The sequence below is a fragment of the Leptospira saintgironsiae genome, from assembly GCF_002811765.1.
Classification (GTDB): domain Bacteria; phylum Spirochaetota; class Leptospiria; order Leptospirales; family Leptospiraceae; genus Leptospira_B; species Leptospira_B saintgironsiae.
Genome location: NZ_NPDR01000007.1, coordinates 1 through 57,671 on the forward strand (window position 1 = coordinate 1; position 57,671 = coordinate 57,671).

At 39.6% G+C, this 57,671-nt stretch carries 50 protein-coding genes (1 of these 50 running past the window's edge); 32 read left to right on the top strand and 18 right to left on the bottom strand.

Annotation, left to right across the window (positions count from 1 at the left end; translation table 11 throughout):
• Positions 1–622: 622 nt before the first annotated feature.
• The 3 genes from CH362_RS15000 to CH362_RS15010 are packed head-to-tail and all read left to right on the top strand — an operon-like array spanning position 623 to position 4,191.
• The gene (locus CH362_RS15000; protein WP_100711148.1) at positions 623–1,351 is read left to right on the top strand and encodes a LytR/AlgR family response regulator transcription factor; all 729 of its coding nucleotides are present in this window, start codon (positions 623–625) and stop codon (positions 1,349–1,351) included.
• Positions 1,348–2,754, top strand: coding sequence for a sensor histidine kinase (locus tag CH362_RS15005; RefSeq protein ID WP_100711149.1), 1,407 nt, complete (start codon positions 1,348–1,350; stop codon positions 2,752–2,754). The genes CH362_RS15000 and CH362_RS15005 overlap by 4 nt, the downstream gene beginning before the upstream one ends.
• Before the next feature lie 27 nt (positions 2,755–2,781).
• Positions 2,782–4,191: a pectin acetylesterase-family hydrolase gene (locus tag CH362_RS15010; protein WP_100711150.1), complete on the top strand. Its 1,410-nt coding sequence runs from the start codon at positions 2,782–2,784 to the stop codon at positions 4,189–4,191.
• 52 nt (positions 4,192–4,243) lie between these two features.
• Here CH362_RS15010 and CH362_RS15015 read toward each other — a convergent pair whose 3' ends face one another.
• Positions 4,244–5,125, bottom strand: a complete 882-nt coding sequence (locus CH362_RS15015) for a bile acid:sodium symporter family protein (protein WP_100711151.1) — start codon at positions 5,123–5,125, stop codon at positions 4,244–4,246.
• Between the two features lie 294 nt (positions 5,126–5,419).
• Between CH362_RS15015 and CH362_RS15020 the strand changes: the two genes are divergently transcribed.
• On the top strand, positions 5,420–5,953 hold the full coding sequence (locus CH362_RS15020) for a PaaI family thioesterase (RefSeq protein ID WP_100711152.1): 534 nt from the start codon (positions 5,420–5,422) through the stop codon (positions 5,951–5,953).
• Here CH362_RS15020 and CH362_RS15025 read toward each other — a convergent pair.
• Complete coding sequence (locus CH362_RS15025; protein WP_208859598.1) at positions 5,910–7,730, bottom strand: sodium:solute symporter family protein; 1,821 nt, start codon at positions 7,728–7,730, stop codon at positions 5,910–5,912. The genes CH362_RS15020 and CH362_RS15025 overlap by 44 nt on opposite strands.
• 139 nt (positions 7,731–7,869) lie before the next feature.
• Here CH362_RS15025 and CH362_RS15030 point away from each other — a divergent pair, with 139 nt between their 5' ends.
• The 10 genes from CH362_RS15030 to prfB all read left to right on the top strand — a co-directional run bounded on the left by CH362_RS15030 (position 7,870) and on the right by prfB (position 20,887).
• Positions 7,870–9,093, top strand: coding sequence for an aspartate kinase (locus CH362_RS15030; RefSeq protein WP_100711154.1), 1,224 nt, complete (start codon positions 7,870–7,872; stop codon positions 9,091–9,093).
• Between the two features lie 39 nt (positions 9,094–9,132).
• A complete protein-coding gene (locus CH362_RS15035; RefSeq protein WP_425269071.1) occupies positions 9,133–10,179 on the top strand; it encodes a putative peptidyl-prolyl cis-trans isomerase in 1,047 nt (348 codons plus the stop codon).
• Between the two features lie 37 nt (positions 10,180–10,216).
• Positions 10,217–11,776: a spiro-SPASM protein gene (locus CH362_RS15040; RefSeq protein WP_100711156.1), complete on the top strand. Its 1,560-nt coding sequence runs from the start codon at positions 10,217–10,219 to the stop codon at positions 11,774–11,776.
• Complete coding sequence (locus tag CH362_RS15045; RefSeq protein ID WP_100711157.1) at positions 11,751–13,328, top strand: cytidylyltransferase domain-containing protein; 1,578 nt, start codon at positions 11,751–11,753, stop codon at positions 13,326–13,328. Before CH362_RS15040 ends, CH362_RS15045 begins: the two co-directional genes overlap by 26 nt.
• A 259-nt stretch (positions 13,329–13,587) precedes the next feature.
• The gene (locus CH362_RS15050; protein WP_100711158.1) at positions 13,588–14,325 is read left to right on the top strand and encodes a TetR/AcrR family transcriptional regulator; all 738 of its coding nucleotides are present in this window, start codon (positions 13,588–13,590) and stop codon (positions 14,323–14,325) included.
• Positions 14,326–14,357: 32 nt separating this feature from the next.
• Complete coding sequence (locus tag CH362_RS15055; RefSeq protein WP_100711159.1) at positions 14,358–14,738, top strand: iron chaperone; 381 nt, start codon at positions 14,358–14,360, stop codon at positions 14,736–14,738.
• A 161-nt stretch (positions 14,739–14,899) separates the two neighbouring features.
• Positions 14,900–17,548, top strand: a complete 2,649-nt coding sequence (locus CH362_RS15060) for a valine--tRNA ligase (RefSeq protein ID WP_100711160.1) — start codon at positions 14,900–14,902, stop codon at positions 17,546–17,548.
• Between the two features lie 29 nt (positions 17,549–17,577).
• Complete coding sequence (purD, locus tag CH362_RS15065) at positions 17,578–18,849, top strand: phosphoribosylamine--glycine ligase (RefSeq protein WP_100711161.1); 1,272 nt, start codon at positions 17,578–17,580, stop codon at positions 18,847–18,849.
• Between the two features lie 4 nt (positions 18,850–18,853).
• On the top strand, positions 18,854–19,699 hold the full coding sequence (locus CH362_RS15070; protein ID WP_086447132.1) for a hypothetical protein: 846 nt from the start codon (positions 18,854–18,856) through the stop codon (positions 19,697–19,699).
• Positions 19,700–19,783: 84 nt separating this feature from the next.
• Positions 19,784–20,887, top strand: coding sequence for a peptide chain release factor 2 (gene prfB, locus CH362_RS15075; protein WP_100711162.1), 1,104 nt, complete (start codon positions 19,784–19,786; stop codon positions 20,885–20,887).
• Here prfB and CH362_RS15080 read toward each other — a convergent pair.
• Genes CH362_RS15080 through CH362_RS15095 form a run of 4 tightly spaced genes read right to left on the bottom strand, consistent with a single transcriptional unit; the run spans position 20,884 to position 24,184 of the window.
• Complete coding sequence (locus CH362_RS15080; RefSeq protein WP_100711163.1) at positions 20,884–21,447, bottom strand: TetR/AcrR family transcriptional regulator; 564 nt, start codon at positions 21,445–21,447, stop codon at positions 20,884–20,886. The two genes, prfB and CH362_RS15080, sit on opposite strands and share 4 nt — an antisense overlap.
• Positions 21,444–22,118 (bottom strand): ABC transporter ATP-binding protein, encoded by a 675-nt coding sequence (locus CH362_RS15085; protein WP_100711164.1) that lies wholly within the window; start codon positions 22,116–22,118, stop codon positions 21,444–21,446. Before CH362_RS15085 ends, CH362_RS15080 begins: the two co-directional genes overlap by 4 nt.
• The gene (locus CH362_RS15090; protein ID WP_100711165.1) at positions 22,118–23,365 is read right to left on the bottom strand and encodes an ABC transporter permease; all 1,248 of its coding nucleotides are present in this window, start codon (positions 23,363–23,365) and stop codon (positions 22,118–22,120) included. The genes CH362_RS15085 and CH362_RS15090 overlap by 1 nt, the downstream gene beginning before the upstream one ends.
• Positions 23,366–24,184: an efflux RND transporter periplasmic adaptor subunit gene (locus CH362_RS15095; RefSeq protein ID WP_100711166.1), complete on the bottom strand. Its 819-nt coding sequence runs from the start codon at positions 24,182–24,184 to the stop codon at positions 23,366–23,368.
• 243 nt (positions 24,185–24,427) lie between these two features.
• Here CH362_RS15095 and CH362_RS15100 point away from each other — a divergent pair, with 243 nt between their 5' ends.
• Complete coding sequence (locus CH362_RS15100; protein WP_100711167.1) at positions 24,428–24,799, top strand: DoxX family protein; 372 nt, start codon at positions 24,428–24,430, stop codon at positions 24,797–24,799.
• A gap of 470 nt (positions 24,800–25,269) precedes the next feature.
• Here the strand turns inward: CH362_RS15100 and CH362_RS15105 are convergent, their stop codons facing one another.
• From CH362_RS15105 to add, 3 genes are all read right to left on the bottom strand, one after another.
• Positions 25,270–26,628, bottom strand: coding sequence for an adenylate/guanylate cyclase domain-containing protein (locus CH362_RS15105; RefSeq protein ID WP_100711168.1), 1,359 nt, complete (start codon positions 26,626–26,628; stop codon positions 25,270–25,272).
• Between the two features lie 40 nt (positions 26,629–26,668).
• Entirely contained in the window at positions 26,669–27,217 is a 549-nt protein-coding gene (locus CH362_RS15110; RefSeq protein WP_165780280.1) for a GyrI-like domain-containing protein, read from the bottom strand.
• A gap of 63 nt (positions 27,218–27,280) precedes the next feature.
• Entirely contained in the window at positions 27,281–28,615 is a 1,335-nt protein-coding gene (add, locus tag CH362_RS15115; RefSeq protein WP_100711170.1) for an adenosine deaminase, read from the bottom strand.
• 119 nt (positions 28,616–28,734) lie between these two features.
• Between add and CH362_RS15120 the strand changes: the two genes are divergently transcribed.
• Complete coding sequence (locus tag CH362_RS15120; protein ID WP_100711171.1) at positions 28,735–29,931, top strand: DegT/DnrJ/EryC1/StrS family aminotransferase; 1,197 nt, start codon at positions 28,735–28,737, stop codon at positions 29,929–29,931.
• Positions 29,932–29,981: 50 nt separating this feature from the next.
• Here CH362_RS15120 and CH362_RS15125 read toward each other — a convergent pair whose 3' ends face one another.
• A complete protein-coding gene (locus CH362_RS15125) occupies positions 29,982–30,581 on the bottom strand; it encodes a hypothetical protein (RefSeq protein ID WP_100711172.1) in 600 nt (199 codons plus the stop codon).
• A 94-nt stretch (positions 30,582–30,675) separates the two neighbouring features.
• Between CH362_RS15125 and CH362_RS15130 the strand changes: the two genes are divergently transcribed.
• Positions 30,676–31,491 carry a carbon-nitrogen hydrolase family protein gene (locus CH362_RS15130; protein WP_100711173.1) on the top strand — a complete coding sequence of 272 codons (816 nt, stop codon included), beginning with the start codon at positions 30,676–30,678 and terminating at the stop codon, positions 31,489–31,491.
• Positions 31,492–31,520: 29 nt separating this feature from the next.
• Here CH362_RS15130 and CH362_RS15135 read toward each other — a convergent pair whose 3' ends face one another.
• The 3 genes from CH362_RS15135 to CH362_RS15145 form a co-directional block, all read right to left on the bottom strand.
• A complete protein-coding gene (locus CH362_RS15135) occupies positions 31,521–32,486 on the bottom strand; it encodes an MBL fold metallo-hydrolase (RefSeq protein WP_100711174.1) in 966 nt (321 codons plus the stop codon).
• A 2-nt stretch (positions 32,487–32,488) separates the two neighbouring features.
• Positions 32,489–33,019 (bottom strand): TetR/AcrR family transcriptional regulator, encoded by a 531-nt coding sequence (locus CH362_RS15140; protein ID WP_244280607.1) that lies wholly within the window; start codon positions 33,017–33,019, stop codon positions 32,489–32,491.
• 107 nt (positions 33,020–33,126) lie between these two features.
• On the bottom strand, positions 33,127–34,716 hold the full coding sequence (locus CH362_RS15145; RefSeq protein ID WP_208859593.1) for an exonuclease: 1,590 nt from the start codon (positions 34,714–34,716) through the stop codon (positions 33,127–33,129).
• 350 nt (positions 34,717–35,066) lie between these two features.
• Between CH362_RS15145 and CH362_RS15150 the strand changes: the two genes are divergently transcribed.
• Positions 35,067–35,603 (top strand): inorganic diphosphatase, encoded by a 537-nt coding sequence (locus CH362_RS15150; RefSeq protein WP_024864077.1) that lies wholly within the window; start codon positions 35,067–35,069, stop codon positions 35,601–35,603.
• Between the two features lie 2 nt (positions 35,604–35,605).
• On the opposite strand, the gene CH362_RS15155 is transcribed toward CH362_RS15150, so the two are convergent.
• Positions 35,606–37,513 carry an adenylate/guanylate cyclase domain-containing protein gene (locus tag CH362_RS15155; RefSeq protein WP_100711282.1) on the bottom strand — a complete coding sequence of 636 codons (1,908 nt, stop codon included), beginning with the start codon at positions 37,511–37,513 and terminating at the stop codon, positions 35,606–35,608.
• Between the two features lie 234 nt (positions 37,514–37,747).
• Positions 37,748–38,569 carry an alpha/beta fold hydrolase gene (locus CH362_RS15160; protein WP_100711283.1) on the bottom strand — a complete coding sequence of 274 codons (822 nt, stop codon included), beginning with the start codon at positions 38,567–38,569 and terminating at the stop codon, positions 37,748–37,750.
• A gap of 64 nt (positions 38,570–38,633) precedes the next feature.
• On the opposite strand from CH362_RS15160, the gene CH362_RS15165 reads away from it, so the two are divergent.
• The 3 genes from CH362_RS15165 (at position 38,634) to CH362_RS15175 (ending at position 41,184) form a co-directional block, all read left to right on the top strand.
• A complete protein-coding gene (locus tag CH362_RS15165) occupies positions 38,634–39,584 on the top strand; it encodes a helix-turn-helix transcriptional regulator (protein WP_100711177.1) in 951 nt (316 codons plus the stop codon).
• 85 nt (positions 39,585–39,669) lie between these two features.
• Positions 39,670–40,512, top strand: coding sequence for a GGDEF domain-containing protein (locus CH362_RS15170; protein WP_100711178.1), 843 nt, complete (start codon positions 39,670–39,672; stop codon positions 40,510–40,512).
• Positions 40,513–41,184 (top strand): class I SAM-dependent methyltransferase, encoded by a 672-nt coding sequence (locus tag CH362_RS15175; RefSeq protein ID WP_100711179.1) that lies wholly within the window; start codon positions 40,513–40,515, stop codon positions 41,182–41,184.
• Positions 41,185–41,186: 2 nt separating this feature from the next.
• On the opposite strand, the gene CH362_RS15180 is transcribed toward CH362_RS15175, so the two are convergent.
• On the bottom strand, positions 41,187–41,726 hold the full coding sequence (locus tag CH362_RS15180) for a DUF4442 domain-containing protein (RefSeq protein WP_100711180.1): 540 nt from the start codon (positions 41,724–41,726) through the stop codon (positions 41,187–41,189).
• 283 nt (positions 41,727–42,009) lie between these two features.
• Between CH362_RS15180 and CH362_RS15185 the strand changes: the two genes are divergently transcribed.
• The gene (locus CH362_RS15185) at positions 42,010–43,944 is read left to right on the top strand and encodes a ricin-type beta-trefoil lectin domain protein (protein WP_208859594.1); all 1,935 of its coding nucleotides are present in this window, start codon (positions 42,010–42,012) and stop codon (positions 43,942–43,944) included.
• 18 nt (positions 43,945–43,962) lie between these two features.
• Here the strand turns inward: CH362_RS15185 and CH362_RS15190 are convergent, their stop codons facing one another.
• Positions 43,963–45,168: an FAD-dependent oxidoreductase gene (locus CH362_RS15190; protein WP_100711182.1), complete on the bottom strand. Its 1,206-nt coding sequence runs from the start codon at positions 45,166–45,168 to the stop codon at positions 43,963–43,965.
• Positions 45,169–45,388: 220 nt separating this feature from the next.
• On the opposite strand from CH362_RS15190, the gene CH362_RS15195 reads away from it, so the two are divergent.
• From CH362_RS15195 to CH362_RS15220, 6 genes are all read left to right on the top strand, one after another.
• Positions 45,389–45,832, top strand: coding sequence for a MarR family winged helix-turn-helix transcriptional regulator (locus CH362_RS15195; protein ID WP_244280608.1), 444 nt, complete (start codon positions 45,389–45,391; stop codon positions 45,830–45,832).
• A 172-nt stretch (positions 45,833–46,004) separates the two neighbouring features.
• On the top strand, positions 46,005–46,745 hold the full coding sequence (locus CH362_RS15200; protein ID WP_100711284.1) for an SDR family NAD(P)-dependent oxidoreductase: 741 nt from the start codon (positions 46,005–46,007) through the stop codon (positions 46,743–46,745).
• Between the two features lie 3 nt (positions 46,746–46,748).
• On the top strand, positions 46,749–47,468 hold the full coding sequence (locus CH362_RS15205) for an MIP/aquaporin family protein (protein WP_100711184.1): 720 nt from the start codon (positions 46,749–46,751) through the stop codon (positions 47,466–47,468).
• A gap of 32 nt (positions 47,469–47,500) precedes the next feature.
• On the top strand, positions 47,501–48,457 hold the full coding sequence (locus tag CH362_RS15210; protein WP_100711185.1) for a glycerophosphodiester phosphodiesterase: 957 nt from the start codon (positions 47,501–47,503) through the stop codon (positions 48,455–48,457).
• A 33-nt stretch (positions 48,458–48,490) separates the two neighbouring features.
• Entirely contained in the window at positions 48,491–50,530 is a 2,040-nt protein-coding gene (locus tag CH362_RS15215; protein ID WP_100711186.1) for a PP2C family protein-serine/threonine phosphatase, read from the top strand.
• 40 nt (positions 50,531–50,570) lie between these two features.
• Positions 50,571–51,812, top strand: coding sequence for a TCR/Tet family MFS transporter (locus CH362_RS15220; protein ID WP_100711187.1), 1,242 nt, complete (start codon positions 50,571–50,573; stop codon positions 51,810–51,812).
• A 1-nt stretch (position 51,813) separates the two neighbouring features.
• On the opposite strand, the gene CH362_RS15225 is transcribed toward CH362_RS15220, so the two are convergent.
• Entirely contained in the window at positions 51,814–52,464 is a 651-nt protein-coding gene (locus CH362_RS15225) for a hypothetical protein (RefSeq protein ID WP_100711188.1), read from the bottom strand.
• Between the two features lie 143 nt (positions 52,465–52,607).
• On the opposite strand from CH362_RS15225, the gene CH362_RS15230 reads away from it, so the two are divergent.
• The 4 genes from CH362_RS15230 to CH362_RS15245 form a co-directional block, all read left to right on the top strand.
• On the top strand, positions 52,608–53,609 hold the full coding sequence (locus tag CH362_RS15230; protein WP_100711189.1) for a hypothetical protein: 1,002 nt from the start codon (positions 52,608–52,610) through the stop codon (positions 53,607–53,609).
• A gap of 335 nt (positions 53,610–53,944) precedes the next feature.
• Positions 53,945–55,234 carry an imelysin family protein gene (locus CH362_RS15235; protein WP_100711190.1) on the top strand — a complete coding sequence of 430 codons (1,290 nt, stop codon included), beginning with the start codon at positions 53,945–53,947 and terminating at the stop codon, positions 55,232–55,234.
• Between the two features lie 67 nt (positions 55,235–55,301).
• On the top strand, positions 55,302–56,879 hold the full coding sequence (locus CH362_RS15240; RefSeq protein WP_100711285.1) for a di-heme oxidoreductase family protein: 1,578 nt from the start codon (positions 55,302–55,304) through the stop codon (positions 56,877–56,879).
• An 11-nt stretch (positions 56,880–56,890) separates the two neighbouring features.
• A protein-coding gene (locus CH362_RS15245) for an imelysin family protein (RefSeq protein WP_100711191.1) crosses the window boundary here: on the top strand, positions 56,891–57,671 show its 5' portion. Its footprint extends 476 nt past the window's final position; 781 of the gene's 1,257 nt are visible here — the first part of the coding sequence; the start codon lies at positions 56,891–56,893; its stop codon lies off the right edge, out of view.

Consider the following 57,671-nt stretch of genomic DNA (forward strand, 5'->3'; position numbering starts at 1 on the left):
GAAGGATCTACTGTGTATGGGGGCTATTGTTTTGAAAAAGATCTCCCCACCCAATCGTAGCGACCCATAGGGAGCTAGATTCCCGAAGGGTGACTGAGCACAGCGAAGTCAAATTCTTAATCAGCACCATAAACTTCAATCCCCACCCTTCTTTGGGTGGGGGCCGGTACGGTGGTACACACAAAATTTTCGATCAAACGATTCGTGCTGATTCAATCTCTGCACTCGTTTGGCATCGATTCTCTCTGCCACCGACTCGTTGAAAACGGTCATCTTCTCGCTCCCTATGGGTCGCTGCGAAGGGGGCCAGGCCGGTGGTACCCAGAGTCTCGCACACATCCAACGCCCGTATCACAATCCCAAACAAAAATCAACCGATTTTCCCCTACCGATCCATGTTGGAATTCCAACATGGATTTTAGTTGCAAAACAAATCCCTAATCTTCTCCACCTACCACATGTTTCGCATAACGTATAACAGGTTGTCACACGTATTCGTACAAAAAATTCAGCTGTTATTAATAACAATTGTTTTACATAAAACGATCCATTCGTCCCCCGATACAATCTCTTTGTCCCTAATACATTGACTAGTTTTCAAACCTGGAGTAAACTCCCGCGTATGCGAATCCTAATCGTAGAAGATGATATATTGTCCTCTCGCTGTTTGGAAATTTTAGCGAAAGAATTTCTGAATGAAAGGATACAAAGTATCCATACAGTTTCCGATCCGGAATCTGCCGCAGAATTTATACGCAAAAATCCTTTAGATCTATTATTCCTGGATATAAATCTACAAGGAAAAACTGGTTTTAAACTTTTAGAAATCGAAAGCAGAAGTTTTTTCCAAACGATCATAGTATCTTCTGAAAGAGATAACGCAGTAAAAGCTTTTGAATTTTCCGTGTTGGATTTCCTACCAAAACCGATCACGAGAGAAAGATTCGGAATTTCTATCCAAAGATATCTTTCCTCTCATCCGAATATATTCTCTCCGAAAGGAATTCCTCTCAAAAAAGAAGAAGGGATCAATCTTATCGAACCTGGAAATATTATATTCGCAAGATCAGAAAGAAATTACGCCAGATTATTCACCAAAGACGGAGGCGTGGAGAAGGTCCGAAAGACATTAGACCAACTCCAAAAAGACCTGGAAGCCCATGGATTTTTCAGAGCACACAGAAGTTATTTGGTTCGATTAGAAGAAGTCAAAAAAATCTTATTCAAAACACCTACCACCTATCGATTACTACTTCATACCGATCATAGTATCCCCGTTAGTCGATCTCAAGGAAGTAAACTTCTCTCATTATTCAAAAATTCGAATCATAAGGTTTTAGGTCTGCCGTGAAACATTTCTACGTAGCTATTCGATTTAGGACCAAAAACTTTATATTATTTATAAAGAAACATTTTCAGATCTTAAGAGAAGTTAGAAGTAACGAAGAATTCATCCGATCCGCTTACTTCGAAGTATATTTAATACTCAGATATCTTTTCCCATTTCTATTCGTAGTTTATATTCCTTTTGCAGTTTTAGATTGGGCAGATTTTCTAAAAAATTCTGGATACTTTCCACTCTTGATCTATAACTCAGTTTTTATTCCTGGCTGTTTTCTTTTTACTGCACTTTTAAATTCTCCAATTCTCAAAAGTGAAAACGGCAGAAGATGGCTCACAGTAGCGGGAACCTTATTCTTAACTTCTGCAGGAACAGCGATGAACCTGCTCATCTTTCAGTTTGGGACAGATATTTCTCTATTTGCATTTACCCAACTAGGAATTGCAGTACTCCTTCGTTATCCTGATAAAACGAAGAAGGTTATCTACTTCACAAATTACGCAGTATTCTTCGCAGCCATGTTCTGGTTGGAAAAGAACTCATCATTCCTGATCCAAAATTTTTTCTTCACAATGGTTATGACGATTCTATTAGATCTGATCAGCTTTCTCACCAAAGTGAATTCATTTCATAAAGAACAATCTATCCGAGATCTGAATCGTAAGTTAGTGATGGAATCTATTAAAAAATCTGAAATTTTAAGAATAGCGATCCATGATCTTAAAAGTCCTGTCACCGGGATCTTGAGTTTGGTAGGGCTTTATACAAGAGAACCAAGTCATATTCCTACAAATCGGGTTGTTTCTTCTTATGCAGATCCTCCTGAAATTCTGGATCATATAGACAGAACTTCCCGTAAAATTTTAGAATCGATCGAAGATGTTCTATATCTGGCAAGTTCAGGAGATGCGGAAACGATTGAGAACCAAACCCAAAAATTAAACCCTGAATTATTATTAAAATCAGTAACCTGCAATCTTAATTTTCTATTCACCTCAAAGAATATAAGAGTAGAAGATAACCTTTCTGAGTATAATTTCTACTTCCAAGCAAATCCACAGATACTGTATAGAGTATTCGACAATTTACTAAGCAACGCCGCCAAATTCTCTCCTGAAAATTCAGAAATTTCTCTCAAAAGTGAACTCATCACAGAAACGTATGAGAAAATTCTAATTATCAAAATAGAAGATTCAGGACCAGGATTCCAACCCGAAGACGAAAAAGATATGTTTAGGGAATTTTCTATTCTTTCCGCAAAACCTACTGGCTCCGAATCCTCAAGTGGGATCGGACTCGCGCTGGCCAAAAAGTTATTAGATAGAATGGGAATTCGTATCCGCCTAGGTAACTCCGAACGACTCGGGGGAGCCCAGGTAATATTAGAATTTCCGCAATCAAAAGCGAAATAGGGAGTTAAGAACTGGAGGCAAATCAAAATGAAAGATGTGAAGAGAATTTGGTTGGGAGGAATAGTACTAGCGTTATCCGTAACGTCATTCTACTGTAGCCCAGACCAAAATACGAACAATACACAAGACCTGGCTTTATTAGGGGGACTTTTAGAAACTCCTGAAAAAGGAGCAGGTAATCTGGCAGGGTTAGACAACGCGGATCCAAAAGCCCAAAATATTTTGGATGATTTAACAAGTGTTGTCTATGGATCTTACGATGTAGTGTATATTCCGGGCGCAGTTTGCGGCAACGGAACCCCTTACAAAATATTCGTGGATCGTGCAGACGGGATCTTAGATTGGATCTTAGGATATTCAAGCAGACTTCTAGTGTATATGGAGCCTGGAGGAGCTTGTTGGGATTACGAAAGTTGCACCGGGCAAACAGGTATCAGAGGGGCCGCGAATCCAAACGGTATTCCTGATAACCATATGAACTTTGGAGCATTTATAGATCCGAATGTTCCTGGCGGAAGTCCAAACGCAGTGATCTCTCCGATCATATTAAGGAACCATCCTACTGGACAGAATGTAAAAACTTCTAATTGGAACAAAGTTTTCATTCCTTATTGCACAGGAGATGTCTATGCAGGCAATAAGGTGGCAACTTATTCGGATCCAACCGGGCAAAATCCTCCAATCACCTATCGTCACGTAGGTGCGAAAAACATGGAGCTTGTAATCAATTGGTTGAAGAATAATTTTAATAAACCAAAAGAGATGTTTGTTTCCGGATGTAGCGCAGGTGGAGCAGGCTCCATGATCAATTATCACTTCATTAGAAAAGCTTTAAGCCCTTCTAAAAGTTATCTATTGAATGATTCCGGCCCAATCTTCCCTGCTCCTGGATTTGGGAACCAATGGCCTTTACAACAAAAGATCAAAGATGCTTGGAATACAGAGTATTTTATAAGCAAGGCTCAACCTGATTTCCCTTCCGTGGATATTCGCGCGGATTATGGAAAGATCAGTGAAGCGTTAGCTCAAAAATACCCAAATGATAAATTGGCGATCACTCTATTCAGAAGAGATGCCAATTATTCAATGTATTCGTACGCAAGATTCTATGGATTGGATGAAAACAATCCCGCGGATAAAGAATACATCATCGGGACTCTTTGGGCTCAGGATATCGAGAATTTAAAGGCTCAATACGATAGATATCCGAATCTAGAATATTTCATACCGTATTATAGAAGTATCAATGAAAGCCATTGTACTTCTATTGTGGAATTTACTGGAACGGAGATAGAAAATACCGGAATTACACTCGGGACCTTCATCAATGATTATCTACTTGGAAGTTCTACATTCAGAAGTTTTTTCGAAAGTGTGAATCCGAACGATGCAAACGTTACGAATTTCTGGTTCGCGTTAGTTAATCTTCTACTATAATCTCTCTCGGAGAAGGCGGTGATATTGCCGCCTTCCTTTTTTCAATCTATTATTAAGCTGTCTTTTCCTCTTTCAAAGGAACAACATAACCCCAGAAAAGAGCCATTGCAATTCCTGCAATGTACATCCAAATACTGAATATCGCAGAAGGAAGCGCCACCTTAGGTCCAAAAAATTGGATCGCAAGAGTCATACCAAGAGTGGTATTCTGGATCGCAACTTCGATAGAGATCGTTCTCGCTTGCTTCTCCGCAATCCCAAGTACCTTTGGAAAAAGATAACCTGCTATAAATCCAAAAGTATTATGAAGAATGACCGCAAGTCCTACTAAAAGAACCATTTCTATAAAATTCTCCCTGTTCTTATAAGTTACAAAAGCAACTACGAAAACCAAGAAGAGAATCGAGAAAATTTTATAAGGAGTTTCAATCTTCTGAGCAATATTAGGAAACTTATGTTTTACTGCCATACCTATGGAAATCGGAAGCACTATAATCACTACAACAGTCTTGAGCATCTCCACAAAAGAGATCTGCATTACACTTGCGCCGGTTGGATCCAATAAGGAACCGAAAAATGTAACTATGATAGGAGTCAGCAAAGGACAAAGAAGTGTAGAAAGTGCAGTGATCACAACTGCAAGAGCAACATCTCCCTTTGCCAAATAATTAACCAAATTGGAAGTAGTTCCGCTAGGACTAGATCCGACAAGAATGACGCCTAACGCGAGTTCGTATTCCAAACCTAAGATCAATACAACTGCGTAAGCAGCCAAAGGCATGATCACAAAATGACCCAAGGTACCGACCAAAGTTTGGAGAGGAGTTGTAAAAATACGTCTAAAGTCTCCGATTGCTAGCCCGAAACCCATTCCGAGCATTACGATTGCCAAAAGAGCCGGAAGTAGCCCCTTTTCGACTGCACCTAATTGCATGTTTCTCTCCTTAACATAACACCTGTTTTATTATTTTTATCTCCGAGAAGAATCTCGGATTTTCTTTTCGGAAACGTATCTTACTGACCGGAAAGCCCTGAGGTGAAAAGCTTTTTTTCTTTTCAATCTGAACGGGTTCCTAACCCTAAAACCCTAGGATTTTTATCAAATCGTCAAAAGGACCCAATCTACAATTTTTGCCCAGTAACTGTTCTGAATCCAAACTGAAACATTTAGTTTGACATAAAACTAAATGTTTCCTGAAAAGGAATTATTCTCAGACTGGAGGAAAGAATGTCTCTATTATCATTCGCGGCTTCTAAAGTCGGTGTCTTTAAAAGAATATTAGAAAAATGGAAACTATTTAGGTTTAATAGAATGATCCGAAAAAATTGGCCAGTTTATTATAGGCTCGGCCCCAGATTTGAATTTGTATCCGAAGATCTTTTAAAACTGAAGGTCCGATTTCCGTTTAATCATAAAACCAAAGGTTATAATGGACTTCATTTCGGAGGAGCAATCTATGCATTCGTAGATCCATTATACGTATATTCGATTTCTGAAAATTTAGGCCCCGAATATCTTGTTTTGGATACTAAAGCAGAGATTGATTTTCTAAAAGCAAGCAACCAAGACCTGATTATAAAAACAGAAGTTTCTTCTGAAGATATAAAATCTATCCAAGAAGAATGTAGTGCTAAAAAGAAAACAACCCGGATCTATTTTTTGGAAGTTTTAGATCCGAGCGGGCAGAAAATTGCGATCGTCAAAAAGACAATTTATATTAGGAAACTGAATCCTTCTTTTCCCATAACTTCCAGACTATAATTCCTGAAATTATTCCGAACACAAGGAAGACTGCACCTAATGTATATTTCAATTGTAGAATATACCCTATTCCGAAAAGCCAAGCATATAGGGAGAAGATCGCCAATAACCAAATCCGAATTCTGAAATAGAATTTTTTACGAGCAGATACTCCACCCCATTTCCCCCAGAAACCGAAAGGTTGTAACTTGGCCACAAATGCATCCAATACTGGATCCGGAACTGGAGCAGTTAAAAAAGTCACTAAGATAGAAACGATCACACTTCCAAAAGCAGTAAAAAATAAAAGATAATCTGCGTTTACATCCGGATATACTTTATATAAAATTAATGAAAGAACGAGAGCAGTTCCCATTCCTGACAATTCTGTCCAAGCATTTGCTCTCCACCAAATCCATCTTAAAATCTGAGGTAGACCTAAACCAGAAGCCATTGCTAAGAAAAATTTCCAAGCAGATGCAATTGAATTCATCTGAGTCGCAACCAAGATCGCAATTCCAGCCATCAAGACCACTGCAATCCTTCCTGCGATAACTGTTTCTTTGTTTCCTGCATTCGGTTTTAGAAATCTTAAGTATAGATCGTTTACTAAATAACTGGCCCCCCAATTGATATGAGTATCCGCAGTGGACATGAATGCTGCCATCAAACTTACGAATACCAACCCCAAACATCCAGCAGGCAGAACAATCTTCATTAATACTGGATATGCAATCTCTCTATCTGATTGAACAACTCCACCTTCTACTTGGAATAAGTCCGCATCATGCAACGGGAATACAACCAAACATACAAGTCCTGTTAGAACCCAAGGCCAAGTTCGTAGAATAAAGTTTGCGATATTAAACCAAAGGGAGCCTAATTCCGCGTCCTTAGGAGTTTTTGCAGTATGTAATCTTTGAGCTAAGTATCCTGATCCATCTGAATGATATTGGATCCACCATTGTACACCGATGAATATTAGAAAAACCTGAAGAGGCAATCCATGCTCTTCTTCCCCGATCTTTGGCCAAAAAGAAATGATGGATTCTGATTTTCCTGGATATAATATTTCTAATTTAGAATATAGACCTTCTAATCCACCCACATATTGGACTGCGAAGATCGCAAATACGACTGCACCACCGATTCCCAAAGCGAATTGGAATAAGTCAGTCAGGATCACCCCTTGGATCCCACCCATACTACTATAAAAAACTACAACTGAGAAAAGAATAAGAACTGTAAGAGTTGTATTCAAATCTCCTAATATTAAAAAGTTAGGCCAGGCAGCTGAGATGGACCCGAAAACTTCTGCGCCGAGTAATACATTCCAATCTAAGAATGGAGCAGTGATCTTGGACATTGCCTTGAAAACCCAGCCCAATATGATGGAATTAAATAGAATACTTAAGAAGAATGCTTTGGAAGCTCTTAGGATCGCAGCACCTATTCCTGAGTATCTTAATTCTACAAATTCAACATCCGTAAGAACTTCTGCCTTTCTCCAAGAAGCTGCGAAGAAAACTGTAATGATCAAATAGCCAATCGCCCAACTCCACCAGAGCCAGTTCCCACCTACCCCATCCAAGGCAACCATTCCTGTAATAACCAAGGGAGTGTCGGCGGCAAATGTAGTAGCAACCATTGAAGTTCCGAGCCACCACCAAGGAAGTTTTCTGTCTGCGACGAAGTAGGAACTCAAACTTTCTCCGGCCTTAGAGGAAAGAAGAAGCCCAGCCGAAAAAGCGAAAATGATATAGGCTAAGATTAGATACCAATCGATAGGAGAAAAAATGGGGTCCCCCTTCTCCCAAAGAAGGGAGAACTCTCCATAAAGATCGGCCGACTTTCCTTGAAAACAAGGATTCTTTCCCGCCTTCCAGATTTGATTTATCTTGATCCCCTCTCCGAGCCCAAAAAGATGGTAGGCAGCGATGGCAAACATAATCGTCCAAAAGTACGGGGGAACATCTGTAGGATCTCCTGATCGCATCCGGAACGTAGCCGGAAGAATCAAACGTTATCATGAAGAAGGCAACCATGTTGTCGTAGTCGTTTCCGCAATGGGGCATACGACGGATGAACTAGTGGATCTGGCCGATAAGATCACCAAAAATCCTCCTAAGAGAGAGATGGACATGTTATTGTCCACGGGAGAGCAGGTTTCTATAGCTCTTCTTGCAATGGCTCTTTGGGAAGCAGGAGTTCCTGCAAAATCATTCACAGGTTCTCAGATCAAAATGATCACTGACGGGAACTTCTCCAATGCAAAGATCCAAGGAGTGGATCGTTCTAGAATTGATGCGGCGTTAAACGAAGGAAACGTTGTGATCGTTGCTGGTTTCCAAGGGATAGACCAGAACGAAAACATCACTACCTTGGGAAGAGGTGGTTCGGATACTTCTGCGGTAGCGTTAGCTGCTGTACTTGGCGCAAAAGAATGTGAAATTTATACTGATGTGGACGGAGTTTATACTGCGGACCCAAGAGTGGTTCCCCAAGCCACTAAACATTCTCAAATCACTTATGAGGAAATGTTGGAACTAGCAAGCCTTGGCGCTGGGGTTCTTCATTCCAGAAGTGTGGAATTGGGAATGAACTATGATGTGGTCATTCATGTACGTTCCAGCTTTAATAATAATCCGGGGACTTTGGTTGTAAACGAGGACAAAATTATGGAAAAATTGAAAGTAAGCGGAGTTACCGCAAAGAACGACCAAGCCAGAATTACAATCGCGGATGTTCCTGACAAACCAGGACTTGCTGCAGTTCTATTCGGAGACTTAAGCTCCAAAGATATTCTTGTAGATGTGATCGTTCAATCTTCTCCTTATAATGGAAGAAACACTATATCTTTCACTGTTCCTAAAAAAGACCTGGTTCAGGCTCTTCCTATTTTGGAATCCTTCTGTAATTCTCAGGGAGCTAAAAAGCCAGAGATCAATGAAGAGATTTCTATCGTTTCTGCAGTAGGGATCGGAATGAAATCCCATGTAGGAGTGGCTGCTCAAATGTTCAAAGCTTTGGCAGAAAAAGAGATCAATATTGAAATGATCTCCACTTCAGAGATCAAAATATCCTGCGTAATTCCAAGAATTCATGCAGAAACTGCTGTAAACAAGATCCACGAGACCTTCGGGCTTTCGAAAAACAGTTGAACAAGAGAGGATCGGGAACATCCTTTCCCTGTGTTAGGAATTTTTCCCGAATCCTCAGTTTCATTTTCGCGTAAACTTGCCTTATTCTCCGGTATAGTTTCTCTAAGTGTATTCACTTCTGAAATCCGGCCTGCTGAATCCCTAGATAGGATTATCGCTACTGTTGGAAACCAATCCATTAGTGATTTAGATTTCGACGATGCTCAGGAAAAATACCAAAAGTTAACCAAGTATCTTAAAAACGAGGACATGAGAAAATCTCTACGCACTCGTATCATCGACTTTTTAATAGATAGAGCTGTTGTGGATTCAATCGCTGAAGATGAATCCATCCAAGTGAATGAAAAAAGACTAGAGAGTGAGATCGAAAAAAGAATGGAGTTTATGGGAATCACTTCTCGTAAACAATTCGAGAAAGCAGTCGAGTCCAGCTCCGGAATGTCTTACGAACTTTGGTATACTGAACTTCCTTACCAACTCAAAAAAACTCAGCTAATGCAATACAAGGTGCCAAACCATCCACCTTCAGATAAAGATATCCGCGCTTGGTATGCTCAAAATAGAGAGAAGGTAGGATTCGAAGTCCAATACAGACAGATCGCAATCGCTCCGGCTAATGATTCGATTACGGAAGAATCCAGGATCCACAAAGAAGCAAGCGAGATCAAAAAGAATGTTTTATCTGATCCTGCTTCCTTTGGTTTGATCGCAGGTTCTCCTAGAAATACAGACGCAAACTTAAGAGCCAGAAAAGGACTTATGGATTGGGTCTCTTCTTTCGAATTATATAAAACGAATCGTTCTGTTGCTGTTGCACTATCCACCGTACCTGTTGGTTCAGTTTCAGAAGTATTCAGAGACGAAAGAAAACGTTATTGTATCGTTAAGGTAGAAGGTAAAAGACCTACTCCTTTAGAGAACGTTCGCCAAGGTATCGCGAATCTTCTCGGCCGTGAAAAAGAAGACGAAAATTTTATAAAATGGGTAAGAGAATCTAGGTCCACTGTGCCGATACAGATCTTCGACGAAGTTTATAAAAAAGAGAACAAGATCCCGGACCAACATGAAACCTTGAACTTGGATTAAGTCCAAAAATCCCAAACGGAACGGATCCTTTTAGAATATGAAATATCCTCCCCAAGCTATTGTATTTTATCTAAAGGAAGATCTTATCTCTGTAAAAGGGAATATAGATCAGGGGAATCAGCTTCACTATTTAGGACTCACTCTTAAAAAATTATCTTCTGTATTAAAAGGGATCCCCGTTTATTCCAATGGGAAATTCGGAACTCCAGATGAATCCAAAAAGATAAGCACTCAATTAGGATATTCTGATTTTATAATAATAGAATCCAGATCAGAAGCTGAATTTTTCTCCAAGATCTGTGATTCACTTCCTGATTCCAGAACGGGAGATCCAGAATGGGACGAAACCTGTTTTCTAGTTTTTGATGGATTTGCACCTTTGCTGGATCCATCTCTTACTCAAGAATTGATCCTTCGTCATGAAAAGTATCTGGCACAATATTCTTATTCTGAAAATCTTCCTCCCGGCATTGTGCCTAGAATACTTTCCAGAGAATTTGTAAGAAGTTTACCCACGGAATACTCTGGTTCAACCCAGGACTTCTTAGCCAAAAATATAAACCAATTCGATACTGAAATTTTTTATACTTCTCCTGATCTAAGACAATGGAGATTGGATTTTTCTGCGAACAATCCGAGATCGTTCAGGCTTTTGTCTTCTTTTTTAAAGGAGAAGGAAAACTGGAAGTACGATGAGATCCAATCCTTCCTGGTCTCACGTCCTGAAATATTCCGTTCTGCTCCAAGTTATTATGAAGTAGAATTATACAGAGGTTGTGAATACGAATGCAATTTCTGCCCAAGACAAAATCTAAAACCTGAACAAGATAATTTAGTTTTAGATCCTCAGGTTTTAGATAAACTTTTATCTCAGGCAGAAAATTTAGGACTTCCTTATAGTGTAAGTTTTGGTGGATTAGGAGAACCTAGTCTTCATCCGAATTTTCCAGAACTTGTCCAAAAAACTTTGGCATCCTCCAATCTAAAGGAATTATTCATAGAATCCGCATTATACGGCGATCTTTCCGGTTTTATAAAATTAGTTTCTTCTTTAAAAGAAGAAGATAAGAAGAAGATCACCTTAATAGTAAACCTGACTACCAGAGATAAAAAGGTTTATTCGAAACTTTATGGGAAAGATAACCTGGACAAGGTTTTACAAAACCTATCAGTGATCTCTCAGGTATTACCTAAATCATCTATTCATCTTCAATTCCTGAAAATCCAAGAAGTGGATGCAGAATTAGATTCTTGGTATGAACAGGCTCAAAAAGAAGGATACGAAATCATTTTACAAAAATATAATTCTTATTCAGATGTTCTTCCTCAACGCAGAGCTTCAGATCTGACACCTTTGGGAAGAGATTTCTGTTGGCATATTTCCAGAGACATTTACTTGAACGCAGACGGAGAAGTTTCTATCTGCAAACAAACTCCAGGTTCTAAAAAACATTCTATCGGAAATCTAAATAAGGATTCCTTGGAACAAATTTGGGCAAAGGGAAACCCATTCTTCACTTCTTCTGCAAAAGGAGAACACGATTCTATTCCTGCCCCTTGCCTCTCCTGCGATGAGTGGTATACATTTAACGCCTAAACCTAAGATCCGTTCTTTATTCGCTTTTATACAGGCGAGGACCGGATCTACAAGATTCCCTAAAAAAGTAATCCGTCCAATTCCGTCAAATTCGGATAAAACGATCTTAGATCATATCCATTCCAGAGTTCTAAAAATTTTACCAAATTCCAGAATTGTGTATCTGATCCCTGAAGGAGATTCAGAACTCGAATCCTTTTTGGAGAAGAAAGGGATGAATCATTTCTCCGGGCCATTGGAAGATGTTCGACAAAGGTATATCCTTGCTGCAGAAAAATTCAAGGCGGATGCCATCTTAAGACTGACCGGGGATAATCCGTTTTATGATACGACTCACTTGGATCTGCTCCTCCAAACATTTATAGAATCCGATTCTGATCTTGCTTATTTTAAAGGATTACCTCTTGGAACAGGCGGAGAAGTTTTCAGAACTTCTGCACTTCAAAATCTTTCGGACTCGCAACAAGAAGAAAGACATAAAGAACATGTAAGCATTCATATAAAAGAAAATCCTAATCAATATAAGATCACTGCAATTCTAAGTTTATTAACAAAAGAAGAAGGTTCCAGATTAGCAAATTTCAGACTCACAGTGGACACTCCTGAAGATTTTGAAACGATCTCAGGTCTAATTTCCCAGAAATCTTTCGAAACGATTGGCAATTTTAATACAAAGGAATTTTTAGAATGGGAGAAAGAATCACCTTCTCTATTCCAAAAAAATTTGGATGTTCCTCAGGTAAAATTTAATCTTCCTTCTCCAAACCAAAAGAACAAAGGAAAAATCGGAGTACTAGTCGCTCCTGCAAAAGAATTCGGTTCTGGACATTTTTCCAGGACTTCCCTTTTATATTCTTTTCTGCCGTACAGAAATTGGGAACCTGAATGGTTATCAGAATTTCCGAAAGACGGAGAATATGATATTCTTCTAATAGATTATAGAGATATAGAGATTCCGATCTCTTATCAAAAAACGAAAGTCCTACTCTTAGATCATTTCGGAAAAGATAAAAGTAAATATGATTTTTGGGACCTTCTTCCTCATCCGGGGAACGATCCTATATTCAATTGGGAACAAATCTTAATTCCTCCAAATTTAATTTCTTCTGCAACGAACGAAGAAAAAAATCCTGCTAAAGAATATGGGATTTTTTGTTACGCTGGAAACTTAGGAAAAGAAGAATCCGAAAATCTAGATAAATTCTTAATCCACAATTCTTCCAAAAATAGAATCAGGATCGGAGGAACTCCTCCGAGGACGAACGAAATAGAATATTTTCCAAGACTTTCAAGAGTCCAATATCTCCAAACATTAAGATCTTCTGAAAAGTTTTTAGGATATTTCGGGCAAAGCGTATTCGAAGCTCTTTATTTAAGAATACCGTGTGCAACATTCTCCATTTCACCTATTCATAGGGAGCTTTCTTCTATTTTAGAAAAATATAAAATTCCATTCACAGACTTGATTCAGAAGACAGAGTTTTCTTTAGGAACAAAAACTGTCGAGGAGAATGGATATGGACTTCTGTTGGATAAGATAGATTCTCTTTAAGAGTAACTAACGTGCCTGCCCGCCGGCGGTGGCAATCCGCGGAATTTAGATTCCGGCGCAGATCCCGCACCCGCGCGCCACTCGACCGACTGTCGGTTTTTCCGCCAGAAAGTCAGGAAACATTTTTCATTTTATTTGTTTCCTTTGTTGATTTTTTTGACCGTTGTTTTGAAATATGTTTGACCGACGCATAGTCGGATGTATTGTCAAAACCGACTAACGGTCTATACCGACCGTCGGTTTAGCAGGAGGAACCCCAATGATCCCAGCGAAAATCTCCACAAAAGAAAGAATTCTAAACGAATCCAGAAGGCTATTCTTCGAAAAAGGGTACGAAACCACATCCATTCAGGATATTCTATCCGCTTTAGATATAGCTAAAGGCACCTTTTACCACCATTTTCAATCCAAAGAAGAACTTCTGGAAGAGATCGCAGTGCAATTCGCAAAAGAAGCACATGCGGCTATGCAAGCAGAGATTGGAGATTTGGGAACAGAAGGCACCGGCCTGGATAAACTCCGCAGAGCACTCATTGTTGCGAGAAACTGGAAAAAAGGCAAATCGGAAGAAGTCCGCTTCCTTCTGGAATCCCTTTTCTCCACCAGCAATCTTCAATTGAGAGATAAGATACGACGCAAATCCGTGGATTTAAGTTTTCCATTATTTGCTTCTTTGATAGTAGAAGGCCAACAGGACGGATCACTCAGAAGTGAACTGAGAGCAGATCACATGACTTCCATCATTTTTGACCTAAGCGATGCTTTAGGTGAAAAAGTTGCTTTCTATCTTTTAGGAAGAAGTAAAGAATCCGAGGCCGATCTATACGATCTGATGCTTTCTTATCACAAAACGATAGAAGATCTACTCGGTTGCCCTGATGGCGGATTAGATTATTTTAGCAGAGAAGATTGGAGCGAGCTTGCTCAACTTTTCAAAGGTGGTGCGGTTTCTGCTGCAAGCTTGGAACCTCTACCATTGGTTGCGAACGCAGGTTAAGTGAAATAGGGTCCTGCCCCTAGGACAAATATATGCTACTTTATGCATTAGTTCCCACACTCCCTAGATTGGATTCAAATTCAAATCCAGATGTGGAGGACTATTTAGAAAGAACTCCTTCCGTAAGGAGTGAAAAACTACAGGATTTGGTGGATTCAATCCGAGAAGAATTTTCGGATCTGAGAGAAAGTCTGAAATATGGTATGCCTACTTTCGAAAGAAATGGGCGATGGGTCGCATTCTCGAACCATAAAAACCATCTTTCAGTCTATTTCTGCGAAGAGTCTTTTGTAAGAGCATTTCGTGCTAAGTTTCCGAAATCGGAAAACGGCAAGAACTGTGTGTTGATCAAAGATAAGGAGAAGTTCCCTTCTTCTTATTTGAAAACATTGCTCAAAAAGACCTTACAATAAGGAAGGATATCTCTCTAACTATCTCGTTATAAAAACAGATCTTTAGGTTTTAAGGCCCTGGAATCACTCTAGGGCCTTTTTTATCGGTATTCTCTTTTAATTACGAGATCAGTACGACTTGACCTCACCCTCCGACAGAAAATTCTATCCGAACGAAGGCTATGAAGAAACAAATCAGCGATCGCTACGAACCTACCAGCGTAGAACCGAAATGGATCTCTCTCTGGGAGAAAGAAAAAAGTTTTGAGCCCAACCTCAAGGCAGGGGAATCTTTTACCATCGTTCTTCCTCCTCCAAACGTGACCGGAAGCCTTCATATTGGTCACGCACTCAATCATACAATCCAAGATATTCTAACTCGTATTGAACGTAAAAAAGGTAAATCTGCTCTTTGGGTTCCGGGAACGGACCATGCGGGAATTGCAACTCAAGTAGTTGTAGAAAGAGAACTCGCCAAAGAAGGCAAAAAGAGAACCGACTTCACTAGAGAGGAATTCGAAAAGAAAGTTTGGGAATGGAAAGAACACTCAGGTGGAATGATCCAAAACCAACAAAAACTTTTAGGAGAATCAGTAGATTGGTCTCGTTCCAGATTTACTATGGACGAAGGATTGTCCAAAGCTGTATTCAAAGTTTTCAAGACATTATATGATGAAGGTTTAATATATAGAGGAGAAAGGATCATCAACTGGTGTCCTAAAACTCTTACTGCTATTTCGGATCTAGAAGTTGAGCATAGGGAAGTAAAAGGTAAACTTTATCATCTTCGCTATCCTATTGTTGGTCAACCAGGCAAATATCTGATCGTTGCTACTACAAGACCTGAAACTATGTTTGGGGACGTTGCAGTTGCAGCTCATCCTGATGACGAAAGATATAAATCTTTAAAAGGTGCGGAGTTGGAACTCCCACTAACCGATAGAAAGATCCCACTTCTATTCGATTCTTTTGTAGATAAAGAATTCGGATCCGGTCTAGTTAAGATCACTCCTGCTCATGATCCAAATGACTTCGAAGCAGGACAAAGATTAGGTCTTAAACCATTACTAGTAATGAATCCGAATGCAACTCTGAATGAGAATGCAGGAAAATATGCAGGATTAGAAAGATTCGTAGCTCGTAAAAAAGTAATCGATGATCTACAAGCTCTCGGTCTAGTAGAAAAGATAGAAGAGCATACTCATTCGATCGGTCATAATTCCAGAGGTGGAGAAATTATAGAACCTTACTTATCTACTCAATGGTTCTGTAAAATGAAACCTTTAGCTGAACTTGCGATCCAAGCAGTTCAATCCGGAGAAACTGAATTTGTTCCTAAACTTTGGGAAAAAACTTTCTACGAGTGGATGAACAATATTAGAGATTGGTGTATCTCCCGCCAGTTATGGTGGGGACATCGTATCCCCGCATATCATTGCAAAAATTGTAAACATATAGAAGTTTCCGAAACTAATATTCACAACTGTCCTAAATGTAACTCTACGGAAGTAGAACAAGACACTGATGTTTTAGATACTTGGTTCTCTTCTCAACTTTGGCCTTTCTCTACCTTAGGTTGGCCCGAAAATACTGAAGACCTAAAAAAATTCTACCCTACTTCCGTACTCGTTACCGGATTCGATATCATATTCTTCTGGGTTGCTAGAATGATCATGATGGGAAAGAAATTTTTAGGTAAGGCTCCTTTCCAAAAAGTTATCATTCACGGATTAGTAAGAGATAAAGAAGGTAAGAAGTTTTCCAAGTCAATAGGAAACGTTATCGATCCTTTGGACATGATGAACAAGTACGGAACTGATTCTTTCCGCTTCTTCTTAGCTGCTACTTTACCTGAAGCAAAAGACGTTCTTTTTGATGAAAGCAGATTAGATGGCTATCGTTCTTTCTGTAATAAGATCTGGAACTCAAGTCGTTTCATCCTGATGAATATGGATGCAGATTGGAAACTAGAAGATCTGGAATCTAAGTATGGTTCTAAATTAGAACCGATGGACAAGTGGATCCTTCATAGGTTCAATGAAACTCTTGCCAATTACGAAAAAGCATATTCCAAATTTCTGTTTTTTGAAATGGCTTCTCAAATTTATGATTTTGTTTGGGGAGATTTTTGCGATTGGTATATCGAGTTAGTTAAACCGCGAATTTACGGCAAACTCGGCGAAGAATCTCAAGAAATCGCAAAACAAGTACTAGCAAGTATCTTAATTAAAGCATTAGGACTTCTTCATCCTTTTATGCCTTTCTTAACTGAGGAAATTTACGAAGTATTCAGCGAAGGGGATTTTTTGATCCAAACTCCTTTTCCGACTTCTTATAATGTTTCCGCCGGCGATGAAGGCGTTCAAAAAACTATTATTCTGCAAGATGTAGTAACCCAAATTCGCGTTCAAAGAGCGGAGAATGGTGTTCCATTAGATAAAAAATGTAAAGTGATCTTGAAATCTTCAGAGTCTTTAGTTGCTTCCGCAGTAAAAGACTTTGAGTTCTCTATCTTACAGTTAGCTCGTCTAGAAAGTATAGAAGTGAATACAAACTATACTGGAGAAAAAACAGACTCAGTTGGCGCATTCCGATTCGGAGAAGTAATCCTTCCTTTAGCGGGAATGATAGACTTCGAAAAAGAAAGAGCACGTATAGACAAAGAATTACAGAAATTAATCCAAGAAGAAGAGAAACTCGCTTCCAAATTAGGAAACGAGAACTTCATCGCGAAAGCGAATCCGGACGTGATCGAAAAAGAAAAAGAAAAACTGAAAAACGTCCGTGATAAAAAAGAAGTTCTACAAAAAGGTTTGGAAAAACTAGGTTAATTTTTCGGACTAAACCGCGGTGAAATATTATGTCTAAGATCCTTTTAATCGGCTCCGGTGGTCGTGAGAGCGCTATTGCTTATAAACTTCGCCAGTCCCCTAAACTAAGCCAATTGCATGTTTTTCCAGGTAATGGCGGATTTCCAGATTCTGAGATTTTGGCTCCGAATTCCTTCGATCTAAAGAGTAAATCATCCGTTCAGAGCTTTATTCAAAAAAATGAATATGATTTGGTAGTAGTTGGTCCAGAAGATCCTCTAGTAGACGGGATCGGAGATTGGCTGTCAGAGATAGGAGTCCCAGTTTTCGGACCTTCTGCATATTGTGCTCAAATTGAAGGCTCTAAAGAATTTGCAAAAGCGTTAATGATAGAAGCTGGTGTGCCTACTGCGAAATATGCTTCTTTTGAAGATTATGAATCTGCATTTGCTTATGTTCAAAAAGAAGGAGCACCTATCGTAATCAAGGCTGATGGCCTTGCCGCAGGTAAGGGCGTAACAGTTTGTACAGAACTTTCTCAAGCAACACATGCATTAAAAGAGATCTTTTTAGATAATAAATTCGGAAAAAGTGGATCCAAAGTTGTTATAGAAGAGTTCATGGAAGGACAAGAAGCTTCTATCTTTGCGATCAGCGATGGAAATACTTATTTCACACTTCCTGCTGCTCAGGATCATAAAAGAGCGTATGACGGGGACCAAGGTCCCAACACAGGCGGAATGGGCGCATACTGCCCTGCTCCAATCGTTACTAAAGAAACATTAGAAAAAGTGAATACGCTCGTTTTTCAACCTGTATTTGAGATCTTCCGCAAGAAAGGAAACCCTTATAAAGGCCTTCTATATGCTGGATTAATGATAGATACAAAGGGAAATCCTAGAGTTGTAGAGTTCAATTGTAGATTTGGTGACCCAGAGACACAATGTGTGTTACCTATGTTAGAGGGTGACTTGTTGGAAATTTTCCAAGCATCTGCCAAAGGGGCACTCAGTGATGTAAAAATAGGTTTGAAACCCGGAGCATCTACCGTAGTCGTTTTGGCCGCGGAGGGTTACCCCGATTCTTATGAAAAGAATATTCCTTTAAATTTACCTGAAACAAGTAGTAAAGATCTAGTAGTTTTTCATGCTGGCACTTCAAAAAAGGATGGAAACTTAATATCGACAGGTGGAAGAATTCTAGGAATCTCTTCATACGGTAAGGACTTAAAAGAATCTGTGGATAAGGTTTATTCTTATCTAAGCGGTTTCAAAATTTCCAAAACCTTCTTCCGTAAAGATATCGCGAGTAAAGCTCTTTAATTTTATGCCTTTTCTAGTTTCTGGAAATATCGATTTAGTCGAAAGGACCAACCTTCGCAAATTAGAAAAACATTTAGGGATCATTCTATCCCCGCATCAATATCCTTTAGAGCAATATAATTTAATTCGCGCTTCCTTAAAACAAAAACTGGATTCGGATACTTTAATCCGTTCCATGACTCGAAGAGAACTATTATCTTTTATTTATATACTCACTCAATTCGGTGATGTAGTCCAAAAAGAAACTCCTGACGAATATCTAGATGTGGAGAATGTTCCGGTCGTAATCGAATGGCAGGCCGGTCATTATATGATTCCATACGAAGTTTTAGATTTTCTGGCACAATCAAGAGTGTTCCGGAACCAAAACTATCTATTCGCATTGATTCCTGCACTTCCTAGTAAAGAAAAGAAGGCATGGTTAGAGTGGATCGGCGCAGGTTATGGCAGGACTTTTCCTCGCGAGATCAATCACGAACTATATTTCCAATGCAGGCATCTGCAAAAACCCTTCCAAGGTAAAAGTTTAGTCCAAGAGGAGTCCATCCGATTGGATCAACTCTGGGCCCCAGGCAAAAACGAGACTGTGGATTGGTTTTATAAAGGGATTATGCCTTTTTATTCTTCCATGAAGGAACTACAACGTTCCGAAAGAGACCCATTCTTACTGCATGTTTTGGATCTGATCCGCTCCGGAAAACTTGTCCTAAAACGACTACCGGAAGAATTTGGCAGAAAGGAAGAATACCAGCTCGTCTCCACAGTAGAAGGAAACACTCCTCAACTCAGAGATACAGTATTTAGCTGGGAAGAAGCCAGAGAAGAAAGCGAAGATTTCCTCTTTCGATAAATACTCTTCCTCACAGGACGAGCTCGGACTATACGTCCGTAAATTTGCAAATTAGATTAATATTATATATTTTATTGGACCGAAATGGAAGTTAAGAACGCCAAGGAACTGAAGCGCCTCTCTAAAGAACTTCAAGAGAACTTTTTAAATCGCTGGAAACTTTTGAATCTAGATAAAGACCAGGATCAGCTTAAATCGTATAATGATCGTATCGCAGAACCTAGCTTCTGGGATAACCCTGACCAAGCAAAATCGATCAGCCAAAGAAAAACAGAGTTGGAACGAAAATTAGAACCTTGGGTCAATATCAGAAGAGATATATTAGATTTTCCTGATTTAGTTGAACTCACTTTTGACGAAAAGGGAGAAGACGGAGTAGACGAACTCAGCTCTGAATACCAAAGACTAAAATCCGAATTCGAAAGACTAGAACTTTTAGGCGCTCTTAACGAACCAGAAGATATGAAACCTGCCTTCTTAAATATCCATCCGGGTGCGGGTGGAACAGAAAGCCAGGACTGGGCAGAGATGCTTTTCAGAATGTATCTGAAATATTTCGATAAAAAGGGATACCAATACAGCGTTGTAGACTTCCAAGAAGGAGACGGCGCTGGGATCAAGAATGCCACCATACATGTGATAGGCGATTTTGCTTACGGATTTATGAAATGCGAGAATGGGGTGCATCGCTTAGTAAGGATTTCTCCTTTCGATGCAAATAAACGAAGACATACTTCGTTCGTGTCTGTTCACGTGAGTCCAGAGTTAGATGACGATATAGATATCAAGATAGAAGATAAAGATATCCGAGTAGATGTATATCGTTCTTCCGGAGCAGGTGGACAGCACGTTAACACAACTGACTCTGCAGTTCGTATTACTCATATTCCAAGTGGCATCGTGGTCGCTTGCCAAAACGAAAGGTCTCAGATCAAAAACAGAGACACTGCTTTCAAAATGTTAAAAGCAAGACTTTACGAATTGGAGCAAGAAAGATTAAAAGACGATCTGGAAAAAAAATCCGGAGAAAAGAAAGACATCTCCTGGGGAAGTCAGATCCGTTCTTACGTATTCCATCCGTATAATATGGTGAAAGATCATCGTACAGACCAAGAGACCGGAAACGTGCAGGCAGTTATGGACGGAGATATAGAACCGTTCATCATGGCTTACTTAAAAACTCTTTAATATTTTTCCTGAACTCCTTCTAAGAAGATGGTAACGATCGCATCGAACGCCATCGTATTAGAGTAAGGACTTTGGAATAAGTAAGTCGGATTTAAGATACCGTCCACTGCGGCTAATAGAATATCGATCGTTAGCTCCGGTGTAACATCTTTTCGTATTTGTCCTGCTTTTTGCCCTTCCCGGAGAAGGTCCGCTAAACTTAATATCCTTTGTTTACGGAACTCTCTCATGGTCACGAATAAGTCCGGACGAACCATCTCAATATCTTTAGCAAATGTTTTAGACATTTTAGATCCCATATCTGAAATGAAAAATAAAATCTCTTTTAAACGATCAATCGGATCCTTTGTCTTATCCTGCAGAACCTTATCAAACTTTGATTGGACCTTGGATCTCATCAGCTCGAAAACAGAATCGATCAGTTTGTCCTTAGTATCATAATATTTGTATAATGTTCTTTTGCTAATACCTATATGTTTTGCGATCTGATCTGTATTCGTTTTCGCAAAACCGGAGGACAAAAAAAGAAGAAAGGTTCTTTCTAAAATTCTTTCTATCATTTTTCCCCCTTACCGTTGGAGATCATACCATCCACAAGTTTGATCTGCCTCTTAGCGGATTTGGCAAAATCAGGATCATGAGTAACCATGATCACTGTAGTTCCTTCCGTCTTGTTGATATCCTTAAAGATATCCATTACAATCTTTGCATTTGCGGAATCCAAGGCGCCAGTGGGCTCATCAGCAAAAAGATATCTAGGTTTCATTACCAATGCTCTTGCGATCGAAACCCTTTGCATCTGTCCTCCAGAAAGTTTAGAAGGAATATGATCCAATTTATCTCCTAAATCGAATCGTTTTAAAAGACGGATTGCATCTTCTCTTTTTTCTTTCAGCCTTCCTGCTTTTAAAGCTGGCATCAGAACATTCTCCAAAGCAGTAAACTCAGGAAGAAGATAATGAAATTGGAATACAAATCCCATATGAAGATTTCTAAAAGAATGTAGATCAGCCTGAGACAAAGAACTAATCGTTCTTCCATCTATACTAATATTTCCTTGAGAAGGATCATCCAAACTGCTAATCAAATATAAAAGTGTACTTTTTCCGGATCCTGATTTTCCAGTTAAAGAAACGAATTCGTTTTCTTCGATCTCAAGACTAATCCCTTTGATGATATCCGTAGGGGGTTTGCCAAAACTCTTTTTAACGTTTTCTAATATAATTCCCATTATTCCCCCCGAATGATCTCTATAGGAGAAAGTTTACTCGCGGATCTTGCAGGAAAAATACTCGCGATCAAAGTTGCAATAAATGCGAGTAAGAATGCTTGAAAATAAATAGAAGGTGCAAATGAAACCATCATCATACCGGATTTGGTCTGCATAAGAGGATTTGAAAAAGATACATGCTCTAACCTTCTGCAGATCAGATTGCCGAGAAACATTCCGAAAACTCCTCCAGCCACTCCCAATATCAAACCTTGGATCAGAAATATTTTCAGAATGTCTTTTGCTTCGTATCCAATAGACCTAAGGATCGCGATTTCCCTTCTCTTTTGTCCGATCACAATATTTAGAATATTATAAATCCCGAATCCTGCTACGAGTAAGATTGTTCCGACCAAAGCGTAGCGGATCGCATCTTGCATTTTAAATAAGGAAATGAACGTGGCATTTACATCTTCCCAGCTTTGCACCTTTACATCTCCGGATTCAGACCATTCTCTAGCCTTAGGAGTCGCTTTAGAAACGTCTTTAAGACGAACTGCAATATCGCTGATCCGATTTGGAGTTTGATTTAAACTTTGGACATCTCCCAAATTTGCAAAAGCAGTACTATCATCTATCGCCTTATTTCCCATTTGAAAAGAAGCAGCTATTTTAAAAGGAATCGGTTCAGACTTACCTGTGCTGATATAAACTGTATCAGAGATCCTGGCTCCGAGTAAAAGTCTTAAGCCTTCTCCAATTACAAGTTTATTCCCACTTTCTTTAATTTCTAAAAAGTCGCCTTGGATAATATTCTCATTAATCCTGGCGACTTTGGCTTGGAACTCAGGTTTGACTCCAATGATCCTTCCGGCTTCTGCAATCTTTCCTCTTCTATATATTACTTTTATCTGAAGTTGAGGAGAACTCGCTTCTACTTCCGGATCCGAGGCAACTTTCTTTTGCCATCCTGCCTGGTTCTCAATCTGTTCAGTGTCCCTTCTTCCTGAAGGTGGAACGGACCAGAAAGGAATTTCCTTAGAATGAAAAAGCACCTGATCTAGATCCTTCTCACCTATAATTTTTACCTGAGAAGAGATCCTTATATGCGCATCATTATTCACAAGTTGATCTATCAGATATTCTCTTAAGCCCAACATGATCCCTGAGATCACTATATAAGCAGTTGCTCCTAGAATAATCCCGAGTAAGGTAAGAAGAGTTTGCTTTTTACGGGCAGACATCTGCCTAAGAGCGATAAATAACATCTATTTATCCTCCTGGACGAGTACCTTATCTCCTAAACTTACATCTCCAGAAACAAGCTCGGCGTATTCACCATTTGTAAGACCAGTTTCGATCTCCTTAACACGAATTTTACCGTTTTCTAATATTTTAATTTTCCCAGACTGGATGCCCTTAATCGGAACTAATATAACATTTTCTTTACTCGAAGTTTCAATAGCAATATCTGCAGTCATCCCAGGAAGTATTTCACTAGGAATTCCGATTGGAGTGATATGAACTTGGAATTGTCCGTCTGCTGGATATACTGACTTCACTTCCCCTGCGAAGTTTTTGTCTCCCAATGCTTCAAAACGAATTCGAACCTTCTGCCCTTTTTTAACCTTTACTGCACCCTTCTCTTCTAAAGATACAGTCAGGTATCTTTTCTTCAGATCCATCACAGTTACCACTGGCGTTTGAGGAACCACAGTTTCTTTAGTCTCGTATGCAACGTTAGTTACTACTCCAGCAAAAGGAGACTTCATCGTTCCAAAACTGTCGAATTCAACAAGAGGACTTCCTTCTTGGACCTGATCCCCTTCTTCTACATAAATTTTTCGAATGGCGGAAGGTATCGCAACCCTGAGATGATAGACTTCCGAAGAACTGACAGTCGCGAGTCCATATACTGATTCAATGATAGAGCCTTGGATAATCTCTGAGGTGCCTGTGTTGGAATTCCTACCTCTCCAAACAAAGAGAATTAAAAGCAAGATTATCGGAAGAATGCCCCAAACTAGAAGTTTAGGTCTTTCTTTGAGCTGAAGGATCCAACGATCAAATGGAAGTGAAATTTTCATGGCCTTATCCTAGTATCACTAGGACGGATCCAATCCAAAAAAGTAAACTATTTTATTGTATTATAGTTTACATATAAATATGCCATATTGGCATATTTAAAAATTCTCAAATTATCTGCCGATATTGAACCGCAGTGTAGGAGTTTCCTACAATCCGATAGCAATCAACAATCTACTCCGATTTATATTTACAACTGAAGAAGAATTAATAACTATATCGAATCTCGAAATCAGAGGATCTATATGAACAAAACAGTTATTAAAGTTTTATATTGGGCAACAACAGGTCTTATCGCTGTTGGAAATTTATTTGGAGCTTATGCATATACAAGCCAAAGCCCACAGGTTTTAGAGGGGCTTGCTCATCTAGGTTATCCTGGATATCTTGCTTTAATTTTGGGGCCTGCGAAGGGCTTGAGCGCACTCGCACTTCTTTATCCTAAATTTCCAAGGCTGAAAGAATGGGCTTATGCTGGAGTCACCTTCAACGTATTAGGTGCTGGACTTTCTCATCTTCTTGCAAAAGATCCAAACTTTGCGACTCCATTTATTTTCTTAGTTTTGGTTGCTGTTTCTTATACTACTTGGAGAAAGTTAGAAGCTGATAAAGCTTAAGTAACGATCTTTTTGTAGGAGTTCCTACATGTGTCAAGGCTCCCCCACCCCTTCGCAGTGACAATAGGAGCGAGAAGACGACCGCGTTGCGAGTCGGTGATCGATAGGTCATACGAGCGGGCCACTTTGGGTACTCGCTCAGTATGATCGAAAGCATTTTTCTAAAAACGACCCCCACCCTGCATTGGGATTGGGGGGAGTGGCTTGTGGGAGAGCCTCCGCTCCTGTATCATAAATTTCTAATCCTTTCAATCAAATTTTGCACCTCTAATGTTGGAGCTCCAACATTAGAAATTTTCTTGCAAACAGGTAATGTCCCTTATCTGCCCCGTAATGCTGCCCTTGATAAACGCTTACTGCTATCTCATTCGCGAGGGATCGAGCCGGGGTCACAAAAATCGCGAAGGCGATTTTTTGACCGGAGGTGAGAGCCCGGTCCGAGCGTAGCGAGAGACGCGACCAAATCGTTCTTAAAAAGAAACGATTGGTTCTCTTCTTCCGAATTGTTTGCCGTATTCTTCCCAGAATTTTCCGTTTGGGTTCCGAGGATTTTTTCGATCTCTGAATTCTGGTTTTAATCCTAATAGAAAATACATCGCAGTTTTTTGTTTGTTCTTCACCGGAAGTTTTCCGCGAGACTTGAATTGAAAATATTCATCGGTTAAATCCACGATGGATTGGGTCACGTTTACTTTTCCAGGTTCGCTATTGGATTCCATTCGGCTAGCGAGATTGACTGTGTCTCCCCAGACATCGTATGAAAATTTTCGTGCGCCGATTACTCCTGCGACTAAGGGGCCGGAGTGAATTCCAATTCTTGCCTTCCAGTTAGGGCCTTTTTTTAATTTTGATAATTCTTCCAGACGTTCAAGCATTTCTAATGCTGCGAGTAGGCTATCAACTGCATGAGAAGATCTATAGGAAGGAACTCCGGCTACGCACATATATGCGTCTCCGATTGTTTTCAATTTTTCTAATCTATGTGTTTCGGTGACAGAGTCGAAATGCCTAAAACAAAAATCTAATTCTTTTACTAGATCGTTCGGTGTAAGTTTTTCGGCGATAGAAGTGAAGCCATAAAAATCTGTGAATAGAACAGTGGCTTGGGTGATTAATCTTGGTTCGGAACTTCCTGTTTTTTTGAGTTCTTCTGCTGTTTCGCGTGGGAGTATATTCAATAATAATAATTCTGTTTTCGCTTTCTCTTCCTTGAGAGAACGGTCTGCTTCCCAAGCTGCTTGTGCCAATTCTTTACCGATGAATGAAAACCATGCGACCACCAGGACCAAACTAGTAAAATAAAAGTAACTTCTGTATTTTGGTTCTAAGCTAAGGATTGGATCGAAAAAATAAGGTATGATATGAACAGCAACAAACAAAAGCGCAAGTGCGGCTTCCATTAGGTAGATGTATTTCTTTTCTTCCGGAGGAAATATATAAAAGGGAAATGCAAAACTTGCAATAATGTATAGATCTAACCCTGCTTCTTGAGGCAGGATCCTGGAGATCATCAAGAGTTGCATTGTTCCTACGGCTGCTAGTAATAGTCTTGCGGCCTTGTGCGAACGAATAAAATTCAAGAATAGCACGAATGCATATCCGAATACATTTAGTGTCCAAAGTAAATATAGCCAGATTGGGAATGTTAACCCAAAGGCAGTGAATACAATATAATAAACTAATGTAAATATTGCCGTGATCAACACTACAGCGTTGGTGGCGACTATGTATCTTGCTCCTGGTGCGTCTTCTACTCCTATCGATAATAGTTTTTTCCAGATCCTTTCAGGGATCCGGCAATATTCGAATAAGGTCTTAAAAACGCTCATAGGCGACTATTTCGCAGGAATTTTGGAATGTTGGAAATACTTATTTATCCAAAGAAAATAGATATTTCGTATTTTTCTCTACGACCGGTTCATAAATTTCCATAGAAGCTTTTCCATTCATATCACAACCTTTTTCTATACAGGCCTTCATAAGTTCCGGATAAACTTTAAAAATTCCAAGGAAGATAGAAACAAAACTTTTCAGAGGAAAGTCAGCTGTTAGATATTTTTTCTTTTCGATAACCTTGTATTTTAAAGGTAAAGAAAATCCCGAAGGAATTTCAGTGATTGGCTCTGAAAACAAAGCACCTACTTCGCATCTTAATTTTTCTTCCGGAACAGTATTCGGATTATCCTTATAGATACCGAACATTTTATAATTCTTAAGTCCCTTCTCCGGAAATTCTTTTTGGATGGCTTCGAAAGTTTCTCCTACATTCCTATAATTTCCCACTCTGTCATGAGATAGAACATAGAACGGTCCTAATGTTTCTTCCTTTACCTGAACAGGATCGAATGCACCCAGATAATAAGAATAACCAACGCCTGAAACGACTAAAGCAAGAATAGCACCTAGAAAAATTTTCAACTTCATCATAAACTCCGGAAGGAAATTCTAAGCGAAGTACGATACTGATTGCAAGAAAGAAATTTATTGGACGCTGTGTTCTAAGAGCCCGTATTTCTCTTTTACTTTTTTGATCTGGACTTCCATATCCTTCCAAAGTGTTTCTTTTTGAGGATGGAAGGTGGCATATACACCTTGTCGGATCAGATCTACGATCTCATCCAAGGAGAAGTCCAAAAATCTCCAAAGTTTGAAATATTCGTAAGTTAGGTTAACATTAAATATCTCAGGGTCATCCGTATTAATACATAGTGGAAGACCTTGGTCATAATAATAACGAACAGGGTGATTTTGCTCTTTACGAACATATTTTCCGGTAAACACGTTAGACGTAACACAAATCTCTATTGGGATCTTGTTTTCTCTCAGATAATTTACCAGTTCAGGATCTTGGATGGCAGAAGTTCCGTGACCTATACGTTCCGCCTTACAAAGTTCTACAGCTTCCCAAATTGCCCAAGGACCATCGTCTTCTCCTGAGTGAGCAACTGTTCTAAGTCCTGCTTCTTTAGCTTTTTTAAATACTTCTGCGTAATCTCGAGCAGGTCCCATAAGCTCTGCTCCGCCTAAACCAATTCCGATCACTTCTTTATGTTTAAGTTTAAGAACTCTATTTAGATTGTTCATCGCATTTTCAGGACCAAATGATCTGGAAACGTCTACAAGAAGTCGGATCTCAATGCCATCCTTCTCCTTTTCCTCTCTAATACCTTCCACAAGTTGGCTTACCATTTCGTCGAAATCCAAACCGTTTTGGATAAACTTAGAAGGAGCGAAGAACACTTCAGTATATAAGATCCGATTTGCTCTCATATACTCGGCAAGGCTTCCCACAAAATAATAAAGGTCGGCAGGTTCTTTCACCAAACTTTGGATGAAGAAGAATACTTGGATAAAACCGTTTAGATCCTTAAAATTAAACTTAGCTTCAAACTCTTCGTCGCTGAGTTGGATCCCATTTTTAACCATGAGTTTTTTCATGGTGTCCTTATTGACGCAAGCCTCTAAATGAAGATGGATCTCCGTCTTAGGCAATTCTCTGATTAAATTGATAACATCCTGGTCTTGTAACTTTTTGGAAGAAAGATCTGCAGGTTCCAAAAATGCGGAAGCAGTTCTCTGCCCAGAATCATAAGCATCAGAGTCACCTAAAAGCCAACGAGGCGGATCTGAAATCTCGAGATCCAAAAGTCGGATCCTTTCGTTCAGTAGATTATTGATCTGTTTGTCGAAAGAAATTTGAAGGGAAGAAGAATAAGGCCGGTCTGCTGGGAGTCTGCTCTTCAGACGGTTTAATTCGGAGACATCCCGGTCTAAGATCCGGATTCTTTCCAAAATTTCTGAGAAGGTCACGCCCACGGAAGCAAGGTAAGTAAAACCCCGTCGGATTTCAATTCAGAAAAAGATTCTGAAGGTTTTCCCCTTATCTTTTCCGGAAATCTTCCGATCCTAAAAGAAGCGCCGGAGGATTTTGTCTCATGATCACAGCAAGAAAAACGTTTTTACCTTTCGCACTCCCCTCGATTTCCGAAAAAGCAATCGAAGAAGTGGCGGCGGTACTTCGCTCCGGCTGGATCACCTCAGGACCAAAAGTAAAAGAATTCGAAGAAGAATTTGCGAAATACACTGGAGCAGAATTTGCCCTGGCTATGAATTCCGCGACAGCAGGACTTCATCTCGCTTTGGAATCTATCGGACTTTGTTCCGAGGACGCAGTGCTTGTTCCTGCAGTAACATTTACAGCGACCGCAGAGACAGTTTGTTATTTTGGGGCAGAACCAATCCTGACCGATGTTGATCCTATCTTCAACCTGATGACTAAGGCCACCTTAATGGAAACCATTGAGAAAGAATGTGTATTTTCCAAAGGTAATTTGGTTCATAAAAAAACCGGAAAAACAGTGCGTGCAGTGATGCCAGTACATCTTGCGGGTGCTGTTTGCGATATGGATTCTATCAATTCACTCGCGAAAGAATATCATCTTTATGTAATTGAAGATTCCGCCCACGCCTTCCCAGCAATTCACAAGGGAGAAAAGATAGGCACTCACGGTGATTTCACTGTATTCAGTTTTTATGCTACTAAAGGGATCACTACCGGAGAAGGTGGAATGGTCACCACTCGTCATGCTCACTTCGCAGAAAGAATGAAATTGATGAGACTTCATGGGATTAATAGAGAAACTTACGGCCGTCCGGGCTGGTATTACGAAGTGGTTTCTCCAGGTTATAAATATAATATGAGTGATATAGCTGCGGCGCTTGGCCTCGTACAGCTTGCGGAAGCGGAGGATCTTTGGAGAAGAAGGATCCAAATCGCTGAAATCTACCGCTCTGAATTTGCAGACTTACCTTTTTTACATCTTCCTCTTCCTGCAATCGACGGAGAACATTCTTGGCATTTATTCAGGGTAGAAGTGGATACAGTTCCAGGAAAGATCAACAGAGACATCCTATGTTCTGAATTACAAAAAAGAAATATAGGATCCAGTCTTCATTTTATTCCTCTCTACGAGCACCCTTTTTATCAAAGATTCGGATATGAGAGAAAAGATTATCCGAACGCAGATACAATGTACAAAAGAACTCTTTCTCTTCCTCTATTCGCAGGAATGACTGATGGTGATATAGAAGATGTTGTCACTTCTGTGAAAGATATTTTTACAAATCTGTAAGAGTAGAATTTACGTTAGAATTGATGCGGGAATCAACATTCCGGCAACTTCTACTTAAAGAAAATATAAAACAAAAACACTTTTACGAAGAGGACTAAAAATCCGTCTTCCAAATCGGAAGCTTCTTCTGCTTTTTCAAAAGAAGAAAGTGCGATGATCCATTCTTCTACTTCTTCTGCTATATCAGAATCATCGAAGGCGGAAAGATCTATTTTTTTATAACCTGCTTTCGGGATCTCTACTCCGCATACTAAACACAAGTCTGAAATAATATCCAAGGATTCCTCTCGGACCAGTTCCGAAAATTCTCCCATTTCTTTGGTCTCGATCAAAACGGATTGTCCGAGTTCCAACACATCTTCCATCACGGATTCGGAACCTTCTTCGTCCGCTAAATCTCTCCAAGAGCGTAACGCTTCCAAGAGAAGGTCCGCAAGTTCCAAAACTTTTTCGGAAGCTTCTTTCTTGTCTTCTTCCGACAAATTCTCAGGAAGGCCTTGTAGCCAGGAAGTTTGGACTGCTTGGATAGCCCCTTCTCCGCTGCTTAAATATCTGAGCAAAAGATAAACGAGGGCCCAAACATTCTCCTTATGTTTTTTTCCGGAGTAGAAGTTTTGGATAGATTTGAATTCTTTCAGGGCGAATGCCATACTTCTCCTAAATTTTTCCGGGAAGTCGCTTAGACAAGCAGAATGTAAAGAATATCATTTTGCATTTTGGCTGAGGATCTGGAATACTGAGTCTATGCACCGTTTTCTTTTAGGACTGATCCAATTAAATAGCGGAACCAATGTGGACTTAAATCTGCAAAAATGTGAGAACTTCATTCGTGAGGCCGCTTCCGAAGGTGCAAAGTTAATTGGGCTTCCTGAAAATTTTCCTTTTTTAGGATCCGAAAAAGAGAAGTTAGAAAAAGCAGAAGAGATCAAAACTAAAACGATAAATCTTTTATCCGGTATTTCACAAAAACTGAATATAACTATACTTGCAGGTGGATTTCCAAATCCTGCGCCAAACGGAAAAGTTTTTAATACTTCCGTTATTTTCGGACCCGATGGAAAAGAAAAATTCGAATATCATAAAATCCATTTATTCGATACTGATCCTGGAGATGGTATTGAATATAGAGAATCCAGAACTGTGGAGTCAGGCGAAACTGTTCCAGAAACTTACAAAAGTCCAGAACTAGGAAATATCTCGTCTGTAATCTGTTATGATCTGCGTTTTCCTGAATTGTTTCGCGAAATTATGAAGAAGGATGCAGAAATGATCTTTGTTCCTTCTGCATTTACTAAGATCACTGGAGAGGCGCATTGGGAAATTTTGTTAAGAGCAAGAGCTATCGAAAACCAATGTTTCATATTTGCTCCTGCGCAAACTGGAGTTCATTTAAAAGGTAGAGAAACTTACGGACATTCTCTTGTAGTAGACCCTTGGGGAAACATTTTAGGAGATGCAGGAGAAGGTGAAAAAGTCCTTTTAACTGAAATAGATCTTGAAGAAGTGCAGAAAGTCCGTAAAAGAATTCCTGCACTAAAACACAGACGAATACATTCTTAAAGAATAGATTCGATTTCGCCTGAAAGAATCTATTCAATCCACTTCGGATATAATCCTAAACGATCTATCACTTCTCCGTCGTGAGCAGGAACAACCTCCAAATTCGGATAAGCTTTCAAAAGGGAATGTACTCTGTATATTTCCTTTCCGACGAGTTCCTGATCTCTATCCACAATAGATCTAAGTAATCTGGTTCTATGGGAAGGAATTTCAAAACCTTCTCTTGCCCAAGTAATATCTCCCGTAAAAAAGAATCTTTTGCCAGAAGGTAAATTAAGGAACATTCCGATATCTCCTGCAGTATGTCCTTCCATAGGAACGAATACAACAGAGCCATCTCCGAACCAATCCAGGCTTATGGAATAATTTTCATAAGGTTTAGGAGAAAAACCCAGATTCTTCCATATTATGTTTTCTGAATCTAGCTGTTTTGGTAAATATCCTTTTTCCACTCCGAATTCTTGCAGATGTTTTCTACCTTCTTCGGTGGACCAAATCCTTGCTTTAGGAAAATCTTCGACCCCGCCAGCGTGGTCCCAATGCAAATGAGAAAGAACGATGTCTCCAATCTTCTCCGAATCCATTCCGTTCGTTTTTAATTGAGAAACCAAAGGATTCGGATTTTCATAAGTAACCATAGGTTTTACATAAAATCTATGGTCTTTATATTGTTCCTGGATTTGAGTTCCAAGACCTGAATCAAATAAAAATATGCCTTTGGGATGTTCCACAAGAACAACACTATGATAGATCTGTTTTCTGTGGAAGAGAGGTCCACCTTCGAATATGAATGCGGAGGATGCCTTCTTCTCCCCTGTTTTAAAGATCGTAAACTTGAGTTTGGCTAGTCCAGAAGGATTTTCCAATCTTGGATCCTTGGATAATTTTTCCAACTCAGGGACTTCTGAAACTGCTAATTTAGGAATTCCTAATGCAGTACAAAATACTAAAAGTAAAACGGCGAGTATCGCCGAAAAAGTGATTTTAAGTTTCATAATTATTTCTCCGAAACGAGAAGTTTTGCTGTTTTAGAAGCGGATCGTATCGCGTTTATATTTCGGCTTGTCCTGGAAATCAAAATGGCTCCTTCCAATAAAGAAAGAATGCCTACCGCGAGTTCTGAAGACTTACTCTCCTCAAATCCGTTCTTCCGGAAAAACGAATCCAATATGGAGATCCAATCTTGGAAAACTGCAGCGCAAGTAGAGTTAACTAAAGAAGGTTCCGATGCGGTTTCAGAAGCTGTGGTCATGATCGGGCAACCCTTGGAAAAACCGGAAGATACAAGCCTGTATTCCAAGGCTGAAAATATCCTTTGGATCCCGGCCGGAACCGATTTGGCGGAATCCAAAACCGCCTTCAATTCCTTGGCCAATTCGTTGCCGGATACCAGAAGAGCTAAGGAAGCCAATTCTTCCTTTCCACCAGGAAAATGGAAATAGATAGATCCTTTGGGAGCCTTCGCGTCTTCTACGATATCGTTTAATCCGGTTCCCGCATATCCCCCGATTTCCAGACGCTCCGCCATGGCGCGGACCATCTTTTCCTTAGCGATTTCTCCCTTCTGACCCATAGGATCTTTAGATCAGATAAAAATAGACCGGTCAACATATTTTTTAAATAAAAGACAAATCCTTAGGATTTGCCTTCCAGAATTCCTGCCATATGTTCCCGGACTTCTACGATCAATTCTTCTTTGAGCTTTTGCCTGATGGCATTGATCTTCTCTTCGAATTTCAGTTTTTCACCCATTTGGCGGTATTGGATATCTCCCAATTCGCGGAAAACGTCGGTTAACATGTTTCCTTTAAATCCTAAGAAGAAGGCGAACCTTCTATACCAAGGAAATGTATGAGCAAGGCAGCTATAACCTACATTCCGAAAATCTTCGGCAGCGGATTCGTCGGAGAGTAAAGGAAGAAGTTTGTCCTTATTTTTGAATAACATCAAAAGAAAGCTGAGGCTAGTCATATTATTAAACGCGAATTTTTCAGACAATTCACGGAGCATATTTTTGACCAAAACCTTGTCCCATGGGCAAATGAATAACTCCGGACCTTCCGGGCTGTAATATATACAACTCAATAAACTGGAATCATGTTGGACGGACTTGATCACTTCCGAATCAAACGGCAGATCCCTTCCGATTGACAAAGACATATAACGTGCCATAGCACCTTTCCCGCTCAGTACAACTTTTTTGAGCCCGTTCTCCACACTCTTTTCTCTGGCTCCCTTCAGGAACATATCACTTTCCAGAGATTTTTGAGTGATCACTCTGGCTAAACGGAAGAAATCGGAGTACGCTCCTTTGTTTCCGGAAAGTTGGGTCAGTTTTGCAAACTCTTCCGAGTAAATGGATTTTCGGATCAATAAAGGATCGTTGTTCAATAGACCGGATTCGTCGGAAAGAATGGTTTCTCGGATTGTGATCAATTGTTCCGCTAATTTAGGATTTTCCGTAACTAATTTAGGGATCACCTTTTTTTCGTATAATTCGGATACTTGGGTGAATAATGCATCCGCGTCTTGATCGGGAACATGAATATAACCGCAGGTAGAAGTCCTAGTCAGGATCTCTTCTTCTTGGATAAAAGAATGGATGAGCTTATAATAATCATCCAGCAAATCCTTATGCATTAGGTTTTTATGATATATTTTCCCTAATAATTCTTTGGCCTTGTCCGTATAAGCGTATTTAAAATGAGGAGTATTCCCATCCGCTAAAGAATATAATACTTCGTTCAAAACAATCTCTCTATCGTTTTGGGATGAGATCTCGAAATTTCGTATCGTACCTGCGGATTTTCGAGCGATCTGGAAGAATATATCCCTTACTGTCTCTGGACTTCCCTTTTTAGAGGATTTGGCTCCCAATACATGAAGCAGTATCTCCAACTCACCCGTGTTCTTCTTGGCATAGATCCTGGGAACAACTAATAATAGTCCTTTAGAGATCAATTCACTGATCTCTTCCACAAACTTGTAGTCCAATTCTGTAATTGCAGGATACGCGGGGATCTTGCCGGAGTTTAAACCTTCACTATTCGTAGATTCTCCTGCGAGTAACAGGAGTCTTTCCATATCAGGACTGAAATAAGGCCTTTCGTCATTAGGATAAGAATCTTTGGATTTGATCTGTAAATATGCAGGTCTGAAAGAAGCGAATTTTCCGAACTCGCTAGTCGGCTGGTTTTGTTGATCAGGTGTCGTCATCGTTTCCATTTGAACATCCCGAAAAGAAATCAATAAATTTCTTCCTAAACTAAAAGACGAAAAGAAGGGATGAATTATTTAGAATTTTAAGATAATATAATAAATTAAAAAATGATTTATGTTAAGTACAATTTTATACTCCTTCTAAAATTAGTCCCGGTCTATCATTTTATCAATAAAATATGTCTTATTATATTTTCTGAATAGAAACAGTATACTTATCCAAGCAAAAGTATAGAGACCGTTCGTTTTAAAATCTTTCTACAATTTCCGGTATAGCATCGGATGTTGAAATTCCCACAAAATTGTAGTAGGAATATGCTTGCTATACATCCATTCGGTTCCAAGATCTCCGCATGATACAACATCCTTGGCACGAGGCCAGTCCCGGCCCAAATCCTCCTCACGAAGTTCATGCACTTGTAGAAATTCCTTCCGGAAGTAAGGCCAAGTTCGAAGTAGATAAGGACTCAGGGCTTATCAAATTGGACCGGGTACTTTTTGCTTCCGCGCATTATCCTGCTCATTACGGTTTTATTCCCCAAACATTGGGGGATGATAAAGATCCACTGGATATTTTAGTTCTTTGTTCGGAAGAAGTTCCTCCACTTTGTTTGGTACCTGCGAGAGTGGTCGGAGTAATGAGAATGATAGATAGAGGAGAAGGTGACGAAAAGATCCTGGCTGTCGCCTCTGGAGACAGAAGTTTCGACGGCATAGAGCATGTATCTCAGCTACCGAATTCTTTTAGAGCAGAGCTGACTCACTTCTTCTCCGTTTATAAACAATTGGAAAAGAAAGAAGTTAGGGTAGAAGAGCCAGAAGGCCCTGAGGTAGCAAAAGAGCTGATCCTCAGAGCATTAGATTTTTATAAACAGAAGTTCCCTAAAAAGTAAGATCAGCCTAAGACCTCGTATACTTCGCTGGACTTGGATTTTCCTTTTACTTTTACTTTGCCTAACTTTTTAAAGGAATACTTTCTGCGATTCTTCAACTTGCGGTATGTGCTTTCGCTAAGTAGAAGGTTCGCATGAAATTCCTTGGTTAATCCCTCAATACGAGAAGCAAGATTGACTGCGTCCGAGATCACTGTCCCATCCATTCTTTCTTCTTCTCCAATCGTTCCAAGCATCAATGTTCCAGTATGAAGTCCGATACCAATTTGTATCGGCTCATAATGTCGATCTGCTCTGGATTGGTTTAGACTTTCCAACTCTCTAAGCATTTCCATCGCAGCATCCAGAGCCTGGTCGGGCAAACTAGGAAAGAGAGCCATAATTCCATCTCCCAAATACTTATCAATGAATCCACCGTGCTTACGGATAATCGGTCCCATCTTCCTCATATAAGAATTTAAGAAATCAAAATTGTCCTTAGGAGTCATCTTCTCAGAAAGTTGAGTAAAGGATCTGATATCCGAAAATAGGATGGTCATTTCTCTTTGGACCTGATCTCCCAAGCCAATCTCAGTAATATCATTCTTATTCAAAAATTTCAAGAATGCTAATGGGACAAATCTACTGTAGGCCTTGTTCACTTCTAACAAGTTGTCTGATAAACGTTCTATGTATAAGAACGCCTGGGAAAACCGGAAGGAGAGCAGATAAGACTGCACGAATATAAAAACAAATAATCCTAAAGGAAGATAATATCCCGTATTTATCACCGCTTGAGAGTATAAGCTATCATTGATCGCAGCTGCAGTTAAAGCAATCACTCCTCCAAGAGCCATTAAAGAACCTTCTGCTCTTGTTTTGACCAAACGGACCAATACAAAGAAGATCCACAATATTACGAAAATTAAACATACTTGGAAAGGGATCAAAGTATGAGTATAAATACTCGCAGGAGTAACCACTACGATCGCTGATACAATCAGGTTAAACCCAATGAAAAATTTTCTTAACTTCGCAGAGAATGAGTGCGGATACAACGCATCCAGATAATAAACAAAAAATGGAACGGCCAAGTAGAAGGAAATATATTCCAGCTTATTAAAAAATTCCCAAGGTAAATGAGGAAATTTTAGGATCAGGAATCTTTCTCCTGTTACAAATATCCTGAGGCAGATGCTCGCGCAAAATGCTCCGAAAAACAGCCCGGTCATGTCCCTTCTTCTTAAAGAATACAAACCAAAATGATATAAGGCCATAATGATGATACTTCCGAACAAGAACATCTCACTAAAAGAACTGTTGTCTCTGAAGTTTAGAAGGTCTACTTCTGTCCCCATTCTAAGAGATTCCCAAAGTCCTCCCTTATAATGATCAAAATTAGAGATCTCTACTTGGAGTAACATCTCCTTGTTAGGTTGCCCGATCGAAACATAAAGTGGAAGATACTGTGGACGAGACGAGTTTGGATCAGGGCCCACCACTCCATTTCCCATGATCTTCTTCCCATCCAAATAGATAGAAGCAGCAGTTCCAGCTCCTTGGAAATGCATCATCAGCCTTCCTTGATTTTGGCCTGGAATAATTTTTAAAGTGTAAGTGCCATATCCGAAAGCCATCAAAGGATTCATACCTTCTAACTTTGGGATTTGATTCCAGTTACCCGGAATATTTACTATATGAGTTTGAACATCTTTAGATCCAAGATCTGGTCTAGAAACCCCAAGTTTCATCCATTGGAATTTCCACTCTCCATCCAATTTTACGATCCCGTCTTCTGCGAAATTCCAATCTCTTAGATCCAAAACTCCGTTTTCTGCAAGAGGAGAAATTTTAGATGAACTTTTGTTTCGACAGGAGAATAACGTTAGGACCAAAAATAGTAAGAGTGGAATGACTTTGAGAGATTTCATATTATCGATTTGAAATTGGACGATTATCGCCTTTGTTTTCCTCAGATCGGAAGAGGAATTTCCCGATCCTTCTAGGGAAAGCGGGAGCAATACTAATAAAATTTCGAAATCAATTAAATCAGAAATTTAGGAATTCTGAGGGATTTTTGGAAAATTTTTCCGGTGAGAATCTATAACTCTCGTTCGATGAAAAGTAAAAAAAGGTCTCCCGGTTGGCTCCGGGAGTTTTGTACGTTAGAATTTTTGTAAGAAGCTCTCCAAAATATTACGGAATTCTTCTGGTTGGTCCAATTGCAACCAATGTCCTGCATCCGAAACTACTTTATGTGGAAATCCCAAATGAAGCCTGTGTAACGCAAATTGATCGTCATTTTCAGGCGTGACGATCGCAAGTTTAGGACCCACATATCTTTTTAAAGAATGGTTCGGATCATAATCCAATAGCTCTGAGGTAATCTTGATCACTGTATCTTTAGGAGCTCTGATTAATTCTCCCATCAGCCTTTCTTTTACTGCAGGTTTAGAATCTGCCAATAATTGTTCCCAATAAGATTCAGTAGTTTGCACATATTCATCTGAATATAAAGCATTCTTGATTTGATTACGAACTGGCTCGGGTAATTTTTTAGGATCTCCATTGGAATCTACAAGAACAAGGCCAGCTACTCTACTTGGATTTTCACCTGCGTATTGTAATGCGACACTTCCTCCCATACTATGCCCTACTAACACAAATCTTTGTAATCCCAGAAGATTTACAACTGTGGCCAAGTCCTGTGCCATAGAAGAGATCCTATAATCTCCATCTTTAGGAAATTCAGAATCTCCATGACCTCGCAGTTCTATTCGGACCACCCTTCTGTTTGGAACGAGCGATTCCTTGATCTCTTCCCAATGAGAAACATTCCCTCCGAAAGAATGGATAAACACCACTGGCATGCCTCCAAATCCTTCGTCTTTATAGGAAATTTTCCCAGTAGGACCATGGACAGAGGTTTTGATAATTTCACCTTTACAAAGAACAATGCCAAAAACGGAAGTTGCTAAAGTAATCATAAAAACAAGCATACCAGAATATACATGACAAGTTCTGTCATATTTAGAAGTTTATACTAAATTTATGAGAGCTGATAGGCTTCTAAATATTCTCCTACATTTGCAGGCAAAAGGAAGAACCACTGCAAAGGAACTTTCTAAAAAATTAGAAATTTCAGAACGAACTGTTCATAGGGATATGGAGGCTCTTTCTGCTGCAGGAATTCCAATCTATGCAGAGAGAGGGATAGGTGGAGGTTGGAGTTTAAGCGAGGGTTATAGAACAAACCTTACAGGTTTTAAAAAAGAAGAAGTAATCTCCTTATTATTGGTACATTCTTCTCGCGTTTTAGAGGACTTAGGAAAGAAAAAGGATTTCGATTCTGCATTTGTCAAACTCATGGCCTCTCTTCCTCCTGCATATAAAAAGGATGCAGAAACCGCGAGGCAAAGAATTCATATAGATGGTCTTGGTTGGGGTCGCGCTATCAGAGAACTTCCACTTCTTCCGATACTACAAGACGCAGTTTGGGAAGAAAAAAAAGTAAAGATCATTTACGAGAAAGAAGGTGGAAAGCCTGAACCAAGGATCATAGAACCTTACGGCCTCGTAGCGAAAGACACAATTTGGTATGTGGTTGCAAAACGTGGAAAAGAAATGAGAGTCTATCGTATCTCTCGTATAAAAGAAGCAGCAATAACTCCTGAAAGATTTGAAAGACCTAAAAAATTCGATCTAAGCCAATATTGGGAAGAATGGATCAAAGAATTCAAATCAAGAGTTCCTAAATATTTGATTAAAATTAAGGTCACGGATGCCACTGCGGAACATATCAAAAGTCTTCCCTATATGAAATGCCTAAGCCAAAAACCTATGGCAAAAGGTTTTACCGAAATGATAATCGATATGGAAACCAAGGAATGGGCATTAGGAAGTATGCTTCAATATTGTGATTCTGTTTTTGTTTTGGAACCTCTGGAATTGCAGGAAGCAATTCGACGTAAGGCCAAAGAAATCCTGAAAATTTACGAATAAAACTAATTACCCATCTAATTTATAGAAAGTCAGAAGAAGATTGATTTTCCCGTCAGATCAAAGATAATTTTTCGAATAGAACTGCATGTCTTCTTCTCCTAAAAACTATTGGATACGAAACCCAAACTTTCTGGAAAATCAGGAGGATGCGATACTCATCGCTGATAATAAAGGAAAACTTTTGGATTCAAATTCTCAGGCAAAAGAGCTTGGACTCGTGCCAGAAAAAGATGATCTGAAACATTCTTCTTGGTATAAGAAACTCTCAAACGCAGATTCCAAAGAGCATTCTCATCTTACATTACATCTTTCTTCAGGTAAGAAAAGATTCGTTTGTAGGACAATTCCAATCTTAGTGGATGAAAAAGAACCTGCAAAGGCATTCTATTTCAGAGACATCACAGAAAGATCTTTTACTAAAGCGAAGGCGAAAAGATACGAGTCCCTTTTCAGAAGAAGGGAAAACAAAATTAAAGAATTAGAGATCCGTGATAAACTTACAGGTCTATTTAATAGAGAATACACGATCGAATCCTTCCAAGCAGAACTTTATAGAGCAGAAAGAAGCGGAACCGCAATTGGAGTGGTTTATTTGCATATAGACGGATTAAAAGAGATCAACGAAATATTCGGGAATAACGGAGGAGACCTTCTTCTTAAAGAAATGGGAAGGATACTTTTGGAAAATTCCAGAAGAAGTGATATCACTTCCAGGATCGGAGGTGAAAAATTCTTACTTCTTCTTCCAGGAGCGCATAAGAATATAGTTTTGGAAAGGGCGGAGAAGATCAAAAGATTATTTTCAGAATCCAGTTCCAACGGTTCCTGGGGAGAAGTGAAAATCACAGTTTCCTTAGGAGTTGCAATGTATCCGGAAGATGGTTCTACATATGATATTCTTCTGCAAAAAGTCCAAACAGGAAATTAAATGACCCACGTAGAAAAGTTCGAAGGCGAAAGAGCACAAGTATACGAGAGAAGAATTGGAAAGATGATCCCATTCTATTCAGGGATCATGGAATTGGTAGCAATCTATCTTTTGGAAAACACTCCCGAAAAAGGAAAGATCTTATCCGTAGGCTGCGGAACTGGGGCAGACTTTGCCAGATTATTAAAAATTGCTCCTGATCGGTTTTCGATTACAGGCTTAGATCCTTCTCCTGAAATGATCGAACAAGCTCAGAAAAAATTTCCAGAACTTAAACTGATTTGCGGAACTGTAGGAGAACTTCCCGCTGCCGAAGAATATGATTCTGCTACTTTACTATTCGTTTTACATTTCCTTCCAGATACTGGAGATAAACTTTCCATCTTAAAAGAGATTTATGCACGATTGAAAGAAGGTGGAAGTTTAATCTTATTCGATCTATTCGATTCCGAACCAAATCGACCAGAGATCTTATTTCAGAATATAAAATCTTATCTAATCAATTTCCAAGGCTGGGAAGAAGAAGCAGTACAAATCTATTTAAAAAGAGTATTCGAACTCCATCGTATTCCAAGATCCAGATACACAGATCTTTTGCAAGAAGCCGGATTTTCAGTAAACTCTCAAAAATTTAGATCCTTGCATGTTGGCGGATGGATCGCTACTAAATAAAATTAACTTCTTTTACTAGGTTTAAATGCAGAGGTCATATTTTTAGAAGCTAACTTCTTCTCATAAAATTCTTTAGAAGCAGCGTAGATCGTTTTTTCGAAAGTGGCGTATACTGTCCCTTCTTCGTCTTCGTATTTTGCAGGAAGATCAAAAACGATTTCACCTTTTTCTAATATATCCTGTTTCGTTTTTTGGATCAATTCCTCTGTGATCAAAAATCGGATCTTTACTTTATCAAGGATCGGCCTGACAAATTTTACCTTTGCTGCTTTGTCCCAAACAACATAATCAGGTCCAAGTATCCACATCATCATCAACATATAGTAGGGATCTACTGAACTATAGATACTTCCCCCATAAATTGTTCCGACTCTATTCAATGTACGAAGATTTTTCTTTAAGCTAACATGAAGTTCTCGTAGATCGGAAGAGATAAATTGTATTTTTCCTCCTGTGCACCACAGACAAGGCCAATGGTTTAAACGAAAACGTAACCACCAAGAAGATAGAGATTCTTTTTTATCACTAGTATATAATTTCATAATGGATTCTTTGCTGTCAGATTGGAAGTTCTACTCTTCTACGCAAGGCGATTTCCCTTACACTCATTCCTGAAAACCTCCCTTATATTCCGATTATATTAAGATAACAAATCTAGAACCGTTTGATTTTTTAAAAAACAACCGTTATGTTAACTTTTTAAAAATATTTGAAAGGACGTTGACAGGGGAAAAGTTCCAGTTATTTCTTTTTTTACTCCGTATATCGGAGTGAAGCATTAAACTTTTATAATGCGTAAAAATAGATCATTTGAATGGTGAAAAAATGAAAAGTTCCACGGTGTTTTCCTCTCGAATCGTCGCAGTCGCATTTATTTGCGCTCTGTCCCTGATCGGAGCCGGATGTAAAGATTCCTCCTCAAATTACGATTCTTTGTTATTTTTAGTCCAATCTAACAGTAAATCCGGAGGAGCCCTCCCAGCAGACATAAATTATAAGGCAGAATACCTAACTCCTGCTCCTTTGGACCAGCCAAGCGGAATTCCTTTCGAAGGAGGCGGAACCAAGGGAAAGGACGGAAGAAGCCCAAGACCAGTATATGCTCCAAAATTACAGATAGATCCACAGGGTTGGATGAGCAGCGGATACCAATCCAGATCCAATACTCAGCTCAGAAACATTTGTATCCCAGGAACACATGACTCAGGAACTTACGGGATCCAGGGAATTGACGAGAATATTTCCCAAACCCAAGAATACAATGTGGGAGAACAATTGGCTCTCGGATATCGTTACTTCGATCTAAGGATCAAAAAGATAAGCGGACAATTTAAAATCCACCACGGATCCAGTGTTTCTGTTTCTGCTCAGGAAGTGTTCCAACATATCTCCAGCTTCGTGAATAATCGCAAAAAAGAGATCGTATTCGTTCATATCCAGAACGTGGACAGCATGAGCGATGCAGAACATTACGAACTGAAAGACCAACTGGTTCTTCCTTATTTAGGTTCCAGAATGGCTCCTCGTAATTTAGGAAATTCAGTTAACTTTGGTCAACTTTGGGATCTAGATAAAAACGTAATCTTGATCTGGGGCGGTGGAAATTTCGCAGATCTATCTCAATTGTATTGGAACCAAGGCCAGACAATGAAAAGCGACTGGCAAAATACTGGAAACGAATCCGATCTAGTAAGCGCACTCAGAGATCGTATCAAGGACAATAGAGAAGGTAAATTTTACGTAGCTCAAATGATCCTTACTCCAAATGCATCTCAAATCATCTTCCCTCCTTATTGGGGAAGTATAGAAGACCTTACGAATGATAAATTGGATCATGCAAGTTTTGTTTATGACTTGGATAGAGAAGCTAAAAAATCAGGGCAACGTATCAATATTGCAATGGTAGATTTTGCAGGTCCTCGTTTCTCCCAATACGCGTTCGAAGCATGTATGGATGTGAATGATCTGGAGCCAAGATACTTCACTTTAAAAAGTAAACAATCTAATCTATGTTTAGATGTGAGCAACAGCGGAACAGACAACGGCACTCGTGTCCAAGTTTGGAATTGCAACAACACTAATGCTCAGAAATGGTTCTATGAACATTCTACAAGTCATCTTCGAAGCAAATTGAATAATGATAAATGTTTGGATAACGGCGGAGAGAATTGGAACGGAGGAAAAATAGTCCTCTGGGATTGTAGAGACAATATAGATAATATGAGATTCGATTTTTACGATGATTCTATGCGAGTTAGACAAAACGAATCTATCGCAGTGGACGCTAACGGTTCTACAAGCGGTTCTCTAGTAAGCCAATGGACTTGGCATGGTGGAAACAACCAACGTTGGGAGAAAAATTATGAAACTCCTTACTTTGCTCTTGTCAACCAAGACTCTGGCAGATGTTTAGATATAAGCAATAGCAGTACTGCAAATGGAGCAAGAATCCAAGTTTACAACTGTAACGGAACAAACGCTCAAAAATGGTATTATGATGCAGGCAATGGGTTTCTAAGAAGTAAGCTGGATCCAAATAAATGTATGGATAATGGTGGAGAAGCTCGTAACGGCGGGAAGATTGCTCTCTGGGATTGTAAAGACATGAATAATATGAGATTCGATTTTGTAGGAGATAGTATCCGTAACAGAATCAACTCATTATACGCGGTCGATGCAAACGGAGCGTCCAACGGATCTTTAGTAAGCCAATGGGAATTCAAAAATACCAATAACCAACTCTGGAAAAAATCATATTAAGTTCGAAAACGGGGAATCTTATTTGATTCCCTCATAACGATACATCCAGTCTTGGCCTTTCTTAGCAAAACTAGGTAAGGCCAGAGTTAGTATCCTATCCCTGATCCAACAACCTATCGGGCTCAGTTTTTTCTTTCTATTTCCGTTCCTTCTAGATTCTTCTATAATCCTCTCCACTCTAGGCCTTCTGATTATTTCGAAATCTCTAAACGCCTCCGGAACGGAAGCGGATCTTTCTAAAAGTGAATATAGGGTATGAGAATCTTCCAATGCCATAGATGCTCCTTGGCCGGTATGAGGACTCATTACATGAGCAGCATCTCCAATTAACAATACCTTATCATTTCCCCATTTAGGCAGACTCCTCAAGTCATGAACGTTCCCTTTCAGGATTGTAGGAGAAGCTTGGATGATTCTTTCGATTGGATCATGCCATCCTTTATGTATTTCTAATATTTTATTTCTCCAGGATTCGTCGCTCATAGAGTAAATCTCTTCCCTTGTAAGTTCTTTTTCAGAAGGGATATTGCTCCACCACATCCAAGAAGTATCCTCAGTGTTTCCACAGGCGGCAAAACCAAAAAAACCTTCCGGTCCGAAAGTAAAATGGATCGGTCCTCTTTTTGAATATTTTTCAGGGATCACATCTGCAGAAACGAATCCTCCCGCATTTAAGATTCCGGTATATTCAGGTTTTGGAAAATTAGGAAAAAGAAAATTACGGACTTTGGAATGATTTCCGTCGGCTCCGATAAGAAAGTCCGCTTCTGCAGAACTTCCATCTTCGAATTTTGCGATCACTCCTCCATCTAATGGAAATTCCGCATCGGAGAATTTTTTTCCGTACTCGATCTGGATCCCTTCCTTCTCCGCAGCCTCCAATAAAAGAAGATGGAATCTTGCACGAGAAACCACGATTGCAGATTCTCCGAATTGAGAAACGGATCCATTTGGGATCATTGCAAGAATCTTTCCTATATGATTCCTAAAAATCATTTCATCTGAAAGTGTTCCTATCTTTAACATCTCCGAAGTCAGATCTAATTCTCTCATCACCTTCATTCCATTAGGTGATATTTGAAGAGCCCCTCCTATATCTTCCGCAGGACGGGAATAGGATTCCATCAGACGAACTCCATACCCTGCCCTTTTCAAAAATAATGCAAGAGAAGGGCCTGAGATTCCGGAGCCTACGATTATAAAATTGGGTCTCGCCAGTTCCATATTTATCCTCCAAATGCTGCCTTGATCACTGTGAAAGCAGAGACCCAAGAATACCACGGGTAATCCGGAATTTCGTTCTTGCTATTTTCTGCCATGTTTGTTCTCCTTAAATCGAATTAACTCGATGACTAATTATCTTGATTATCGAGATATTTGACGGTCAAAATAATTGCAAGACAAAAAAATCCCAAAAACTAAGCCCGAATTGATGGAATCCATTATGACCGATTCCAAAAACCTGAGCACTGTATCCATTTTATTCCACCAAACCATCGCGGATAGACTCGGGCTGCACATTACAGATCACAAATGTGTGGACTTCCTATTTACGCAGGGTCCCCAAACAGCAGGGGAAATCTCTAAGAGCATGGGACTTAGCACTGGTGCTGTAACTTCTCTAATTGATCGTTTGGAGAAGAAGGGGCTGGTTGAACGTAAGAATGATCCAAGCGATAGGAGAAAGGTGAGAATTTTTCTGACCCAGGATATGTCCGCTATGCAGAAAATAGGAAGCCTATTCGAAGGTTTGGCAAAATCTGTTTGGGAACAACTCTCTGCTTACACTGCAGAAGAACTAAAGATCATTTTGGATTTTACCCGCAAATCAATTCGAATCATGGAAGAAGAAAGAGAAAAACTTCTGCAAAACCGACCGGATTTATAAGAGCTTAATGAGTCCTGAAGCCTCCGCAGTTTATAAATCTTTTAGAAGGATTCTACTATTCCGGATATATTTTTAAGCTTGCTCAACTAGCCGATATTGCAGAACAATTCTGCGAAAACTTTTAGAACTAAATGAATTCCAGGCATTTCGAGAATTTTTAGTGGAGGAAAGGATGAAAGCTTTAGTAACAGGAGCAAGCGAAGGGATCGGAAGAGAATTCGCTAAACAACTTGCATCAAAAGGTTATAAGATCACTGCAGTAGCAAGAAACGAAGTAAGGCTCAAACAACTAGTAGACGAACTAGGAAAAGGTCATAACTTTATTATTGCCGATCTATCGGATCCAAAATCAACAGCAAAGATCCAAAAAGAGTTAGAAGACAATCATTACGATTTATTAATAAACAACGCTGGGTTCGGGGTATACGGACCGTTTGACAAGGCGGACCTTCCTAGATTACAGGCGATGACCCGTTTGAATATAGACTCTCTTGTATCCTTGTCTTATTCTTTCTTAAAAAAATCCCAATCAGGAGATTCTTTGATGAATATCTCTTCTACCTTGGGTCTTGTTCCAATGCCTTCTTCCGGAGTGTATTCAGCAACTAAGGCATTTGTAACTTCTTTCAGTGAATCCTTATGGTATGAGCAAAGAAAAAGAGGAGTTTATGTTATGGGGCTTTGTCCTGGAGTAACAGTTTCTAACTTTTTCGAAAGAGCCGGAGGAGATCCAAAAGATTTTCCAAAAGCAATCGCTCAATCCGCGGAAACTTTGGTGGAATATGCTTTGGCAGCTTTAAAAAAGAGAAGTTCCCCTACTGTGGTTTCTGGACTTCCAAATAAAGTTCTAGTAAAAGTTTCTAAGCTGATCGGAAGAAAGGCTACAGTTAAATTGATGGGAAAAATGAGGTAATAGATGACGTCCCCTTTTTTTGGAGAATTTTTAGGCACATTTGTGCTGATACTTTTAGGAGACGGAGTAGTAGCCGGAGTTTTATTAGAAAAATCTAAAGCAAAAGATTCCGGTTGGATAGTGATTACTGCTGCTTGGGCATTCGCAGTGATTTTAGGAGTTTTTACTGCAAAAGCATTTGGAAGTGCGGATGCTCATTTAAATCCTGCAGTTACTTTGGCATTTGCTGTACAGTCTGGAGAATATTCTAAAATTCCAATATACCTTCCTGCACAATTTTTGGGGGCGTTTTTAGGAGCAATTGCTGTATACCTACATTATCTTCCTCATTGGAAAGAGACAAAGGACTCAGGAAAAATCTTAGCAGTATTCTCTACAGATCCTGCTATCTCTAATCCGCCTTCTAACTTCTTTAGTGAATTTTTGGGGACATTCATTTTGATCTTAGGGATACATTCTATCTTCTCCGCTCAAATTGCTGATGTGACCACACCTATGGGAGTTTTTTTTGTAGGTATCTTAGTTTGGGTGATTGGACTTTCCATGGGAGGAACTACAGGATATGCGATCAATCCTGCGAGAGATCTTGGGCCTAGATTAGCACATTATCTTCTTCCTATTGCAAACAAAGGAAACTCTGGATGGAAATATGCATGGCTTCCCATTCTTGCACCTTTAGCAGGTGGGGCCTTTGCAGGAATATTTTTAAAATCCATATTATAATTTTAAAGGTTTAGCAGGATCCAATCGACAACATGAAATCATTTTCTCTCAAACAAACATTCTTAATATTCTTTTTGATCTATATATCTTGTTTAGGAGAACAGATCCGAAACAAACCTATCGAAGGAAATTTGGATCTACAAGGTCATAGAGGAGCCAGAGGTTTAAAACCAGAAAACACCTGGCCGGCATTCGAAGAGGCCCTTTCTCAAGGAATGACCACGATCGAATTGGATACTGTTCTAACCAAAGATCAGAAAATTATAATACATCATGACTCTGAATCTAATCCTGCATTATGTTCTAAGAAAGATGGATCAGAGATCATTTCTAAATCTATTTATGAACTTACTCTGGCAGAATTAAAAGAATTAGATTGTGGAACTAAAAAGAATCCTAAATTCCCTGAGCAAGTCTCTGTTCCTGGGACTGAACTTTTGACCATACAGGAGTTTTTTGAAAAAATCCAAACATGGGAAAGAACGGGAAAAAGAAAAGTTATCCCAAAGTTTAATATAGAGACAAAATTCCCACAAGATGCAGAGTCCCAGGTCTCTAATGAAATTTTAGAAGCACATGTAAATCTTCTGATCAAAGCGATTGAAACAGCAAAGGTCACTGATCGCGCAACAATCCAATCTTTTTATCTTCCTGCGATTTCCTTGGTAAAAAAGAAAAATCCTAAGATCAAAACTTCTGCGTTATTCTCCCTCACCTATTCCCAAGGGACTGCAATGAAATTTGGGTTTGGTAATTCCAGAAGAGAATATGTTTTAAATCAAACTAAAGAGTTAAGGGCAGATATTATTTCTCCTTATTTCTTATATGTAACAGATGAATTCGTTTCTAAGGCTCATTCTTTAGGAATTAAAGTGATCCCTTGGACAGTAAATGATACAAATGAAATGGAAAGATTGATAGAAGCAGGCGTGGACGGAATTATTACAGATTATCCAGATCGACTGAATTCTGTTCTTAAAAAACATTAGACACCCTTTCGGTTCTGCTTATCCTAACGGGAAGTGAAGCGGTCTCTTATACTTCTTTCTAGTTTTTGGTTTTGTTTCTCTTTAGAAGCGGCACCGATCGAAGACGGAGTGTTGCAAATTTCCTCTCCGGATCTTGCTGAACACTCCGAACTGATTCCATTAAATGGGAACTGGCAATTTTTGTACGGAGAATTTGTTTCTCCTGAAAAAAGTTCAACAGCTAACTGGGATATGTTAACTATTCCTCGTTCTTGGCAGGATACTAAAAAAGGAGATCAAGTACTTCCGAGAGAAGGAGCAGCAAGTTTTCGTTTATCCATCATCTTCCCGGAAGAAGATCTGAAAAAAGAAATCGGGTTGATGATGCCCGACTTTGCATCTTCTTACAAATTATATTATAATGGAAGATTAGTTTATTCTTCTGGCGCTCCTAGTTTAGATCCTTCTTCTGAAATTCCTAAGATCAAATCTGTATATCTACCTTTAAGAATAGAAAAGACAAATACGGAAATTTTAGTACAAGGCTCTAACTGGATCAATAATTTCGGTGGTTTCTGGCAGGTTCCAAAACTAGGAACCTTAGAAGCGATTTATAGAGAAAAACTGATCACTCAATCCAGGGAATCTTTTTTGTTTGGTGGGCTTCTTCTTATAGGACTTTATCATACAGGGCTTTTTCTATTTAGAAGAAAAGAAAGGTCTGCATTCTATTTTGCATTATTTACTTTTTTATTAACTTTAAGAGTAGCATTGATCGGCAACAGGCTCGTCCTGGAAATTTTCCCGGACTTTCCTTGGGAGTCCGTTTTTAGATTAGAATTCTTCTCCTTCTATACTGCAGTTCCGATCTTTTTAATGTTCCATCGATCTTTGTTCCCAGAAGATACATTCTCATGGGTACCTGCTGCTGCTTGGGTTTTAGCAATCGCTTACGATATCACTCTATTATTCCCGATCGGATTTTTTACTAAGATTATAGGTCCATTCCAAATTGTAACAGGGATCGGCCTACTCTATGTTCTGTTTACAGTTTGTTTAGGAGTTTGGAAAAAAAGAGAAGATTCACTTTTATTCCTCACAGGATTTTTTGCATTCGGTATTACGGTAGGAGTAGATCTACTCTGGGACAAATTAAATCTAAGAGGGATTAATCTTTCTCCTTACGGACTTTTAGTATTTACTCTTTCTCAATCTTTAGTACTTTCCAGAAGGATCGCAAGAGCATTCAGAAAATCCGAAATACTTAGTGAGAATTTAAGGATAACGAACAGTGCACTGAATATTCTAAAAGATAATTTGGAAGTTTTGGTCCGAGAGAAAACTTCTGAATTGAATCACTCTTTAGAAAGAATACGAAAAGATTTACTCGTTGCTCAAAGGATCCAGAAAAAACTTTTTCCAGAAAATGTAGAAGCATACAAAGAATTAAAATACGCAGTTAAATATCTTCCAAGAGACGAAGTGGGCGGAGATTTTTACGATATTTTTGAAGTTTCTCCTGGAGTGTATCGTATCTTTCTCGCAGATGCTACTGGGCACGGAGTCCAAGCGGCGCTCGTTACTATGGCAATCAAAGCAGAATACGAGGGAATTAAATTCGGAGCAAAAGATCCAGGATTCTGTTTGGATCTTTTGGATGATAAATTCCAAAGAAAATTCTCTTCTTTAGGGACTATATTCTCTTCAATCATCGTGGATATTTATGCCAGAGAAAACAGATTAGTTTATGCTTCTGCAGGACATCCGGATCAGATTTTAGTACATTCTTCTAATCTTATGAATTTAAGAAGAACAGGTGCTATCATAGGTTTAAAGAACAAAAAAAGTTATGAGAACCAAGAGTTGGAATTTCTAAACGGAGATAGGATGTTTCTTTTTTCGGACGGAGTATTCGAACAATTCAATTCCAAAAGAGAAGCATGGGGAGAATCTAGACTTAGAAATCGGATCTCAGAACTTTCCGCAGAACCTATCGAAAATATTCCGGATATAGTGATGAAAGATCTGGATTTATGGCTTGGATATTCCCAACCCCAAGATGATATAAGTCTGATCGCAATCGAAAGAGTTTGAAAGGACTATTTCTCTTGTACAAAACCGGAAAATAAAGAATATGACAGTCCAAAAAAAGTCCGCACTTCAATTTTTACTTTTTACATTACTTATAGATTTTATCGGCTTCGGGATCATCATCCCTGTGGTTCCAAATCTTTTAAAAGATATGTTGCAGGGAAACTTAAGCACTGCAGCTGTTTATGGAGGACTTCTATCCTTTACATATGCGATCACTCAATTTTTCTTCGCACCTATCATCGGAGGTTTAAGCGATAGATTCGGAAGAAGACCAGTCTTACTCGCCTCCTTGTTCGGATTAGGAATTGATTATGCATTCTTAGCATTGGCTCCAAATGTATTTTGGTTATTCGTAGGAAGAATTATCGCAGGGATCACAGGAGCAAGTTACGGAGTCGCAGGTGCAATCATCGCAGATATCAGTCCTCCTGAAAAAAGATCCCAAAACCTGGGATTAGTAGGAATGGCATTTGGGATGGGATTTATTATAGGTCCGATCATTGGTGGTTTATTTTCTGAATTCGGCCCAAGAGCTCCTTTTTGGGTGGCTTCTTCTCTTTCTCTTTTGAACTGGGTGTATGGATATTTTGTTTTGCCTGAAACACTCATAGAAGAGAACAGAAGAAAATTCAACTGGGTGATGGCAAACCCATTCGGTTCAGTCGTAGCCTTTTTCCGTTACCCTGGACCTTTAAGCGGTCTAGTAGTTTCATTATTTCTAATATTCGTAGCAAACCATTGTATGGAGACCAGTTGGTCTTATTTTACAATGAATAAATTCCAATGGACTGCAACTAAGATCGGATTCTCCCTCGCCGTAGTAGGTGCTTCACTCGCAGTGGTCCAAGGAGGACTACTTAGGATCATCATCCCTAAGTTGGGACAAAAAAATTCTGCTTATATAGGAATTTTAGCGAGAGTGGTCATGAGCGCGTTATTCGCATTCGCTTGGGAAGAATGGATGCTTTATGCTCTACTTGTTCCATTCTCTTTTTGTTTTATCGCAACACCTGCAATCCAAGGTTATATTTCTAATCATGTTTCTCCTACACAACAAGGAGAGTTCCAAGGAATTATGGGAAGTATGATGAGCCTAAGTTCTATTTTAGGCCCATTGCTTATGAGTTTTGTTTTTTCTTATTTTACAAGAGAAGGTATGCAGCCCTATTTTCCGGGAGCACCCTTTATAGTGAGTTCCTTTCTTGCGATCTTAAGTTTAGTGATCGCAATTATTTCTTTTAGAAAGGAAAAACTAAGAGTGGGAGAAAAGGTCGGAGAATAATCTATTCTTCTTCGTCTTCTTCTAACGCAAGATAAAACAGGGCCCATAAAGTATCGAATAGGATCTGCATTAATAACGCGAACCTTTCTTCTCTATCTTCTACAGTTTTAAAATCATTGATTAAAAAGGTAACGAAAGGTTCTAAGATCCTTCTTTCTTCCAGATCAGGAATTGCGTTCAAACTTTTGAGAGTAAAGTTCTCTTCAACAGGAACATTATGATAATTTAATCTACTATTCAGAACTAGAACAGCCAATTCCAGGAGTTCTGCATCTGACATTGTGCTTACACCAGCGTCGTTTAATCCGGAAAGTAAACTAGAGATCGCTTCGTCAGTGATCTCCTCACTTCTATCCTCGTCTTCGTCGCTGTATGCTTCTGAAATTGCGATTAGAACTGCAGTTGCTTGGTCCCAAAAAGAAGACAATGTCTCGTCCAAACGAGCCTCATCCTCTTCTGTTAATTCCCTTTTGAAACCTGAATCTAGATCATCATAAAAAGGTTCCGGATCATCAGTCTCGCATGCTGCAGAAATGAATGTGCGAACAGCAATCCAAAACGGGGACTTATCGTGCCCGACGCGAAGAATTTCCTCGGCATATTTGGCTACTGTAGCTCTCCAAGTGGAAGGGGAATAGGAAGGAATCTCCATATTCAAATAATCCCTACTCTCTCCAAACTCGTCGACACTATAAATCTTTTCATATTATTTTTTAAGAAGAAATTTGAACGGGATCTTTAATACGCTCAAAGATTCTAGTTGCTCCTAACTGAGAAGTATCGATTATTTCCCGCATGAGCATTGACGAAAATTATGATTTCCCCAGGTTTCGTTCCGATTCAAATGCGGGTCATTATGAAAGTTGGTTTGTAAGAGGAAATCATCCAACTCGTCCTCTGGCAATATGGATCCGTTATACTATTTTTTCTCCGAAAAATTCTCCTAAAGATTCAATAGGAGAATTATGGGCGATCTATTTCGATGGAGAGAATGGAAAACATTATGTTTCCAAATCGGAATATCCTATTTCAGAATGTGAATTTACTGGAGATCCATTCAAAGTCCGGATTGCTTCCTCCATTCAAGATCATAATGGACTTAAAGGTAAATCAGGAAACAAACAAGGGTCTACAAACATAGAATGGGACCTAAACTTCTCCGGAGGAGATAAACCTCTTTTTCTTTTTCCCAAAAATCTTTACTCTGGAGGTTTTCCAAAGGCGAAGGTACTGGTAGGCAGACCTTCCCTATTACTTAATGGATTTATAAAATTAGAAAATAATAAAATAGATCTTAAGGACTGGAAAGGTAGCCAAAATCATAACTGGGGCCCAAAACATACGGATCAATATGCATGGGGACAAGTAGCCGGTTTTGACGGAGAAGAAGGTTCTTTTCTGGAATTGGCAACTGCAAAGATTAAGATTGGCCCTCTCTGGACTCCTGCAATCACTCCAATTGTTTTACGTTTACATGGCAAAGAATATGCGCTGAACGGTTTACTCTCTTCTTTTGGAAGAGCAGACTATCATTACTTCGATTGGAAATTTCAGGCGACTTCTCCTGAAATAAAAATAGAAGGAAGAATTCATGCCGATAAAAAAGATTTCGCCTGCCTACGTTATGCGAATCCTCCAGGCGGTTGGAAGTTTTGTCTAAATAGCAAAATAGCTAGAGCAGAAGTTTTGGTCCAAAGAAAAGGAGAAACCTCTCCACTTCGTTTAAGATCTGCCAGAAGTGCAGCATTTGAAATACTTACTGAAGATACTTCTCACAGTTTATTGACTGAAGTTTAAGATTCTTTAACTCTCGACCTTTTTGGGATTGACCAGGTTCCCTTTCTCGAAAATTTTGAGAGTCAGCCTCAGTTTCTTTTAATTCTAAAGGGTTATTCTCTTTGGATAAACCGAAGCGAATCGGGATTTTAGATAAAAATTTCCCGGGGTGGCCTGAGATGGAATGCAGAATGAGGAAAAATCCTTATTGACTTTTTTTGAGACTTATTCTCACTTGCAAAATCAAGCCGGTCCCTGTCCCAGGAGCCGGAGGGAGTCATCCCCACAGTTCATCTCTGGCCCCGGCCGGATTTTATCCGGACCGGGGATTTTTCCAAATTTTAAGGAGATTTCCCATGCGGAACATCCATACAAAAATATTTTCAATTCTGTTCAGTGTTACTCTGTTCGGTTCCCTTATTTCTTGTGGGGGCCCAGGTAGCGATAATTCAGCCGCAGCGATCTTAGGTCTGGATATTCCTGCTAGTGCAACTAAGCCTGAATTTTTAAATCGATATTCAGCTCTTGCTTTTGAGTCTTATACCCAAGCGGAATTAGATGCTTCCAACTTATCAGCAGCAGTCGATACTTTTGAATCTAATTCAGCACCGAGTGAAACCGATCTTACTAATCTTAAAAACCTTTGGGTGAAGGCTCGTGCAAGTTATTTGATCACTGAACCTTTCCGATTCAGCAATGGTCCGATTGATACTGATACCGTGCTCGAATGTGAATCGGGATCAGAATGCGAAAGTCTTTTGAATGCTTGGCCTCTCGACGAAGATGCAGTAGATACTTATATCAGTAACGGCAATAACGTAACAAACTTTGCTTCCATCTATGCTAAGATCGGAGATACCAGCTTAGGTGGAGAAGCAGATCCTGAAGCAGATAAAATTGTATTAACAGGATACCATCCAATCGAGTATATTCTCTGGGGAAAAGACACTAGCAACACTGGAGCAGGAAACAGACCTGCCAGCTATTTCAATGGAACAGGTACTGACGGTCATAAGCACAGGCAATATCTAAAAACAATCACCAATCGATTGGTTGTTCACTTAGGTTTGATCAAAGACCAATGGGATCCTGCCAATACAGGAAACTATAGAGAAACCTTCTTAGACTCTGCGAATGTGAACACTTCTATCGGAAATGTTTTTCAAGGATTAGGTTCCTTCATGGCAGGAGAATGGGGGGGAGACCGTCTTACAGGTGTGATCGGAGAAACCCAAGAAGAAGAACATTCTTGTTTCAGCGATACTACTAAAGCGGACTTCTATTACGATGCTCAAGGTGTATTGAATATCTGGACCGGAAATTACAGCATCCAAAAAGGTGTGAACGTTAGCACTGGACCTGGTCTTTCCGCCATATTAAGTTTTAAACAACAAGGTGGGATCCAATCCGAGATCGAAAGTGCTAGAAATCTTTTCTGTATCAACCTTTCCGACACCGAATCCGCGGATCCGAACTTTACAACAAGCTGTCCTGCAGGAAGTTTAACTCATAGATTCGATCAAGCAATCTCTTCTGGAGATAGCCAACACGGACTATTGGTGAATGTTCAGAGATTGATCGGTTCCACATTGAACAGAGATCTTGTTTCGGCTGCAGCAGCTCTCGGATTCTCTGTAGTTCCATAATAAAAAGTGATTAGGAATATATAATGCAGGTTCGGTCCCTGTGAAAACTTCCGAAAAATATAAAAATATGAACTGTGATAAAAATTTAAACTTCGGTTCCGGAACCGCAAATCCGGAGCCGAACCCCTCTCGGAAGCGTTTGAATAAAACGTTCCCGATATTAGTATGCGTTTTTCTTAATATTCTAAACTGCGGCGGAAAAGAAGGATCAGATCCTCTTGGCATCGCAGCAGTGATCGCAAGCCAAACAAGTATAGCGCCCGACCCTGGAGAAGCCTTTTCCGGAGGATACGGCACCAGATTTATTACCAATCCAACTTCGTTCGATACTCCGGTTGTAAATATGAGTTCCGATGGAATACAATTCAATACCGGAAACAACTTTTTCAATAGAGCTTGGGTGGCAGAAGGTAATAGCGCTTCCTCCGGTTTAGGACCCACCTTTAATACGAGTTCTTGCCAAAACTGCCATGCAGGAGACGGAAGAGGAGCACCACCTTCAAGCGGAACTTTATTTAACTCTGTCGGAATTTTGATCCGGCTTTCCAAGGTAGGAGTTTCTGATCCGACTACAGGCGGACCTGTAGGTTTGGATTCTTTCGGACTACAATTGAATCATAAAGGGATTGGATGTGTTACTCCTCTTGCATACGATTCCAATTTTAACTGCACAGGCTCTACAGGTGCAAACTTTACCCCACCGGAAGGTACGGCTTCCGTCTCTTATACAGGTGCAACTGTTGTAAGAAATTACACTGCAGGCGGAACAGTTACTTTAAACACTCCAGTATATTCAATCAGCTGGAACACAAATATCGATGTAGCCCCTTCTTCCTTTAATTTTTCGCCAAGAACTGCTCCTATGATCCCTGGTTTGGGCCTGTTAGAAGCAATTCCTGAATCTACTATATTAGGCTGGGCAGACCCAACCGATTCAGATGCGGATGGAATATCAGGAAAAGTGAATATGGTTTGGGACGCCAAAAATCATAAAAAGGTTTTGGGACGTTTCGGTTGGAAAGCAAACGAGCCAAGTTTATTCCAACAAAACCAAGGTGCTTTTTTAGGAGATATAGGGATCACGAGTCCATTATTCTCTACGGATAATTGCCCAAGTACTCAGACACAATGTTTAGCGGCAGCTTCCGGAACTGCAGATCCTGAAATTACTTCTTCTATCGCTGAGTCTGTAAATTTCTACACCAAGTTAGTTGCCGTCCCTGCCAGAAGAAATTTGTCTGACCAGGATGTGATCGACGGAAAGGTATTATTCTCATCCATCAAATGTGATGCATGTCATAAACCTCATGTTCTTACTGGAAATGTTCCAGGACTTCCTGAACTTTCTTACCAATACATCAAACCTTATACGGATCTACTCTTACATGATATGGGTCCTGATCTTGCAGATGGAAGACCAGATTTCGATGCAGACGGACAAGAATGGAGAACCCCTCCTCTTTGGGGTCTAGGTTTGATCCAAGAAGTAAACGGACATTTAAAGCTTATGCATGATGGAAGAGCCAATGGGATAGAAGAAGCGATCCTATGGCATGGAGGAGAAGCCGACGCAGCACGAACCGGTTTCCAAAATCTATCTTCTACTGACAGACAAAAGCTGATCAAATTTTTGGAATCTTTATAGGAGAATCGGCAATGAGATCCATATTATCTAATTCTTTATTTAGAAAAACATTATACTTTATTTTGGTATCTTTCTTTGTTTCCTGCGGCGGCGGAGGCAAAGATCCTTTGCTCTTATTAGCAGCTGGACCTGGAAGTTCTGCATTTCTGGAACATACAGGTAAATTCTTGATCATTCCAAGTTTGGAACAATTGACTACGGATACAGCAGCATTAGAAGCAGCGGCAGTCACTTATACTACCTCAGGAAGTACGAATGTGACGAATCTTGCAGCTTTACAAACTGCTTGGGATCAGGTTCGAGTTTCTTTGAAAAAAGTAGAACCTTACTATTTCGGGCCAGCGGGTAATCCAACTGAGTATTACACTAAGATGGACGGGTTTATCAAATCCGGAGCAAGGCCAAGTGCGAATTTAGTGAATCAAATCTTAACGAGTGCTGTTACTGTTTGCACCGCTACGAATACAACTCTCAATAAAACAAACCTAACTGCCTGCCCACCTAAATATAAAGGGATCGAATCTCTTGAGATCCTACTTTTCGATTCAGACTTGAGCAGGACAACGATCGATTCAAATTCCAGCATCAATACTGCAAACGCAGGCAATACAAGAAGGACCGATTATATCCTAGCTCTTGCTCAGGTGATCAACCAAGACGCATTAGATTTATATAATAAATGGCTCCCTACTGGTGGAAACTTCTTAAATGAATACACTACTGGAACCGGGATCCAATTCCGTTCTCAGGGAGAAGCTTTCGACACTTATATCCAATCTATTGGAAATTTAG

What these genes read in the sequence shown, in the direction of transcription:
- CH362_RS15000 (WP_100711148.1), top strand. Translation starts at nt 623, where the DNA reads ATGCGAATCCTAATCGTAGAAGATGATATATTGTCCTCTCGCTGTTTG.
- CH362_RS15010 (WP_100711150.1), top strand. Translation starts at nt 2,782, where the DNA reads ATGAAAGATGTGAAGAGAATTTGGTTGGGAGGAATAGTACTAGCGTTA.
- CH362_RS15015 (WP_100711151.1), bottom strand. Translation starts at nt 5,125, where the DNA reads ATGCAATTAGGTGCAGTCGAAAAGGGGCTACTTCCGGCTCTTTTGGCA.
- CH362_RS15020 (WP_100711152.1), top strand. Translation starts at nt 5,420, where the DNA reads ATGTCTCTATTATCATTCGCGGCTTCTAAAGTCGGTGTCTTTAAAAGA.
- CH362_RS15030 (WP_100711154.1), top strand. Translation starts at nt 7,870, where the DNA reads ATGGCAAACATAATCGTCCAAAAGTACGGGGGAACATCTGTAGGATCT.
- CH362_RS15040 (WP_100711156.1), top strand. Translation starts at nt 10,217, where the DNA reads ATGAAATATCCTCCCCAAGCTATTGTATTTTATCTAAAGGAAGATCTT.
- CH362_RS15045 (WP_100711157.1), top strand. Translation starts at nt 11,751, where the DNA reads ATGAGTGGTATACATTTAACGCCTAAACCTAAGATCCGTTCTTTATTC.
- CH362_RS15050 (WP_100711158.1), top strand. Translation starts at nt 13,588, where the DNA reads ATGATCCCAGCGAAAATCTCCACAAAAGAAAGAATTCTAAACGAATCC.
- CH362_RS15055 (WP_100711159.1), top strand. Translation starts at nt 14,358, where the DNA reads ATGCTACTTTATGCATTAGTTCCCACACTCCCTAGATTGGATTCAAAT.
- CH362_RS15060 (WP_100711160.1), top strand. Translation starts at nt 14,900, where the DNA reads ATGAAGAAACAAATCAGCGATCGCTACGAACCTACCAGCGTAGAACCG.
- purD (WP_100711161.1), top strand. Translation starts at nt 17,578, where the DNA reads ATGTCTAAGATCCTTTTAATCGGCTCCGGTGGTCGTGAGAGCGCTATT.
- CH362_RS15070 (WP_086447132.1), top strand. Translation starts at nt 18,854, where the DNA reads ATGCCTTTTCTAGTTTCTGGAAATATCGATTTAGTCGAAAGGACCAAC.
- prfB (WP_100711162.1), top strand. Translation starts at nt 19,784, where the DNA reads ATGGAAGTTAAGAACGCCAAGGAACTGAAGCGCCTCTCTAAAGAACTT.
- CH362_RS15080 (WP_100711163.1), bottom strand. Translation starts at nt 21,447, where the DNA reads ATGATAGAAAGAATTTTAGAAAGAACCTTTCTTCTTTTTTTGTCCTCC.
- CH362_RS15085 (WP_100711164.1), bottom strand. Translation starts at nt 22,118, where the DNA reads ATGGGAATTATATTAGAAAACGTTAAAAAGAGTTTTGGCAAACCCCCT.
- CH362_RS15090 (WP_100711165.1), bottom strand. Translation starts at nt 23,365, where the DNA reads ATGTTATTTATCGCTCTTAGGCAGATGTCTGCCCGTAAAAAGCAAACT.
- CH362_RS15095 (WP_100711166.1), bottom strand. Translation starts at nt 24,184, where the DNA reads ATGAAAATTTCACTTCCATTTGATCGTTGGATCCTTCAGCTCAAAGAA.
- CH362_RS15100 (WP_100711167.1), top strand. Translation starts at nt 24,428, where the DNA reads ATGAACAAAACAGTTATTAAAGTTTTATATTGGGCAACAACAGGTCTT.
- CH362_RS15105 (WP_100711168.1), bottom strand. Translation starts at nt 26,628, where the DNA reads ATGAGCGTTTTTAAGACCTTATTCGAATATTGCCGGATCCCTGAAAGG.
- CH362_RS15120 (WP_100711171.1), top strand. Translation starts at nt 28,735, where the DNA reads ATGATCACAGCAAGAAAAACGTTTTTACCTTTCGCACTCCCCTCGATT.
- CH362_RS15125 (WP_100711172.1), bottom strand. Translation starts at nt 30,581, where the DNA reads ATGGCATTCGCCCTGAAAGAATTCAAATCTATCCAAAACTTCTACTCC.
- CH362_RS15130 (WP_100711173.1), top strand. Translation starts at nt 30,676, where the DNA reads ATGCACCGTTTTCTTTTAGGACTGATCCAATTAAATAGCGGAACCAAT.
- CH362_RS15135 (WP_100711174.1), bottom strand. Translation starts at nt 32,486, where the DNA reads ATGAAACTTAAAATCACTTTTTCGGCGATACTCGCCGTTTTACTTTTA.
- CH362_RS15140 (WP_244280607.1), bottom strand. Translation starts at nt 33,019, where the DNA reads ATGGCGGAGCGTCTGGAAATCGGGGGATATGCGGGAACCGGATTAAAC.
- CH362_RS15145 (WP_208859593.1), bottom strand. Translation starts at nt 34,716, where the DNA reads ATGGAAACGATGACGACACCTGATCAACAAAACCAGCCGACTAGCGAG.
- CH362_RS15155 (WP_100711282.1), bottom strand. Translation starts at nt 37,513, where the DNA reads ATGAAATCTCTCAAAGTCATTCCACTCTTACTATTTTTGGTCCTAACG.
- CH362_RS15160 (WP_100711283.1), bottom strand. Translation starts at nt 38,569, where the DNA reads ATGATTACTTTAGCAACTTCCGTTTTTGGCATTGTTCTTTGTAAAGGT.
- CH362_RS15165 (WP_100711177.1), top strand. Translation starts at nt 38,634, where the DNA reads ATGAGAGCTGATAGGCTTCTAAATATTCTCCTACATTTGCAGGCAAAA.
- CH362_RS15170 (WP_100711178.1), top strand. Translation starts at nt 39,670, where the DNA reads ATGTCTTCTTCTCCTAAAAACTATTGGATACGAAACCCAAACTTTCTG.
- CH362_RS15175 (WP_100711179.1), top strand. Translation starts at nt 40,513, where the DNA reads ATGACCCACGTAGAAAAGTTCGAAGGCGAAAGAGCACAAGTATACGAG.
- CH362_RS15180 (WP_100711180.1), bottom strand. Translation starts at nt 41,726, where the DNA reads ATGAAATTATATACTAGTGATAAAAAAGAATCTCTATCTTCTTGGTGG.
- CH362_RS15185 (WP_208859594.1), top strand. Translation starts at nt 42,010, where the DNA reads ATGAAAAGTTCCACGGTGTTTTCCTCTCGAATCGTCGCAGTCGCATTT.
- CH362_RS15190 (WP_100711182.1), bottom strand. Translation starts at nt 45,168, where the DNA reads ATGGAACTGGCGAGACCCAATTTTATAATCGTAGGCTCCGGAATCTCA.
- CH362_RS15195 (WP_244280608.1), top strand. Translation starts at nt 45,389, where the DNA reads ATGACCGATTCCAAAAACCTGAGCACTGTATCCATTTTATTCCACCAA.
- CH362_RS15200 (WP_100711284.1), top strand. Translation starts at nt 46,005, where the DNA reads ATGAAAGCTTTAGTAACAGGAGCAAGCGAAGGGATCGGAAGAGAATTC.
- CH362_RS15205 (WP_100711184.1), top strand. Translation starts at nt 46,749, where the DNA reads ATGACGTCCCCTTTTTTTGGAGAATTTTTAGGCACATTTGTGCTGATA.
- CH362_RS15210 (WP_100711185.1), top strand. Translation starts at nt 47,501, where the DNA reads ATGAAATCATTTTCTCTCAAACAAACATTCTTAATATTCTTTTTGATC.
- CH362_RS15220 (WP_100711187.1), top strand. Translation starts at nt 50,571, where the DNA reads ATGACAGTCCAAAAAAAGTCCGCACTTCAATTTTTACTTTTTACATTA.
- CH362_RS15225 (WP_100711188.1), bottom strand. Translation starts at nt 52,464, where the DNA reads ATGGAGATTCCTTCCTATTCCCCTTCCACTTGGAGAGCTACAGTAGCC.
- CH362_RS15230 (WP_100711189.1), top strand. Translation starts at nt 52,608, where the DNA reads ATGAGCATTGACGAAAATTATGATTTCCCCAGGTTTCGTTCCGATTCA.
- CH362_RS15235 (WP_100711190.1), top strand. Translation starts at nt 53,945, where the DNA reads ATGCGGAACATCCATACAAAAATATTTTCAATTCTGTTCAGTGTTACT.
- CH362_RS15240 (WP_100711285.1), top strand. Translation starts at nt 55,302, where the DNA reads ATGAACTGTGATAAAAATTTAAACTTCGGTTCCGGAACCGCAAATCCG.